A 57,671-nucleotide genomic window follows, 5' to 3' on the forward strand; every position below is an offset into this window, starting at 1 on the left:
TGTCTACTACGGCTTCAGGGGCTATAGAACCCGCCAGAGCCGCCGGCTGGTAGGGTAAGGCATTTCAGAATAAAGGTTGAAACAATTCTTTCAGATTGATTGTAGCGTTTAGTTCTGCGGCAAATACACCCAACCCACTCTGACTTCTTACGGAATTGTTTCTCTGCTCACCAAAATACTGACAAACGATGGCTCACCGAAAAGAGATGGTTTTGTTTACATACAGTGGTCTATAGAGATGCAAAAGAACTAACCGGAAGCTGGAGTGATATTAGAATTCTGGCCTCAGAAAAGGAATTTCCAGGATGGCACTTTCCTTATTTTCACTCCTTAGAGAGTAAGGGAGATAAGTGGTATTTCACCATATCATTATGAAATATTTATAATGGTATCTGAATGTAAACAGATATACACCAATAATGCATATTACTCTATCTGCTATTTACCATATGATTTATTGTGCATACAAGCCAGTTTTTAGCGCAAATAGAAAATGGAGCCTACTGTTTCTATTTTTTATTTGCGCTATGAGTTCACAGGCGCAGCACCTCGTAGATGTCTCCAGGTTGAACAACCGAAACGGGGTTAAGGTGCAGGTAGAAAACAAGCTGATAGATGTTAAATGGCCCGCAGGCAAGAATGAAAACGGAAGGTTAATACTCGATCTTGACAAGAGCATGCCCTTGTTTAAAAGCGTAGGCCTGGAAACAAAAGTCGAGTATAAGGAAATTGGAGCAGGGCTTGATCCTGCTTTTATTCTTACAATTGGCAAGAGAACCCTAGACCCAAAAAGTGGAGGATGGGACGTGTTTTTTGACCGAGTTCCAAACAAGCCTTACAAGTCTTATTTGGTGGGCTTTGACAAGCGTTCCGCAAGCATTAGTAGTTCTGGCGTACATACCATTATCCGTATCTCTGATATGCAGGCGGCCACATTCAAAGGGATGCTTGAAATAACGTTATACAATGGTAGCCCTCTCTTCAACGTAGCAGCAGTTCTGGCTACAGAAGCTGATTCTACAGCCATTCTCTATGACGCCGGTTTAGTGAGTAAAACACAGCTTTGGGAGAATATATCCTGGTCAGATGTTAAAAACGTGTTCCATACCACAAAGGTGATACATGGAACAGCCGCGAAAAACCAGGAAGTAAAGTACCGTACTATTATAGGGCAGAGCAAGGGGGGAAGCCTCGCGCTATTTCCCCCTCCGCACCAGTATTTTTATCCCTTAGACGAAGCCTTCAACCTGAAATTCACTTGGTGGGGAGAGAGTTACGGAAATCTGATGTCCGGCTACGGAATTGGTATTCGTCAGGACCCATTGGGAGACAGGCGTTTCGTTCCCTGGTTCAATGCACCTCCTGCAACCAAGCAGCGCCTTAACTTTTTCTGTTTGCTTGATACCGGTAGTCCGGCAGGAGCCTTGGAGGAAGTAAAGAAATTCACCCACAGCGATTCCTATGTTCCGCTTCCTGGATATAGAACCATGGCTAGCCACTTTCACAACGAATTCATCATGGATGTTGTCCTAAAAGGTTTGCCCGTGCCGGAAAGGCCCGAGTTTAAGGAAGTCTTCGAGAAGGCCGGAGTGAATATCGTCCATCTGGGAGAGTTTCATGGGCCGGGCCACCCCAAGGGGCCGGATGAGGAACGCTTAAGAGAGTTGCATGCGCTCCATGAACAGTGTGCCCGGCTTTCCGATAATGATTTCCTCTTGCTGCCAGGCGAAGAGCCTAACAACTTCTACGGTGGCCATTGGTTAAGTTTTTTTCCTAAACCGGTTAATTGGATTATGTCTAGAAAGCCTGATATGCCATTCGTTTCGGAACATCCAAGATATGGGAAGGTATACCGTATAGGTAATGAAGCAGAGATGCTGAAATTGCTTGAACTGGAGAATGGCCTAGCCTGGACCGCACACGCTCGGACAAAAGCCTCTACCGGATATCCTGATGCGTATAAAGAAAAACCCTTTTTCAAGTCTGACACTTATATGGGGGCAGCGTGGAAAGCTATTCCGGCCGACCTTTCTTTGCCAACCTTAAGCAAGCGCGTACTCAACCTGCTGGACGATATGTCAAATTGGGGGTTAAGAAAGCATGTGATAGCGGAGAGTGACATTTTCACTATCACGGAGCAAAACGAGATGTACGCCCATTTGAATGTTAACTACCTGAAGCTCGATAAGCTCCCTGACTTCAAGGATGGCTGGCAGCCGGTGCTAGATGCGATGCGACAGGGAAAGTTCTTTGTTTCAACTGGGGAAGTACTGATCCCAGTGTTTACCGTTAATGGCAAGGAATCTGGTCATACGGCTAAAATCCATTCCTCGGGCAAAGCAAAGGTGGCCTTCTCAGCTGATTGGACCTTTCCTTTGAATTTCGCGGAGATAGTGTCGGGCGACGGAAATGAAGTTTACCGGGAGCGAATAAACCTGAATAACACCTTAGCATTCGGGAAAAAGCAGTTTGAATTTACTGTTGATCTAAAGAACCGGAAATGGGCAAGGCTTGAGCTTTGGGATATTGCGGCGAATGGTGCCTTTACGCAACAGGTTTGGTTGGAATAAGTAGCAGTTTATCCAAACTATCTTCAGACGCAGGGTAACGTTTGTAGAGTACCTGCTAATGGTGTTTCCTATAACTATAAGCCAAGGTTCATTCACCCCAGATCTGACACCAAGGTCTATACCTGCTGCGACGCGTTGGGCATGCCCCGCAGGTTTTTTTCACCCTTGGCCACCACTCCGACCACCAGCAGGCAGAGGCGTTGTTGGCGCAGGACAGGTCCAGGGCAGCAGTGGCTGACAAGGGCTACCGATAGCGGTGTCTTCGCTAAGACTGTTGCCCAGCAGGGTGCTGAAGGTAGCTATCCATTTCCGGTCAAATGCCAAGCAGCCGCGCCACATCAATTAGGAACCTTCTACAAAGACAGTAAAAAAGCGCTTCTTCAACCGTGTAGAGCACTAGCCGCGTACTGCCGCTAGGTACGACAAGACCGAATCCAGTTTCATGCCATTCCTGCAGGTCGCCGAAACTATACGCTGCTACTCTAATTGTCAACTCAACCTAGTTTGGCTGGAATTATCAAAAAGTCTTTTTCAATGGTGCGGGATTATCTAATCTATCCGCCGTGCTCAAAAAGGAAATCTCTTTGATATATTATTGGTGATCAATCTATCATGTAAAAAACATGAATGGAGATTTAAGGAAACAGTTATCTATGACTGGTAATAAAAATTTTATAAAAAATGATAATTGTACATTATATGTAGAAACATTCATTTAAAATGAATAGGAGAGATTTTCTGAATATCCATTTTATAACTTATTGGTTTAGGCTATTCTGATAAGACTGGCAATCAGCTTATTGTATAATTTTGCTTTGAACTTCTGGTGTGTTATTCTGGTTTGCCCACTTAATAAAGGGAATAATCAAATAAATACTTATAAATTTACAATTAAGACAGAAGATGATGAAAGTGGGAGGTACGAAGAAGAGAAGCAGTTTCTTTGCCGTATGGATGTTAGTTTGGGCTTTTACCAATTTTAAAAATTGCCCTGCTTTTGCACAAAATACAACTACTTACAAAGTCGGGGATTACCGCACTGCCTCCGCTGGCACGCTCAGCCAGACAGGCGGGGCCAGCCTCCTAGAACAATTAACCACAGAAGGCACTTGGGTGATGGCTTCTTATCCATTGCCAATGACAGCAACTCTATTTGTAGAGCATTCTGCCCAACTTTCTGGGGTACTGCAACTGGCTCAATTACACGTAGCTTCGCAAAAGAGCCTAACGGTTCCTGCTAATACCAGCTTGATTACCACCGGTCAACTCACAGTAGCTACTTTGGCTCAGGTTATCCACCAAGGAGAAATTGAGAACCGAGGGTTGTTTCGGTTACAAGACAATTCTAAGCTGATTATCAAATCTCCTACTTACAAAGCTTCGTCTTTGGTTTGGGCGGGAACCGAGGAAATTGACGCTGCTTCAGAAGTAAGAATAGAGGCAGCTATGACCAATGAGTCCTTATTCAGCAGTAGTCAGTTGGGGGCCCAAGCTCACGGGTACTGGTTTGGTAAACTAACTTTTGCCCCAACTCTTACCAACAGTCAATGGCAACTGACAGATGCTTCGGCTCCGTTGGCTGCCCAAACCTTCAGCGCTACGCTTCCTGCTTCTTCTTCGCTTTTACTTCTGGCAGGTTCAGGACAATCAGTTCAGTTTGGGAAGGATGTAGTACTGAACGGTGGCGTTTATTTATTACAAAACCAGAACATAGGCTCTGGCACCGTATCTATTGCAGGTAATCTGGCCGTTCAGAATGCCACGCTTACGCTAAACCAAATGTCCAGTTCTGAGGCAGTTTCTAGTATTGATCTGAAAGGAAACTTGTCAACAGATGCTACCTCCGTTATCAATAACAGCAGTACAGTTGATACCAAAGCCAGCGGAATCAGGTTTGTGGGCAACACTTGGCAACTCCTTAACGCAGCCGGAGCCGTGAACCACGTTTCTTTGTTTGTGAAAGCTGGCGCCCTGGTGCGTTTAGGGCAGAACCTTCGGCTTAATCCTGCCAACTCTGTTTATGCGGGTGCTTTGGCGGTGGAGAACGGTGGCACTTTAGATTTCGGGGTAGATGCGAACAATGAAGGGTATCAGGTGCAGGGTCAAGGGTATTTCAGGTTGGAGCAGGGGGGCACCTTGTACATCACTAGTTCGCAGGGAATTAATATCACCGGGGCAGCGGGTAATGTGCAGGTTTCAGATAGCCGAAGGGCCTTCACCACGTTAGGTACTTTCGTGTACAATGGAAAAGTACCGCAGCAAACTGGTAACGCGTTTCCCACCACCGGCAGCGGTAAAGTGATCATCATTGATAATCCTACTTCGGTTACCTTGACCAATACCATAGGTCTGTCGGTCAATACGTCTGTTTCTCCGCAGGGAGGAAGACTGGAAATTAAACAGGGAACCTTTGTTTCTGGGGCTTCGGCTGAAGTGACGGGTGCCGGAAAACTGGTTATGAGCGGCGGCAAATACCAAATTCATGCCGTAGGCACGGTAGTGCCGCAACTAACCGGCGTCTATGAGTTAACGGGTGGCGCTATCGAACTGGCCGGTAACGGAAGCCAGACCTTGAGAGGAGGTACCAATTACACCTACTTCAATGTGATTGTTGCCGGGACCAATGATCTGGGTGCTTCTTATAAAACGGTCTCCACCACCACTACCGTTACGCAGAACCTTACTATTCTTCCCAACGCCATCTTAGACCTCACCAACAAAAGCTTAAAAGGCGATGGCGGCTTAACGATGACGGGTGGGTTGTTCCGGATAGGGAAGGCCAGTGGTACCTTACCGGAGTTAGCCGGGAAAAATACTCCCTACACCTTAACCGGCGGTACCGTTGAGTTTTATGGCACCACAAACGGGCAAAGCCAATCCATCAGAGGAGCGTACGGAAATTCCCAGAAGATAACCTACCATCACCTGCTTCTGAATGCCGCAGAAGCCAATACGATAGATGATACAGGAAACCAGCTGCTAAGTGCCAATTTAGACGTGGCTGGCTCACTGACGGTGAAAGCTCCAGCGGTTCTACAGGTAGCCTCCAACAGAGCTGTGGGCGGAACCGGTAATTTTACTGTGGAGCCGGGGGCTACGTTGTTGTATGGTTCTCCGCAGGGAATAAAACTGAGTGGAACCGGTACTTCAGACGGGAACGTGCGGGTGAGCGGTACCAGATCTTTCTCGCCGCAGGCTAGTTACGGCTTCATCGGGAATTCTGTGATGGTCACTGGTGACGGGTTGCCCGCTACGGTGGTTAATCTGCTAATGGCGAAAACCGGTGGAAGCGTGACATTGACAAAATCGTTGGCGGTTTCTGAGGTGTTTACGTTCAAAAGTGGCATTTTCAAAACCGATGAGTACGAGGTAGCCCTTGCCAGACCAGACGCGGCCGCGTTGCAGCTAGCAGATCCGGCGCTCTATATTCAGGGTAACCTGAGAAGAAAGGTAGGAAGCAGCGGTACTTATTCTTTCCCCGTGGGAAGCGCCACCGGAAAACGGCAACTAGACCTGCTCTCCATTGGGTTAAGCGGAAACGGCTTTGAGAGTGTAGTAGTGGGTTTCAAACCACTTGCCAACCACCAGGATGCCGACATGTTTTTAACCGAAGGTGAACTTACCTATACCAGTATAGAGAAAGAAGGTGTGTGGCATGTAGCACCAAATGCAACTCCGGCTACCGGTAATTTCACCGCCATGGCTTCCCTGCAAGGTTTCGCTAACCTTTCTGACAATAAATTTGCCTTACTGATCAGACCTCTCAACTCCACCAGCGGCAAAGAGTGGTCTACCGGCGGAGGAACTTTGGAAGCACCCGGCAAAGAGGGAAGAACCGTGGCCGGTGGGTATGCCAAACGTAACTTTATTACTCCCTTCGGACAGCTGGGCATTGCCAATATTGAGACCGTGTTGCCAGTATCCTGGCTGTATGTACAGGCCGAACGCAAAAACCAACAGGTAAACGTGCAATGGGCAACCGCAACCGAGGTTAACAATGATCGGTTTGAGGTGGAGTATTCATTAGACGGCAAGAACTTTACTCAGGTAGGCAAAGTAGCGGGCTCGGGTAACAGCAACATCAAGCGGGAATACAGCTTCCAACATACGTCATCCGTTAATGCCAATACCTATTACCGGGTGAAGCAGATTGATTTTGACGGTAAGTTTGAATACAGCAAAGTGGTAGTCGTGGAAACCAGCGGCGCTACTCTAGCCCAAATCACGTTGTATCCCAACCCCAGCCATGATTATCTGTACCTCTCCAACATCAGCCTTGAGCCGTCTGCTGCTGTTGAGATTCTGGATATGCAGGGCAGGAGTGTAGGGAAAGTAACACCGCAACAGAATGGAACCACTTCGATTATTTCTGTGCAGCAATTACCGGCCGGGAACTACATTGTCCGGGTGAAGAACGCGGACCAGTTTTTCCAGCAGCGGTTTGTAAAGCAGTAAGTTGTTTTAGCCTGGTTTTCTGAAAACAAGTGCAAAAGCGAAAGCCGGTTCAACTGAACCGGCTTTCGCTTTTATATAGGCTGATGGTAATCATCCCAAAGAGAAGAATGACGATCTATAATTTATTCGTCATCCAGATCTTGGTAACTCGCGGTAATAACGCTTGTTAAAAGCTTTTGTAGGTCGCCCACAAGATCCTTTCAGGATGACAAATGGGTGTATTGACAAAATGTATTGTTTAAACTGTCACTTTACTTAGCACATGAGCACATTAAAAAATCAGCACATTAATATGCGCGTCCTTCTTTGTTTTCCATGAAGTTCACGAAGGCGCGGTTCACTACTTTCATGCCGCCCGGGGTAGGGAAGTTGCCGGTGAAATACCAGTCGCCAATGTGATTAGGAATTGCCTGGTGAAGACCTTCCACGGTTTGGAAAATGACTTGCACTTCGGCCTTCACGTTAGACGCCTTTACAATTTGCGCTACTTTGCCGCTTATTTCATCTGGGGTGAACTGGTCATAAAGTTCCTGCACAAAGTTCTTGGTTCTGGCTTCACCGGTTTTCAGGCCCATTTGGCAATTCTGGTACACTTCGCGCGCCAGGTTCTCTTGCTGACGTTCTTTCAATAAACCCATCATGGCCCGGAACGCGACAAACTCCTTCATTTTAGACATGTCAATGCCGTAGCAGTCTGGGTAGCGGATTTGCGGGGCGCTGGACACAATGATAATCTTTTTAGGGCCCAGGCGGTCCAGCATTTTAATGATGCTCTGCTCCAGAGTGGTGCCGCGCACAATGGAGTCATCAATGACCACAATGGTGTCTACGCCTTTCTTCACTACCTCGTAGGTAGTATCATAGACGTGGGCTACCAAGTCGTCGCGGGAGTCATTGTCGGTGATGAAGGTGCGGAGTTTGGCGTCTTTGATGACTAATTTCTCTACTCGTGGCCGGAAAGAAAGAAGGTTTTCCATCTTGTCAACGTCCCCGTCTGCTTCGGCAATGGCCGTGCGACGGTAGGAGCGGAGGTGATCTTCTACGCCTTCCATCAAACCCAGAAAAGAAGACTCCGCAGTGTTGGGAATGTACGAGAAAACGGTGTTCTCCAGGTCATAGTCAATAGCCTGTAAGACCTGCGGGGTCAGCAATTTGCCCAGCATCTTGCGTTCCTGGTAAATCTCAGGGTCGTTGCCGCGCGAAAAGTAGATGCGCTCAAAGCTGCAGGACTTCTTTTCCAAAGCAGGCAGTACTTCCTTCTCGGAGGCTTCGCCGTTCTTCTCAATGATAAGCGCGTGCCCCGGCGAAATCTCCTTTATCTGGCTGTACTCAATCCCGAAGGCGGTTTTAATAGCCGGTTTCTCAGATGCGATAACCACCACTTCATCATCCATATAATAATACGCCGGACGAATACCGGAAGGATCACGCACCACAAAGGCGGCCCCGTACCCGGTTAATCCCGCCATGGCGTACCCGCCGTCAAAGTCTTTGCAGGCCCGGCGCAGCACGCGTTGCAGGTCCAGGTTTTCTTCAATAAGGGCCGTGATTTCCTCGTTGTTGTTGTCTGGCTTGAAGTAATCAAAAAGGCGCTGGTTTTCCTCGTCCAGGAAGTGACCGATCTTTTCCAATACGGTAACGGTATCAATCTTCTGGCGGGGGTGCTGGCCAAGTTCGGTGAGCACATCAAACAGCTCATCTACGTTGGTCATGTTGAAGTTACCGGCCACGGCCAGGCTTCGGTTGCGCCAGTTGTTTTCCCGCACCATGGGGTGGCAGTTGTCTACGCTGTTTAGGCCGTGGGTACCATAACGCAAATGGCCCAGATACACATCGCCTAAAAACGGCAGATTATCTCTGAGCCAGTCAATGTCTTTGGAAGCCTCTGGGTGTTTTCGCTTCAGTTTGCCGTATTTTTCGCTAATTCTGCCAAAAATCGCATCAATCGCTTTGGTCTTAACGGAGCGGTACCGGGCAATGTACTCGGTGCCAGGTTTGGCTTTGATTTTGATGCTGGCAAAACCGGCGCCGTCTTGCCCCCGATTGTGCTGTTTCTCCATGAGCAGGTACATCTTCTGGATGCCGTACATGGGCGTGCCGTATTTTTCGGTGTAGTATTCTAAGGGTTTGCGGAGGCGGACCAAGGCAATTCCGCACTCATGTTTTATCGCATCACTCATTGTAAAAGGCTTTTAGGCGAAAGCACGTGTCCAATGCTTCCGGTTGCCAGTCCTGCTTTGTTAAAAAGGGAAGCAGAAAAGACATGCAAAGGTAAGTGTAAAAATACGTAACGCGCTAACGGAAAAACCATTTTCCGTGGGCCATTCTTTTTTTGAGATAGGGTAAAAATATATAAAGCAGGGGCAGAGCGAAGCCAGCAGTAATTTAGACGGGGTTGCCTTATGGAACTACTAAATATCTTGTTTTGCAGTTCTTTACCAATATCATTTGTAACCCGATTTCCTGAAAGTAACTCTAAAACGAAGAACAGGTTGAGGTGAAGCAATGGGTTGTTGCCTACCTTTGCCTTCATGAACAGACAAGTACAGGTACACGGTGCTTTATTTCTGGTGGCCCTCATCTACGGCGCCAACTACAGCATTGCCAAAGAGATAATGCCAGGCTACATGTTGCCGTTCGGTCTCATTGTGTTGCGGGTGGTAAGTGCGGTGCTGGTGTTTGGGGCTATATCTTTGTTTGTGGTCAAAGAGAAGGTTCAAAGTAAAAGTGACTGGGTAAGAATCATGCTTAGTGGCTTGTTCGGGATTACGTTAAACCAGCTTTCCTTTTTCAGCGGACTGAATCTTACCTCGCCCATCAATGCCTCCCTAATTCAGACGGTTTCGCCTATTGTGGTGGTGCTGTTGTCGGCGTACCTGCTTAAAGAGCGGATTCAGGCTTTTAGAATGGTGGGCATTCTGCTGGCGGGGCTGGGAGCCATGATGCTGATTTCGGGTAAGGCCGGTAACGCGCAGGGGAATATTTTAGGCGATTTGCTGATGCTGGTCAATGCAGCGTGTTTCGGGGCTTTTCTGGTTTTGGTGAAACCATTAATGCAGCGCTATAACCCAATCACAGTGGTGAGCAGGGTATTTTTAGTAGGTTCAGTGGGTGTCATTCCCTTTGGGATAGGGCAGGTCATTCAGCCAAAATATGCTTCATTCCCGATGCATATCTGGGGAGCCATCGCATTTGTTATCATTGCGATGACTATTCTGGCCTATCTTCTGAACGTATGGGCCATAAAGTATGCCAGTCCGGCCCTTGTGGGTGTATATATTTACCTGCAACCGGTTTTCGCCATTTTAATAGCGGTAAGCTTAGGGAAAGACCTGTTTACCTGGCAGAAAGCCCTCTACGCGGCCATGATTTTTGGCGGCGTCTACCTGGTAAGTAAACCTAAAAAGGAAATTGTCTAAGTATTCTGCGGTAGAACCTCCGTATAAAGAACCTTTGAACGCTTTTGACGCAGAAGGAACAACAGATAAGATGACAGAACAAGCTCGATTCGAAGATAACGAACTTCATCATCTCTTCCTGATGGTTGAGGCCCAGGATGCGACCTGTATGCTTAACCTGGCGGGTCACCCGCTGCGCATACGTGAAGTTATTTTTCAGATGGTAGACAACGGTTGCCGGGTTAGCAAAGTAGGAGCAGACTTCTATAACATGTTCCTCTATGACAAAGAAGTGACCGAAATCTACGATTACCTCACCACCATCATCAAAGTGAAATTCATGCAAGCTAGGTAGCATTAAGCTGAAAGATGTTTTAGGCCTGATTTTACTAAAACGGCTGCTAATCCGTGAACAGAACGGCGGCTTTCTAGGCATTTCTGACAGGACTAAAACAAAGTGTCCTTAAATGAGGTAAGGTAACAAGTGATCTCCATCAACCATTACCAAAGCCAAGCTGCATGAACGCTACTACCAGAATTGAACATGATTTCCTAGGCGAAAAAGAGATTCCCAACACGGCCTATTACGGGGTGCAAACCCTCAGGGCATTAGAGAACTTCAACATCACGGGCATCACCAATTCCTCTGAGCCGCTTTTCATTGTCGCGTTTGCTTACGTGAAGAAGGCGGCGGCCATGGCCAACCGAGATTTGGGCGTGCTGGACAAGAAAATTGCCGAAGCCATTATTTTTGCCTGCGACGAGTTAATTGCAGGCAAATACCGCGATCAGTTTGTGACCGACCTGATCCAAGGCGGGGCCGGAACCTCTGTAAACATGAACACCAACGAAGTCATTGCCAACATTGGGTTGGAATACCTAGGCCACCAGAAAGGACAGTACGAGTTTCTGCACCCCAACAACCACGTCAACTGCTCCCAATCTACCAACGATACCTACCCAACGGCCATCATGATGGCCTTGCACCTGAAAGTAGATGTGTACCTGCAGGCCTTAGCTGATCTGCGGGAATCCTTCCTCCGGAAATCAAAAGAGTTTAAGAACGTGCTGAAGATGGGCCGTACCCAGTTGCAAGACGCCGTGCCTATGACATTAGGCCAGGAGTTTCATGCATTTGCCACTACCATTGGAGATGACATCAAGCACCTGCGCGAAGTGCAACGCAAGTTGTTGGAGTGCAACATGGGCGCCACCGCCATTGGCACCAGCATTAACGCTCCCCAAGGCTACCCCGAACTGTGCACCAAATATTTAGCCCAAATCACCAAATTGCGCATTACCCTCGCCCCAGACCTGATAGAAGCCACCTCAGACATGGGTTCCTACGTGTTGCTATCCGGTATGCTGAAACGCAGCGCCATCAAAATCTCCAAAATCTGTAATGATCTGCGCCTGCTGGCTTCCGGACCACGGGCGGGCCTGAACGAGATTCGGCTCCCACCCATGCAGCCGGGTTCGTCTATTATGCCGGGCAAAGTGAATCCGGTTATTCCGGAGGTAGTGAACCAAACCGCTTTCTATGTGATGGGCGCAGATGTGACCATTAGTATGGCAGCCGAAGCAGGTCAATTGCAGTTGAATGTGATGGAGCCTGTTATCGCGTTCAGCTTGTTCACCTCCATGAATTACATGATCAATGCCATTACTACCCTGCGCCTTAAGTGTATAGATGGCATTACGGCCAACGTGGAAGTATGCCGCGAAGAGGTCATGCGCAGCATTGGCATTGTCACCGCGCTCAACCCAATTCTGGGTTATGAAACCTCGGCCTCTATTGCCAAAGAAGCCTTAGCCACCGGAAAATCCATTCATCAGATTGTGATTCAGGAACGGCAATTAATTACCCAGGAGAAGTGGGATGAAATCTATTCCTTTGAGAACATGATCCATCCGGTGTTCATCAACGGATAACCCCAGGAACTTCTGCCTAAGTCCAAGAACCAGCCCCTTGTTTTAGCCTGTTTTCAGAAAATCAGCATTAAAACAAAAGGCTGGTTCTTTGTTTTGTTGAGTGGGGTTAATTGGAGTTCTGATTGTATAGGCAAATTACTTGAGATGTAGCGTCGTTACACCGTAACGACGTGATTCCGCAGCATGCAAGGGGCCGCCCTCCGCGGGAGTTTTATCTTCCCCAAACAGCATTTGGAAACTAGCGTGTTATACAGGAATGCTGCGTATCTTCGTTTTCCCTTTGCGGCCATTTGCCTTTGCCAGATGAAACTTTAACAGAATAGTATACCTTATGCAAAGGAACCGCAGTAGAACAATTTGAGATGTTAGAACATTCGCTTTTTCATAAACTTCCACCCTGGACCCAGGCCGAACTTCTGGAGCAGAAGGGGATAGCACTGTCGCAGCGTAGCTTCAATGGATGGGCCATTACCTTGTTCTCGTTTGAGAACCATTTTCTGGAAGTATGGGCCAAAATGGGCGTGGAGGTAGTAGGCTCTTTTCAGGCCACCGCCACGTACATGGACATCATAGAACCGTACATGAGTGATCTCTCAGTACCCGAAGGTGTGTGACGCTTCCTGAATAATAGTGTAAATAACGCAGCCGCTGCATGTCAAGCATTTTATGCCCTATAAATAGAAAGGCCCTTGTTTCTAAAAACAAGGGCCTTTCTATATTTTATAAGAAACGTACGTAGTGGTTTTAGGACATATTTCTGGAAAACAGCCTTTAAACCAGTGTCTTTTCTATTCTGGCTTTCACTTTTCTGAAGGTGCAGTTTGCTTGTATGGAGCATAGCCACTGCAAGCGCAATGCCTCATTCAGAAATAGGGGAACCCCTTATTCTATCACCTTTACGTTAATGGCATTCAGGCCTTTTAAGCCTTTTTCTACCTCAAACGTAACTTTGGTGTTTTCCTGCACCGTGCCTTCCAGCGCGTTCTGGTGCACAAAGATGCTTTCCTGAGACACATGGTCTTTGATGAAACCGTATCCTTTGGAAGAGTTGAAGAAGGTGATGGTGCCTTTTCTGATCAGATCGGCAGGATCAAGGGCTTCTTGTCTGGACACGCCAATCTGGATATCTTCCTGATTGATGACTTTCTTTTTCTTGGTAGGATCTGGCGGCGTAGAAGAGATGTTACCATTTTCATCTACGTAGGCAAGCATGTCATCCATGTCTTTGCCTTTGTTGGAAGTGGCGCTACGCTCTTCCTTTTTCTGCTCTTTGTCCTGGCGCTTCTTGAGTTTCTTTTTTTCTTTTTCTTTTTTACTGAAGGTTTCTTGTGATCTACCCATTATGTGTGCTTGGTTGTTAAATACTGTAATCTATGCTAATGATCAATGCCTGTTCTGGCAGAAAAGTGCCCTACCGGAACATAAAGTTGGTGCCGTTGCGAATCCAGGTCTCAAAGAAGGAGTTATCATTGAACTCACCCGTCAATAAACCTTCTTCTTCTTTGCTGGCCCGGCTATTCATGAAACTTGGAAGCGAAGATTGGTTATTGGGTACCCAGTCCTGGCCTTTTTTCAAAGCAATACACAAGTACTCACGGGTGTTTTTATCTACTAGATATTTTCTGTTCATAAAAGGGATGTTACTCCGGAGTTGATAAACCGGCACAGAATGGTGAAAAAAATGTAAAACCTTGCTACTGATAAGCAAGGGTAAAAGCCTTACCGCAAGCAAAAAAGCGTGACGTAAGCAGCAGTAAAACGAAATTCTTTACAGAGCGCGGACGTTTAAGGCCGGGAATTGTTTTTAGGTGACCTCCTGTGTTCCAGCGTCTTTGTGCTATTTAAGATTACCGGAAACTACCAGACCAAGAAACTTTCGTTTGGCCTCCTATAAAAAGTTATACTTTGCCCTGCTTTGCGTAGTATTGCTTGTTATACCTATATGACATAACATAGAGCAGATACGTTCGTTATTTTGTACAATATACGCTAAATTATTTACAATCTCTATTTTTTCGGCTTCGGTAGCGGCAAACAGAGGTGGTGAGCTTTCAGAAAACGGCTTGATTACCCAAATTCTAAAATCTGTTGATATTAAAAGTAGCTGATTTACAATAAGTTTGTAGAATGTTTGCTTTAAAGTAGGTATGGACTGCCTTTTTTAAACTAATTAGAACGTTTTATACGTTTAAAGAGTACGTATTTGTACCGAGCTTTTATAAAGCACCTTTTTCCTGGTCCGCCTTACCCGTGTTACGGCGGGTTGTGCTTCTTTAAGGAGTGCAAATTTAGGCAGCTTTTTTATTCCTGAATTCCTGGTATAACGCCGGGTAAACTCCCCCAAGAAATCCCTCCTGTTTTAGTTGGTTCTTTCTTTAAAACAAAAAATCTTTTCGGCTGTTTTGATGGCATGCTGAGAGATTATTCCCTTTTCTGATTCGTGTTATTGCAGTGATTGAGGCCTGGAATTTCAAAATCATTAAATACTTCCAGTTATCACCCGTTCCTCAATCAGTAACAATCACATGTCACAAAAAGTAAAGTTCATCAACAAAACACAGTCTGCCTTTTTCGCCACGGCGCGCCAACGGGTAGAAACCTCCTTCAAAGAGAAAGGCATCTCTAAGAATGCCAACAGCGCCATGTGGCTCAAAACCATCTTCTTCGTTACCGTCTTTTGCTCCCTCTATCTGCTCATTCTTACCGGTTGGTTTCCTACCTGGGGCGTGTTGGGTTTGACGGTAATTTTAGGGGCGTTTGCGGCTTTCATTGGTTTCAACGTTTGCCATGATGCCATTCATGGTTCTTTTTCCAGCAATTCTAAGGTCAACAAAGGCTTAAGCTTCCTGTTTCATTTGATTGGGGCCAATCCTTACCTCTGGAATATTACGCACAACGTGGTGCACCACACCTACACCAACATTCCCGGCCATGACGAAGATATTGAAGTGGCCCCGGGCCTGATCAGGTTGGATGAAAGCGAAAAGGTGAACGGCTTGCAGCGCTACCAACACCTGTACGCGTTCTGGTTGTATGGCCTGGCGTCGCTTTCCTGGGTTCTCCGGAAAGACTACATCAAGTTCTTCCAAAAGCAAATAGGGCAGCAAGTCTCCAAACATCCTAAGATAGAGTACTTCAATCTGTTTTTCTACAAGCTGCTGCATTACACCATTTTCATTGTGGTTCCTATGTTCGTGTTAGACTTAACCTGGTGGCAGGCGGGCCTCGGTTTTCTGGTGCTGCACATGGCCGAAGGTATGGTGATGGGCCTGGTTTTCCAGTTAGCCCACGTAGTGGAAGGCACCAGTTTTCCGGTACCCAATGAACAGGGTAATATGGAAGAGGCTTGGGCGGCGCACCAGATGCGAACCACCGCTAATTTCGCTCCCACCAATGCCTTGGCCAGTTTCTTTTTAGGCGGACTGAACCGCCAGATAGAGCACCATCTTTTCCCCAAGGTCTGTCACATCCACTATCCGGCCATTGCCGTGATTGTCCGCCAGACGGCTCAGGAATTCAACCTGCCTTACCTGGAAAGCCCTACGTTCGTCTCGGCCATACAATCGCATTACCGCATGCTGAAAAAGCTGGGCAAAGAGGCCTATCAGGAACAAGCGAAAGTTCAGTTGCAGGCAGCTTAAGCTGAAGAGTTAAGGCTGGTATTGAGTAATCGTTTTCTCAAGTGCCTTTGTTTTGCTTCTGCTTTTGAAAATACCCTAGAAATGATAAAGGCTAGAAAGCCGAACCATTTAACCAAAAAGAGCTCTCCGATTCAATCGGAGAGCTCTTTTTGGTTTTAGAGTGTATTAGGGAAGTCATTTAAGGGCTGTTTTTTGAAAACGAGCTTTCAAATAGGAGTGTTTTACACTGGTGGTTTCCGGCGAGTCTGGAGACTCGCATCATCCCAAGTCACGAGACTGGAGTCTCGCGCCTGTACCTTTACAGCACTTTCGTTTAAAGGCCCATTTCCTAAAACAAGGCCGAAATCAAAACTCGTAGCGTCGTTACGCTGTAACGACGTGTCTCTATGAAACAGGAACCTGTGATTCACGTTAGACCTTTCCCAACATGGCTGAGAAAAGTTCTTATTAGGTTGAGAGGTTGCTGCTGCGTAGAACCACGTCGTTACAGCGTAACGACGCTACATTCTGTTTACAGCCCTAATTCTACCAAACAGCATTGAAACGCAGCAGAAGAACTCTCTGTGAACCAGCATGTAGTTCAATCTAAAAAGCAGGAGGGGCGCTGACTGGGCAGCCTGCATTCTGGAGGTTGGTTAGGTACTGCTTTATGTCTAGATCCAAGGCACTGCCTGCGGGCTTTTGGCAGAAGGGACAGGCATGTATCTGCCCATTGGTATCAACATACACGTGTCTGTCGGCGGAGGCGGCGCAACTGGCGCGGCGGCGTTGGAGATCATAGTACACCACCATGGGCAGGTGCCGATAAGCCGAGTTGTAGTTCAGGTTGGTGTAGAAATCTTCCAGTATTTTCTGCTGCGCTACGGTTAAGCTAACCTGTTGCCCTGCATAATGCCCTACCGCTTTGGGCTCCAGCACCTGGATAAAAGTGGCTCCTAACCTGGTGGCGAGGTGGGCATACTGCATCAGGTTTTCTTCCGTTACAAACGTCTTGGTGGCGCACAAAGACAACGCCACCACCAATCCTGCCTGGCTGGCATTGGCTGCCGCCTTTTCTACCCAGTCATAAGATTGCGCAAATCCCCTAAACTGGTTGTGGAGCATGGGATTGAAATGATCCAGGCTGATAGTGATACCGGTTAAGCCCGCATTTTTCAAGGCCAACGCGTTCTCCGGTGTCAACAGATGTCCCGAGGTGATAACCCAGAAATCGGTGTTGGGTTGAGCCGTGCGCAGGAGTGTCAGCAAGGCCGGCATTCTGAGCAGAGGTTCTCCGCCGGAAAATTGCAGTTGTCCTACGCCCTGTTCCTGAAATTTGCCAACAATGACTTGCAAGTCAGGAACGGTGAGCTTTTCTTTTCCGTTGAGGGCATCCCATTCAAAGCAGTGCTCACAGCGCAGGGCGCATTTCTTTGTAATGGCCACTATCACGTTCTTGAAGGCGAAAGGCTTGTGCCGGAAGGGAGCAATGCGGTTTATTTCGGTTAAATGGTATTCGTCATATGCCTGGGAAGGCCAACCGGGTGTATTGTATTCATAGTAATAGCGGCCCTGTACCTTGGCTACTTTGGTCAAGGCAGCATCTCCTAAGTACCGGCGCCGGGTCTTGATCAATTTCACCATCACCTGTACTGCCTTAACCGGGTTCTTTACCTGGCCAAGCACAAGCGTAAACAAATGCCACCTGATGCGCAGAATAGCCCAGAGACTCTGCCACTGGTTTAAGATAACCGTTTTGGAACTATTTTTTGTAAAAATGCCAGATTCTACGGCCGTAGTGTTTGGGTGGGATTCCAGAATCGGGGCATTCAGGGCGAAGTGATCAGCGAGAGGCAGCATGGGCGGTTATCAGAGAGGAGAAGTTATTGTCTTTGGCTAGCTGCGTGTATCGGTCGCGCGAAAACTGCATGAAGTGGCCAGGTTTTTCAAAGGCCCTCAGGCTAATCAGGTTCGGGATTCCTTCATAGTCTCTGATGTGCTCGTAATAGCCCCGCGTGTGTAGAAACAGGGTTTGCTCCATTTCTTGCCCTTTTTTGGGCAAAGCATACGTGAGCAAGACCGCATCGCCCACCGAGAATTGCCGGAGGTAGTCTTGATCAGCAGCAGCCAGCAGGTGGGCCACATTTTGCCCCGATTTCTCCAGAGCAGTGCCCGCTTTCACTTTCGCCACGGTAACGGGCAAGTCTGGGGTGAAATCCATGCCTACCTGGTCAATCTCCCAGAACATAAAACCGCAGGATAACCGTACCTGGACCGTTTCGCCGGGCACTTGGGAGAGGTTAAGCGGCACCACCAGTTTTCGGCTGGCTAATGGGCCTACCGGCGGAATTCGTTCTACCACCTGCCAACCTTCAGCCGTTTTTACTTCCACCAACAGCGGAATTCCCTGGTCTTGCTGCCATTGGAGCAATTCTGTAGCGGGTACGTCTTTCTGCTTTTCGGCCCAGTGGTTGTAAATGCCTTTGAATTGCTTGGTGAATTCGCCGTACAGATAATCCAGCCAAAGCGAGTTTTGGGCCTGTAGCACCAGTTTGCCCGTATGGCTGCCCGCCGGTTTCCTGAACTGGAGATTTACGGAATTGTTATTCGTTTTGGGGGAATTGAAAGACCAAACGGCACTGTCCTGTTTGGCAAGAACGTTTGCGTAATTGATTCCATCTGAGGCTATGGCCGTTTGCGGGGCAAGGGGTTTCGTAAACGTATGCGGCAGGCCTTTCTGGTCAAGCAGCACCTGCACTCCGCGCGGGTGTTGCACCACCTGCAATTCAGCTACATTGGTGTATTGCCGCTCTTTTAATTCGTTCGCGATTTTGATTTTCAGCTCTCCGTTGGTCGCCTCCCAGCCCGTTAAAGGCATGTAGTCATCCCGTTCCAACGGAGTAAAGATAGCTCCGCCGTAGGCTTCCCCTACAAAGTGGCTCCCCTTTGTATTATACGTATACACATACGGGCAGGAGCTTTTAAAAAGCAGCACAATCACCGCCAGAAGGGTGTACGCCGCCGCTAAACTACCAATACCAACCAGCACATAGGAGGCCACGGTAGCCCCCGTGTCTTTATCCGTGATCTCCACTCTATTTAGCGCCGTCAAAGGAATCACTACCTGGTTTGCCTCATTTTTGGAGAATTCATAGACATACAGGTGCACAATGTTCAGAGCAATGGCGCCGCTTTCCTTCTGGTACCGTATGGAGGAGCCTTTCTTGTCATTGACGTAGGGCATCAATTCCTGAGGAAGCGGCTGTAATTTGCCCGACATGGCATTCTCCTGCACGGCTACTTCTTTCAGTTCCCACAGGTTTTCGCCTTGGTGCAGGATAAAGCGTTTGTAATTGGGCAAGCTGGCGACCTTCTCAGGAGTTAAGGATTTATCTTCTTTGAGCCGATAGTAATTACAACTAGCCGCCAACGGCAGAAAGGAAACCAAGAGAACCCAGGACAGCAGCTGTTGCACAGTCTGGTTCTGGAAGAATGCCGTTCCTACTAAATGGCGAGGTGTTTTCCTTTTCATGTTGGGAGGTAGTTAAAAGCGAAATCCAAGGTGGATGTTACCGGGCAAGTAGAAGCGGTTTCTTGTCTCGTAGAAGGTATAGGGAGAAACCGTAGGAGTATGGAAGATGCGGTATCCCAGACCTAAGTCCGTGGAAAGGGAAAACTGTTTAGAAAACTGGTACAGAAAACCTACTTTGAAAGCCAGGGAATATAATTGAGCATTCACCCGCTTGTCTGTTGGGGTAGGGCTGTTGTAATCATAATAGTACGTCCTAAAAGATCTCACCAGAAAGGAGGGGCCCAGATAATACCTGAACTTTCCCTGCCCAGACGGATATAACTTTATTTCTAAGCCTGTTTCAAAGCGGTTATTCCTCCTGAAATCATCATAGTAAATAGCGGAGGTGCTAGACAGGTTAATGGTAAGCGGAACTTTGATGCCTATTTTCCCGGTGGCCGAGATGCGTTCATACGCGAGGGTGGCATTGGTGAAAAGAAGGTCAAACGGTGCAATCCAGAGAATATTTCGGAGGGAGTTTTGCTCGTAATTGAAAGTAACGCCCGGCTCCTCTTTTGTTAAGGCTTGGGAAGTCTTGGTCTTTTCAGTTGAAATAGAAGGTGCGAAATTCCTGATGGTACCATCCTGCATCTGAACGGAAAGAACGTCTTTGGTACTGATCTGGTAAACCAAGGTATCTGGTTGCTGGTATAGTTTGAAGCTGATGATGGTAGGCGTAATTTCCAGAATAGACGCTTTTATGACCACGCCATCAGTTCGCGTAATCAGATCCTGTGCCAAGGCAGACAGGCTGGCGAAAAGAAAGCAACATACAAGCAGGATTCCTTTTGCCATCTTCTTCACCAGTAAAGTATTTTATATTCTAATATAAAGATATTCAGGAATATAAAAAATGGTGCACCCACATTTTTGTCACCTTCAGGTTAAATTAGTGTAGATGAGTAGGTGACTTTGTAGTCAACTCAGAGTGCTTGTTAGTTGACATACACGTTGGCTCTACTTACATGAAACAATTCAAGTGCTTGGGTTGTCCGAAAGGCTAAGGAATGAGGAAAAAACGAAGCCCTGTATAAGTGAACTTTTAGCCTATGTACTACTGTAACTTCATGGAACTATAACAGAATATAGGAGCATTTGAAATTTTATAAATCAATAGTTAGCCATATTTTCGCAAAGGGAAATGTTGCTGGATCTGGAATGTGATTAATCATTGTCCTATCTAGAATACAGTCTTCAATTATGGTCTGTCTTATATAACTGTGTGAATAGGATTGAAGTGAATTTATGCTTCTATTTTAACTATTGAGTCAATCAGATATTAACAAAATTCTATTAAAGTCAAGGCGTAAATTTTTAAGGGCGTATGAATGAGCATGACCGGCTCCAGGAGTTGAATGAGTATAAGATTTTAGATACGTTACCAGAGAGGGAATTGGACGAACTAGCCGAGATTGCATCTGCTATTTTTGATACACCAGTCTCCTTGATTTCACTTGTAGATGAGAAGCGACAGTGGTTTAAAGCAGTCAAAGGGCTTGACATACGGGAGACACCCAGAACAGATGCTTTCTGCCAATACGCCCTACAAAACCCGAAGGAAGTTTTAGTAGTTGACAATCCCCTGAGCGACGATAGGTTCAAAGACAATCCACTGGTTCTAGGGAATCCTCATATCCGTTTTTATGCCGGTGCGCCTTTAGAAACTCCCCAGGGAAATGTATTGGGTACCTTATGCATCATAGACAATAAACCCCGTACAATTACAGAGGCCCAGAAAAGCGCTTTGAAGTTGCTGGCAAAAAAGGCAATGGATTATCTGGAAACCAGGAAGCGTCTGTTAGAGCAGAGTGATAAAGTTGAGCTAAGCGCAGCAAGGCTCAAACAGCTTACAGATTTGGCCCCCGGTGCCATTTTTCAGTTGGAAAAGAAGTTGGACGGCAAACTGTCTTTCTCATTCATAAGCCAGGGAATGACGGTTATACATCCAAGTCTCCAAACCGCTGATCTGCATGAAAATGCAGAGATTGCCTTCTCCGTTGTTCACCCAGATGATTTGTTAGTGGTACAGGAAAGCCTGCAGACTTCTTACCTGAATCTAACCGACTGGAGCGTGGAATACAGGGTTGTCTCAGAAGATAACAGCGTCTCCTGGCACTGGGCTAACGCAAGAATTGAGAAGAAAGAAGATGGAACTGTGGTATGGTATGGCAGCTTTCAGGATATTACCGAAAGGAAAGAATACATAAAGACCCTGGAGCAAATCTTATTTGATATTTCACACGTCATGCGCCGACCAGTGGCAAATATGCTGGGTCTGGCAGCGGCCATTGATCGGGAGAAAATAGATGAGGAAACCCTCAAAGTGTTTGCAGGACACATGAAAAGAGTTTCTGAGGAGATGGATGAATATATTAAGAAATTGAACACAGATTATAGCGAGACCAGATCAAAGGTCATGGGGCAAAGCATAACAAAAACATCATAGTTTTGTTTATTCCGCAGCCTCAACCTGAGAGTGCTCCTTTAGCCGTGTTTCTGTAAAAATACCTGAGAAACGGAAGTCACCGCTACTAATTTAAAATTTTCTCATGAGCTAGTGCAAGCTATGCCAAAAAAATCCCTTCTCTTTTCACGGAAGGGATTTTTTGTACAACGTAGGAATGGATTCACGAACCTTTCCAACTTGTTCTATCCGACTTGAATGCTTATTGGCAATAAGAGAGAGGAGTCCTACAGGCGGCTTTAGGGGGTTAGCAGAGATATGTAATTGTTAGTTAAGTGGTCCGCTCTCAGACCGACTTTCTTATATGCCTGATCCCACATTTCGGGGATTCCCCTGCGTAATAAAAGGATACGCCAAACTGGTTCACTATTCGTATATTTAACTCTGTATATACAATACCGTCACCATGGGACAACCGTCCGGCAATAAAGAGATGCAAAAAAAGCTCATCGAGTTGAACGATGAGCTGGAGAACTACTTCAACAACACCATCATTCCGCAGCTCTTCGTGGACGCCAATATGAGGCTGCGCAAATTCACCCCACCAGCAATGGTGCACTTCAGACTTTCGACCGATGACATTGGCCGGCACATTGATGCAATTTCCAACAACATCCGCTTCCCCACCATCATTGAGAATATAGAGGAGGTGATCGGGACCAGGGAGGCTCTGGAGAAGGACATCCAGACAACCGATAAAAGGTGGTACCAGATGAACATTCTGCCTTACATTATTAAAAAAGAAAACAAAACCAATGGTGTCATTATCACCTTCGTTGACATTAACGAGCGCATCGCAGTTCTTGATGGGTATGAGAAGTTGAACAAGCGGTACGAGAGCACCATTTACACCATCTCGCATGATGTGATGGGTCCGCTTTCCGTCATGGGTAGCCTGGTTAACCTATTGAAGGAAGAGCTCGGAAATAAGGAAGATACGCAGCAGGTATTGGACATGCTGGGGCGCGCTGTTGGAACCCTGCGCAGCACCGTGGCAGAGCTTACGGCCATAAAGGAGAGCGACACCGACTTTGCCAGAGAGGCGGAGAGGATCAACTTCGAAAACGTGATAGAGGATGCCCTGCTTGCCCTCAAAGACAGGATACACGAAACCGGTGCGAAGATCAGGACCGAAATAAATGAATCTGAGGTGAAGCTGCCCAGAAAGAACGTGAGAAGCGTCCTCTACAACTTGTTGAGCAACGCCATCAAGTACAGGGCCACGGGCAGAGCCCCAGAGATAGCCATCAAGGCGGTGAAGTCCGGTGAATACACGCTGCTCTCCGTCAGTGACAACGGGCGGGGCATAGAGGAGGGCCAGGAGGAGGCTATTTTTGAGCGAAACACCAGGTTGAGCAAGGAGGGGGAGGGCAGAGGACTGGGGCTCTTCATTGTGAAAAGGATGGTGGAAGATGCCGGTGGCAAGATTGAAGTAGAAAGCAAATTAGGAGAAGGCACCACCTTCAAAGTCTTTTTCAAAAGCCTGCAGTAATTTCCACTTCTAACAGAGTACCAAACCGGCCACCCTCCAGCAAGATTTTCCAATCACTCCTTTTATGTACTGCAGGGTTGTTTAGGGGCAGAGTTAGGTACAAAGACCTTTCTGAATTGTTTAACACAGTGCCGAGTAGGGGGTGAAAAATAGGAGAAAATAAGTAGAACGTAGGAGTGAATTCATCAATCAAGCCTATAAAGGTTTAGCTACCCTGAGTGACCATTTGCCCCAAAGTGAGAGCCTAATCCCAACTCGCATAAACAAGCTTCCCTGCAGTAAGTAACATAAATTCCGCCTACTTGTCCTATCGGGGGACAGACTAGGCAGAGAGGTTTTAAACCTTATTTCAAGTGGTTTATGCGATGTAAGTATGCCTCAGGCCTTGCCCACTTATAACAGTCAGCAAAGCTATACAAATTGAACCCGCCTGCTTGTACAAGGTATATGCCGGTCAGTAGGAGAAACCCCGGACGTCCTGTGAAATTACGTGCATCCAAGCGGAGTGGCCCGCCGTTAGACTGTTTGGGAATAGGAGGAGATTTCCGGTGGCAAGGTCGGGGATAATCCAACGTGCCAGTATTCACTTTATTAAAATGTATTCTCATGAAATGGCAGGGCAGAAGAAAAAGCAGCAATATAGAAGACCTTAGAGGACAAGGCGGCAGGGGTTTTGGAGGTGGCGGCATTAACCCCATGTTGCTCATTCCCTTGTTCCGGCTCCTTTTCTCCAAAGCAGGGCTGGTGATTGTGGCAGGGCTGGCATTGGTGTTCTTCCTGACAGGAACCAATCCCATCGCGCTTCTGCAGCAGTTTGTGGGGGGCGAACCGCAGTATGCGCAAACCAGCGGCAACCAGCGGAACCCAGAGGAGCAACAACTAGCGGAGCAGACAGCCACTGTGCTGGCAGATACTGAAGATGTGTGGAACAAGTTGCTGCAAGGGTATAGAGAACCTACGCTGGTGCTGTTTTCAAACCAGGTGAACTCAGCCTGCGGGCTTGCCTCTTCCGCCTCAGGCCCGTTCTACTGTCCCGGCGATGAAAAACTGTACATAGATCTTAGCTTTTTCGGCGAAATGGAAAACAAGTTGGGAGCCGAGGGGGACTTCGCGCAAGCGTATGTGGTGGGCCATGAGGTAGGGCACCATGTGCAGAAACTGACGGGTACCATGGAGCAGGTAAACGCCCTGCGGAGCCAACTATCTGAAGTAGAATACAACAAACTCATGGTGAAAGTAGAGCTTCAGGCCTATTTCTACGCCGGTGTGTGGGCGCACCATACGCAACAAGCCACAGGGTTCCTGGAGCCCGGCGACCTGGAAGAAGCCTTGAACGCAGCAAGTGCCATTGGTGATGACCGTCTGCAGAAACAGTCCACCGGGAGAGTGGTGCCAGACTCCTTCACCCACGGCACCTCGGCCCAAAGAGTTAGGTGGTTTAAGAAAGGCTTCGAGACCGGCGATGTGTCACAGGGAGATACCTTCAACGCGGCCGTGTTATAGGGTAATAGCAGTAACGGGAATGAAGGGATTTGTTCTGTAGGAGAAGATAAAGGACTGATTTATAGGCGTTTTGTAGAGAAGGCCAGTACGTTCGATGAATAGAATATAAGATATAGAACCAAAAAGCCGCTCCATGTAATTGTAGCGGCTTTTTTCAGTAGTAGACCGTAGGAATGAATTATCGAACCTTATCCACAATGATTTGATAGCCTTGGATGACTACCTAGAGTAGGAGAGGTTTAAAATTCTAAAGCAGGCTTGCTGAACATAAGAAGGGTTATCGGCTGAGTGTCTCTTATCCAGCTTTACATGAGACTCGTTATGAGTAAGCTATTTAGGATCTTAAAGCTTACCAACTAAACAGGTAATATCGGTTAATCAGGACTGCTAAGAACTGTCAATTCAAATGCCTATACTCATTAGGGGTAAGCCCCGTTTTCTGCTTGAACAGCCTGGTGAAATGCTGTTGGTACTTAAAGCCAAGTTCATTGGCTACCTCGTTGATCGTTTTGGTGCGGTCAAAAACCCTAGATTTGGCCTCATCGATCACTTTGGACTGGATATACTCCAGCGCCGTTGACCCCGTCTCCTTTTTGATGAGGTCCCCGAAGTAGTTAGGGGATAGATGCAGTTGGTCCGCGCAATAGGCTACGCTGGGCAGGCCTAGCGCCTGGGCCATGTCGGATTTGAAGTAATCCTCCAACAGGTTCTCAAACCGCACCAATATATCCTTGTTGACATTGGTCCTGGTGATGAACTGCCGGTCATAGAACCGTATGCAGTAGTTAAGGAGCAGTTCGATGTTGGAGACGATCAGCGTCTTGCTGTGCTTGTCTATGTTCTGCTCTATTTCCTCGGTGACCTTCTCCAGACTGTCCACGATTTTCCTTCTCTCCTTTTTTGAGAGGTGAAGCGCCTCGTTCACTTCGTAGGAAAAGAAGCTGTAGTCTTTGATAGCCTTGCCCAATGACGTTCCCTTGATCAGGTCCGGGTGAAAGACCAGGGCGTAGCCACTTGGAATGATCGGCACACCCCCGCTGTCCGAGCCATACACCTGGCCGGGGGAGACGAAAACCAGCGTCCCATCCTCATAGTCGTACGGCTGGCAGCCGTAGGTTAGGTCTCCGCACTTTATGTCCTTGAGAAAAACGGCATACACACCGAAATACGCCTTCATGTTGACTACCATGGGCGCCTCGTTGAACTTGACGACGCTTACCAGGGGATTCAGCGTCTCCGCGCCGACTGAGTCGTTGAACTGCCTGACAGTATCAAATCTTTCCAATTGGTCCATAACCTATAATAGTATATCCCAGATGATTCTTCCACAAATCTAGTGAACACCATGGTGAGTCTTCAGCGGTGAGAGCGGAATCAGTAAAACTGGTAAATAAATCCGTGTCCTGTATAAACCCAGTGCACATGGTCCTTCCGAAATTTGCATCATTGAAAAATGGTTAAGAGCCGTGCCCGGTACTGCTGAGGTGTTTTGAACTGGTTTAACCTCTAATGACCACTGATAGACAAGGGTTGAGAAAAGGCGCCAATTGTGACCTGCCGGGCGGGGTCTACACTCTTTTAAAATCAACACATAAAATTCATTACAATGGAAGTAACAAACATCAAAGCATTTGGCGCTGAGGCGGCGGATGCACCATTAAACCAATTGACCATTGACCGGAGAAAACCGACGTCCCATGATGTAGAGATAGAGATACTTTACTGCGGGGTCTGCCATTCAGACCTTATTATTGCGCGGAGTGAGTGGGGTCCATCCATGTACCCTTGCGTGCCGGGCCATGAAATAGTAGGTAAAGTGAAGAGCGTGGGAGGCCACGTAGGCAAGTTCAAGGTCGGTGACCTGGTGGGCGTGGGGTGTATGGTGGACTCTTGCCGGGAGTGCGAATATTGCCATGAAGGCCTGGAACAATATTGCGTGCCGGGTGCGACTTTTACCTATAATTCAGAGGATAAATATTTGCCTGGCAACCAAACGTTCGGTGGTTATGCTGAGAGTATCGTAGTCGACGAGAAATATGTTCTGCGCATACCGGAAAATATGGACCTTGCCGCCACCGCACCTCTTCTTTGCGCGGGTATTTCCACCTACTCTCCGCTCCGTCATTGGAACGTGGGTCCTGGCAAGAAAGTGGGCATCGTGGGTATTGGCGGCCTTGGGCACATGGGTATTAAGATTGCCAAAGCTATGGGAGCACAGGTAGTCGCGTTCACTACATCCGAAAGCAAATTCGCCGAAGCAAAGCATTTAGGCGCAGACGAGGTAGTGTTGTCTAAAGATCCTGAACAGATGGCTGCCTACCGGGGCAAACTGCATTTCATCCTCGATGCAGTCTCCGCTGAGCATGATATAAACGCGTACCTATCCTTACTTCGGGTAGATGGCTCACTGGCATTGGTCGGGGCACCGGCGCAGCCGCTGGCCATCTCGGCATTCAGCGTCATTGCGGGCCGAAAAAGCTTTGCGGGTTCCTCCATCGGTGGTATCGCCGAAACCCAGGAAATGCTCGACTTCTGCGGAGAGCATAACATCACCGCGGATATTGAAATGATTGACGTTCAAAACATCAACGAAGCCTATGAACGCATGCTGAAAGGGGAGGTGAAATACCGCTTCGTCATTGACATGGCGTCTTTGAAGGATAGCACCAATTAGTACTCCTTTGGCTTGCTGAAGCATCATGTAGTACAAGTGCTTCAGTGGGGTTAGGGTATCTAAGGGATTGGGCGTGGCCAGGAAGGTCACGCCCAATTTTATTTAGAAATGTAATTTTCTCCTCTTTTTATCTTCCTTCATTTAACTCTGCCATAATCTCTGCAAACAGCCTTGCGGATTTTATGCGGGATTCATGGCTGTACATGGTAGATACGGCTATAAGCTCGTTTACCTGGGTTTGGCCGAGAAACGCTTCCACCTGTTTTTTCACGGTCTCCTTGCTGCCGACAAAAGAATACTTCAGCATCTGGTGCAGGGAAGGATGCTGGAACATCTCCTTCAGGTCCTCGGTATATTCTGTAGGCGGATGCAGCGGGTCCTTGGCTCCGGTGAATACGCCCACAAACATTCTAATCAGACTGGTGAATAGCCTTTCCGCTTCCTCGTCGGTGTCTGCGATATAGACATTTACCCCCGCCATGGTATAGGGCCGTTCCAAAAATTCAGAGGGCTGGAACTCCCGGCGGTAGATCTCCAATGCCGGTATCAAGTGCGTGGAAGCGAAGTGGCTGGCGAAAGCATAGGGCAATCCTTTCTTTGCCGCCAGGTGGGCGCTGTCCGTGCTGGAACCCAGTATGTAGAGCGGCACGCCCGTGCCTTCCGCCACACTGGCCCTGACGGTTGCCTTTTTGTTCTCCGGGGAGAAGTACTGCTGGATTCTGGCCACCTCCTGGGGAAACCGTTGCGCTAGCTGCATAAAATCCGACCGTATGGCCTGCGCTGTCGCCTGGTCCGTGCCGGGTGCCCTGCCAAGGCCCAGGTCAATTCGGTTGGGGTACAGGTGGGCAAGGGTACCGAACTGCTCTGCCACGATTAGAGGAGAGTGGTTGGGCAGCATGATACCCCCTGAGCCGACCCTGATGGAAGTGGTGTTCTCGGCCACGTACCCGATGAGCAGGGAAGTGGCGCTGCTGGCGATACTGTCTGAGTTGTGGTGCTCGGCAAACCAGATGCGCTTATAGTTATTTGCCTCCGCCTCTTTCGCCAGTGCTAATGAATCGTTCAGGGTCTGCTTGATGGTGTTCCCTTGGGAGACGATGGCTAGCTCTAAAATGGAGTAGGCTGTTTTATTATTTTCCATGTTATTTTATTAACTCTTAAGCGGTTGTCACCTGGCTCTTTATTTAAATGCCGCAAAAACAATCGCGCGCGGACCTTTGGAGCTGGCAATCAATAGTAAAAACCCTTTTCGCTTTATATTGGTCCTATCCGATTCAGGTGAGGCTTTTAGTTTTTAATAATACGGGGGTCAATGCCATACTGATCCGGCACCCCCAGGTTCTCTCGCAAGGTTTTCCCTTCATACTCCCGGTGGAACAAACCACGCTCTTGTAGAATCGGGACCACTTCATTCACAAAGGCGTCAATTCCATCATCGTAGACATCGGGCAGAATCCAGAACCCATCCGCAGCTCCTGCCTCAAACCAAGCCTGCATGTGATCGGCTGCCTCCACGCCCGGACCAACGATGGACGGATGGTAATCAATAACACCGTGCGCAATGATGTCCCGCAGGCTCCAGCCTTCTTTTGCGATTTTAAGTGCATTGGCCGACCGGGGATCGTAAGGGGATTGGCGGGCAGCACTAAGCTGGTCTTTGGTGAGCGGTTTGTCTAGTTGATTGATGTCTAGTCGTATACCCAGCATGCTTTGCAGGTACACAACCCTTTGCGGAAACTCTCTCTCCTTCATCTGGATTATACGGTCCAGGGCGGTACGTCTGTCTTTGGCAATCGTGGTCATGACACCCGCAAAGAATTTGATCTCGTCAGGGTCACGCCCGTGCCGTTTTGCCGCCGCCCTGAATGCATTGCGCTGGGCGATGGCATCCTCGATGGTAAATACCGCCCCAATGACCACATTGGCAAAACGCCCGGCCAATTCGTGGGCATTGGGACTTCCCCCGGCGTGAACGATGATCGGCTGGCCCTGCTCCGATGGCGGGGTGTACAGTGGTCCGCGGGAGCCGACATACTTGCCTTGCAGGTTAATGGGAAGAACCTGGCCCTTTTTCGTGAACTCACCGGTTTCTTGGTTGTGCACCCAAGCGTCTCTTCCCCAGCTGCCCCAAAGTGCCTGAACCAATTGGACCGCCTCGTGGGCACGGCCATAGCGTTCCTCGCTTGATGGTATTGTCACCCCATAATTTGCGGCTGCATCATTCGTGCTCGATGTAACGGCGTTCCAACCCGCCCGGCCGTGGCTCATCACATCTAGGGCCTTGAATTGCCTTGCCAGGTTGTAGGGCTCGTTAAAAGTGGTAGAACCCGTGGCGAGTAAGCCTATATGTTTTGTCTCCCGGGCGATAGCCCCGAGGGTAAGCATTACGTCAAGGGTCAGTACAGGTGGCACGTTCTCAATATCTTCTAATCTGCCGAACCCGTCAGGCAAAAAGATAAAGTGTAATTTGCCGCGTTCAGCAGCCTGCGCGTGTTTTACCATCACGTCAAAATCCGTATAACTTTTGGGGTCTACTCCCGGCATACGCCAGGCTGCCTGCTGTGACCCGTAGCCACCTCCATAGGAAAGACCGATAAGCATTTTTTTATCCATATATAAAACGGTTTGTCTGTTAGGTAAGGGAAGCGATAGACTTCCTATACCATACCGAAGTTGAATTTTTTGTCTTTCAGGTGGTTTCAGTCGAGCTGGTAGCGATGCGGGGGTCGAGCCCGTACTGCGGGGGCACCCCCAGGTGTTCGCGCAGGGTCTTTCCCTCGTAGCCGTCGTGGAAGAGGCCGCGTTCACGCAGAATCGGGACGACGCGATCAACGAAATCTGCAATCTCGGTATGGAAGTCGTCAAAGTTCATCACGAATCCGTCAGCTGCCCCGGCTTCAAACCATTCCTGGAGGTAGTCGGCGGCCTGCTCGGGAGTGAAGCCGGTGAAGGGGGCAAATACGACGTACTTGATTTCCTCGGGGTCCCGGCCGGCCTGTGCTGCTGCCTCCCGCACGGTGTGGCGTATGGCTCGGTTTTGTTCTATGTAGGATGGCATTCCGATGACGAGGTTGGCGTACATGCCGGCCGCTTGCAGGCCGTAGCCACTGCTGGCGGGCATCATGATGACCGGCTGACCCTGCTCGGACGGTGGGACGGGCAGCGGGCCGCGTGCTCCGACGTGCTTTCCTTGTAGGTTGACCGGTCGTATATGGGCCGGGTTGGCGAACATCGCGGCTTGGTCGGGCTGGCCAGCCTCGTACCCCCAGCTTCCCCAAAGCGCCTGCACGATCTGCACCACTTCATGGAGACGCTCGTACTTTTTCTCCCGGGGCGGCAGGGTCTTGCCGAAGTTCGCGAAGGCCTCGGGTTCGTAGCTCGGCACGGCGTTCCATCCGGCCCGGCCCCTGCTGATGACATCCAGTGCCTTGAGCTGACGGGCCAGCAGGTAGGGCTCGGTGAAGGAGGTGGACGCCGTGCCGATCAGTCCGATCCGTACGGTCGCCTGGGCCACCGCCGAAAGGGTGATGATTGGGTCCATGTTGAACACGGGCGCTGACGTGGCCAGGTTTCCGTGCATGTAGAGACGGTCGGGCAGGAAGACGAACTGCATCCCGCCTCGTTCCGCTGTCCGTACCTGCTCCACCGTGGCATCGATGTTCGTGAAGGATCCGGGGTCCACGTGCGGCATCCGCCATGTGGCGGGGTTATTGCCAAAGTTGTTCCCCAAGACCACGCCCAAGATCATGTGCTTGTTCTCCTTCTTTATATTATTCATTCGATAATCCTTCTTTTTAAATCTTGCAGCCTGCTGAGTAAATTTCTCTGAAACCTGGCTTGGGCAACTCCAGATTTCCACGTAATGTATCAGCTTCATACTCCGTCCGGAATACGCCGCGTTCCTGCAGAATAGGCACCACCAGCTCAATAAAGTCCTTCAGGCCATGGGGATGATCCTGGCGGAGTATCAGCATATCCATGGCTCCCTGTGCATGCCACTGCTGCACCAGATCCGCGATTTTCTCGGCGGAGCCCATAAATTGGGGCCGGGGAAGACTGTTTTGGGGAGTGAACCGCAACAATTCAAGGTATTTTTCAATTGCTCCCTGTTCCGTTCTGCCCACGATTGGATTTTGTGAGACGGCCACGATGAAATCCTCCGGCTTTCTGTCCTTTTCGACTAACCTGCGCCTTACATCGTCCGCTATCCCTACCATCTCCTGCAGCGTATTGCCATGGGTGAATACCCCATCTGTATAGCTGGTGGCATGGTCAAATAAGGTAGCTGACATGCCTGCCGTGTACAGCACCGGGCGGCCCTGCACTGAACGGCTGATATTCAAGGGCCCATCCACCGAGAAATATTTCCCCCTGTAATCAATGGTATGCATTTTACGGTGATTCAGGTAGACGCCACTCTTCTTATCTCTAATGAAGGCGTCGTCCTCATAGGTATCCCACAGTCCCAGCAATATTTCCAGGAACTCTTTCTGCATGGGGTATTGGTCCTTCTTGCCTAAGTGACCACGGCTGAAATTGACCATCCCGCCTGGGTTGGAGGTAATGGCATTCAAAGACGCACGGCCTTTGCTTATTTTATCTAGTGATAGGATTTGCCGGGCAACACTGTAAGGGTCAGCGTAGGAAGTGGAGACAGTGGCCGAAAGCCCAATCTTCTTCGTGTGCATGCTCAGGGCCGACATAACAGAAACCCCCTCAAACATACTCATGTAGTGCGGAATATTGCCCGGGCCCACATGGCTCACGTCGATCAAAAATAGTGTATCAAACTTTGCCGCCTCAGCCAGTTTTGCCTGCTGGATGTAGAAATCGATGTTCTCACTGGAGTCGGCTGGTATGTCTGGATGCTGCCAGCCTACAAAGTTCCATCCCGGGCCCTCAATGATGGCGGCCAGCTTTAATTTTTTCTTATTTTCCATTTAGGTAATTGTCAATTGCTATTTCCACCCATGCAGGGACTTGTCCAAGGATAGGCAGGACTGTCAGATCTTTTCTGACTTTCCAGGTTTGGCCTCTTTTGAAGAGTTGGGCATCAGCTTGATAACCTGTTGCAAAATTACCGAAGTTTACTTTCCTTTGTATAGTACTTTCCTAAAGGAAAGCGGAATACTTTGCAAACAGACAAATGGCAGTAAAGAAAGCATGCAGTGATTGCCTCAGTACGGTAATGCCAGTGCGGGATGCGCTGGACGTGATCAACGGCAAATGGAAGCTCTCCATCATCATCTCTTTAGGGGCTGGCAACGAGCGGTTCACAGATATCCAGGAGAGTATCCCTGGTATCACTCCCAAGGTCCTGGCCAAGGAGCTGAAAGAGCTTGAGCAGCACCAACTGATCAAGAGAGTTATCATAGAAGATTACCCGATAAAGATCACCTACAAGCTGGAGGAATACGCGGACACATTAAGCCCTATCATCTATGCCTTAAAGGACTGGGGGCTCAACCACCGCAAGAGAATTTTCAGCAAGGGGTAAGCTTACAGCTTAGATAGCCATCTCTCAAATTGTATCTATAGGATGTTTATGTAAAGGTATTCGTCAGATACTTTATATTGGTTGATTGCCCGGGATGTGAGCACTACTTAGGTAATTGACAAAGTATCTTACTTCGGGATAATCCTTGTTTCAAATACTCTATCCTCTGCTTGCCTGCGCAGTTTACCACGCCTATATTCACTTCAGTTCTAGCAAATGATGATTCAAACTTATTTATCATCTTGCTTTTAGCATAAAATCTAATTAAAGGCTAGATGGAGTTTCCTCAGCTTTACATAGAAGTGGTTATTGGCCGATAGGGAAGGATGCCTAAAGCATCAACGATTTGTTGTTCTTCTGTCACTGTTTATGAGCTTCATTCCTTTTGCACCTTCGGGTACAGCAGCCTGAACGCATTGGAAACAGCTTGGAGCATGATGGTGGCATGGTCTTCCTAGGGCAGGTAGTCAAAGTGTACGCTTAAATTCCCTCTATTTGCCTTCATGATTTTCTCTGCCAGTAGGTTCGCATCCACCTACATTACCCGGGGAGTCGCAGTCGGGGTAAGCCCCTCCTTGCCTACACCGATGTAGATATCGGCCCGTTGGCTGAAGCCGCCCTCAAGAACCTTGGGCTCCTGGCTAAGCAAAGAGCCATTGTCCCACCACAGGCTGGGGCTGACGATGACGTACCGGTTGAACAGGGCGGGCTCCTTGAACGGATCTCTGTGGCCAGGAGCCCGCCCAGCGATTGCCCAATGATCGTTCTGGAGCCGTCCGCCTTGTACTTCCTCTCTATGTAGGGCTGCAGTTCCGTCCCTAGGAACGCAATGAACCTATCGGAGTGGCCGGAGGTCGGGTACCTCCTTTTGTCTTCCCCTATGGTGGTCAGGAAGGTAAAGTCCCTTCTCCTGTCAACGGTGGCGATGCCCACGACGATCGACTTGGGGATCTGGTTCACCCACTCAAAGCTGTTGAACTGCACCAGGCCCACCACATGGATGAAATCCTCGTCCGCCGAGCCGTCGAGCAGGTAGATAACAGGGTACCTTGCCGTGTCGTCCTTGCTGTACCCTTCGGGGAGGTAGATGTTTAGGGCTCTTCTTTCGCCCAGCTCCTTTGATTGGATCCCGTCCACTAGGCCAAGCACGAAGGGCTTGGTATCTTCTCTCTGTTTATGCCTGCTCGCCTGGCCTAAGGCGTATGCTGCCGAAAAGGCCAGAGCCAGAAGTAAAAGTGCTCTGCTCATCTGCTAAATATTTTGCGTATCGTTCTTGAAAACTAGTCTCTTAAGTCAATGCTTGCTTAGGCAGGTTATGCATCCTGCTTGAGCTTTGAATCTGGCCCATGAAATAAACCATGAATTTCTATTCTCTTCAATACGTTATTAGAGAATTAACATAACAAGCTTTATAGTATAGGCAAGCTGAGTCTTCCTCATTTACACAACCTTATTAGCGGCTAAGAAGCTAGGTTATGCTGAATAAGGGTCGCTTTCTGGGTTCTTTTATATTTGGGATAGATACACAGCAAAGAAGACTTGGCAGTGCCAAGTCTTCTTGATCTTTTTATTCTGTCATTTCAGGAGACGATATATATCACCGATTCTCTTAGCCCCATTTCAATGGTTTCAAAAAAATCAGTGATAAGGGGGAACTTCTCTTCCACATCATACATCCAAAGCAAATAGTTTAAAGAGCTATTCTTCTACATAAGCCCTTCCTCGTAGGCAAGGGATGAGGAAAGATCACGGTAGGCATTGATCTGCTGCTGTAGCTCACTTATCTTTCTTTCCGCGTCACTGATTGCGTCTGTCCCGGCCAGCCATCTTTTGGGAGGCTCGTTTTGACTGGCAATCTTGATTAGTGCGTCCGCCAATTTTGCCGGATCACCGGGCTGTTTTCCGTTAACGCCCTCAAATGCAGACCGATATGAAGCGCTACGCTCTGCATAATCTTCTACTGAATTTTCTGCCCATGTTGTGGAGGAGGGCTCCAATAATTCCGTCCTGAAATAACCCGGTTCTACGATGGTTGTTCTGATGCCAAATGGGGCAACCTCCAGCTGCAGACTCTCCATCCACCCCTCCAAGGCAAACTTAGAGGCATTATAGGCTGAGGTGTACTCAGTGCCCACCAAACCTGCGATGGATGAAAGGGAGATGATGTGGCCCGAACGGTTCTTTCGCATGACAGGGAGAACAGCCCGGGTCACATTCATTGGTCCATATAAATTAGTTGCTATTTGCTGTTCAATCTGGCGGGGGCTCAGCTCCTCAAAAAAGCCTGCGTAGAAATTGGCGGCATTGTTTACCAGCACGTCAACAGTGCCAAACTTATCAACGGCAGCCTTGACTGCCGCCTCCGCGTCTGCCGGGCTGGTGACGTCCAGCTTCACTACGAAAAGGTTCTCGCTCCCGCCAATGGCTTTCGTTACCCTATTGGTATCGCGACCAGTAGCCACCACTTTATAACCGGCTGCCAATGCCGCCTTTGCGATGTCTACACCCATGCCACGACCGGCACCGGTAATCAACCAAACTTTATCTTGATTTTCCATCTGTATTATTAATTTTCTGGTAATCAGGTATATATTTGGGGTTAAGATTTATATACCTATTGAACTCTGCAGTAGGCACCAACCTTTACATGCTGGCGCTTACTAAGTGTTAATTACTATGATGCAAAGTTCAGGATAGCCTGAACGGATAAATAATGAAAAACAAACGAAGAAGTATAAAAATCAAAGATGAGTTGCCCTGACAGATTTCGGGATGTCTCCGGTCTTCTTCTTGAAGAAGTTATTGAAGTAGGTGGGGTACTCGAAACCAAGGGCGTAGGCGATCTGGGCAATGCTCCAGTCCGTGTGCAATAGAAGCGCCTTGGCTTCGCTGATGATCCTGTCAGCTATATGGGCTGTAGTAGGTTTGCCGGTGACCTTCTTCACGGCACTGTTCAGATAGTTGACGTGGACGCTCAACCCATTGGCATAATCCTGTGCCGTCTTCAGCTCAAGAGGGCGATCGGTGTTCTCAATCGGGAACTGCCTCTCCAACAGCTCAAGGAAGACAGACGTAATGCGCTCCGCCGCGCTTTTCTGGGTGGAGTAGTTCTCGGAGGGCTGCATCTTCACCGCCTCATGGATAATGAGGTGTATGTGGTTGCGTATCAACTCATCTTTGAAGGCGTAATCGGTGCCCTGCTCCGTAAACATTCTTTTGAATATACCCGTGATAAACTCCTGCTGTTCTTTATCCAACCTCAGAACGGGGGTGCCGCCTATCTTGAACAGGGGGGACTGTTGGAAACTCTCGGAACGGTCTCCCAGGCTCAGAAACTCCTCCGTGAAGAGGCAGGTGTAGCCGCTGAAGTGAGGGGAGACAGCCTCACAGGAGTAGGGGATATGGGGATTGGCGCAGAGCAGGAACGTCTCATCGGTTTCCACGCTCTTATCGGCATAGTGGAAGATGAACTTCCCGGTGGTCAGGTTGATCTTGTAGAAGTCCTTGCGGCTGTAGGTGTGGCCAGTATTGGTCTCGCTGTCTATCTCATACACCATAAAGCCTTTCAGCTTCAACTCTGCATTGAAATTCGGAGTTTGGGATTCTGAAGTCTTATCCATGTCTCAAAGTTAAGGAATTCAAATTTTATTCCCTTGAGCCTCTTTGAAATTGACCAGGCCAAGCACTTAAACAATAGTCTTGCCGCTAAGTCAGCAATCTCTTCAAGTAATCGGTCTTTCCTCTCTCTGCTACCCGGGTCTGGTTTCCTGCGATTGCGGTTATGCTCAGCAGGGCCGCTGTCCTCCAGCCTTCAGCAAGCCAATTGACTGTTGCGGAGCATGGTTCCCTGCCCGGAACGCTACCGTGATAGTCAGTGACCCAGCGATCTTCCTATGTGCCTGGAATCGGAGTTACGATGTCCCGGGAAACGGCCGTTTTTAATGTCAGTTTATATATCCAAAGTCTAAGGCTTGCTTATCCCCATATTCTCATACTTATATGATTCCGGGTTTTCAATAACCTTGGCAATAAACGCAGCGATACTTTTTCTGGAGATGGCGGATCCGGTTTCTGGTTCCCCTTTCCGGGTGAGGGCGTAATCCACCTCATCGGCATTAGTAAACCAATCGGGGCGCAGGATGGTGTAGTCCAACCCCGATGTCTCTATAATGTCAGCCAGTTGACGGTAAGGCACCAAGGCGCTCCGCAATGGCGTTTCATAGATGCCGATGGAGCTGATAGCGACAATGCGCCTGACGCCGGCTTCCCGCATGGCTTTCACAGTGTTATTTACCATGGTTTGCAGGTCCCCGGCAAGGTTTACATACACGATGTCCTGCCCTTCAACGGCGTCTTTCAAACCTTCGTAATCCGACACCGCATCTACTTCCACCACTCTGCAACCTTTGGAAATCTGTTGCGGCAAGCGGCTTTTCTTTCTGACGAGCAACGTCAGCGCCACGTCAGCCATTGGTTTCAAGGCCTCAATCACATGTTGGGCAAGACTCCCCGAAGCCCCGATTATCAATACATTCTTCATGTGCATCTGATTTTTAGGTTTCTGCTACATCCCTATTTTCCGTAGCCATTCCTTCACTTTCGTTTCGGCTTCCATGGCTTTCTCGCCTTCCATCACAAAAAGGAGCCCGTCCTTCTCTTTGCCTCCCTTCATGGAAAGTCCCTCCAAAACCGTGCTGTTCAGGCAAAGTCGCTCCACGGTCCTGAAACCGCTCCCGACGCCGAAACCCGCATTGGTATTGAAGGGGACCACGGTTTTTCCGCTTAGGTCATATTCATGCAGAAAGCTTTTCATGGGCGGCGGCAGCTGCATCCCCCAGGTCGGGAATCCCATGAACACCACCTGGTACCGTGTCATGCCGTCGATCTTGGTTTTTAGCGGAGGCAGGAAACCTGCTTCGTTCTCTTCGGCAACCTGCCCCACGGTGCTTGGGTAGTGTTCGGGATAGGGATTCTCCAACTCAAGCGCCACCAAATCACCGCCCACGTACCCATGGATGGTTTCGGCGATGAACTTGGTGTTCTTGGTGCGCGAAAGGTACACAATCAGCACCTTGCTACCGGTTGCTGGGGGTTCATTGACCGAGACTTCCTGCGCCTTCGTGCAACCGGATAGGAGGCAAACCAGAATCGCCAGTAGTAAAGATGCCGTGCGTTTCACTCTCCCTGTGTTTTATTCCTTCTTATCTATTTACCCTCGCTTGGTTGGCCGCCGAGTATCTCTCCCCGTGGACGGAGATCTTGGAAGCGGCTTGATCTATTTTCTGTAAATCTTCCCCGGTGAGATCAATAGAGATTGCCCCGGTATTTTCCTGCATGCGGTGCAGTTTGGTGGTTCCCGGGATGGGTACCATCCAGGGCTTTTGCGCCAGTATCCAGGCTAAGGCGATTTGTGCCGGCGTGGCGTTTTTCTCAGCGGCAATGGCTTTCACCAACTCCACTAACCCCTGATTGGCTTTCCGGTTTTCATCTGAGAAACGGGGAACCGTGTTTCTGAAGTCGGTGCTGTCGAATTGGGTGTTCTCGTCTATGGCTCCGGTCAAGAATCCTTTTCCCAGCGGACTGAAAGGCACGAATCCGATTTCTAGTTCTTCCAGGGTCGGGATGATGGCCTCCTCGGGCTCGCGCCACCACAGCGAATACTCGCTTTGCAGAGCGGCAACCGGCTGCACGGCATGTGCCCTGCGGATGGTATCAACCCCTGCCTCCGACAAGCCCCAATGTTTGATTTTCCCCTCTTTCATCAATTGCTGAATCGCTCCTGCCACTTCTTCAATCGGGACGTTGGGGTCCACGCGGTGCTGGTAGTACAAGTCGATGCAATCGGTGCGCAGACGCTCTAGGGAACCTTCCACGGCCACCTTGATACGCTCCGGCCTGCTGTCCATCCCGAGTTCAAGTTTCCCTTCCCTGAAGCCGAACTTGGTAGCCACCACCACTTGGTCCCGAAACGGTTCCACGGCTTCGCCCAGCAACCCTTCGTTGGTATATGGGCCGTAGACTTCGGCCGTATCGAAGAAAGTAACGCCTGCGTCATATGCGGCGCGGATCAGGTCAATGGCTTGTTTTCTATCGGTGGCGGGGCCGTAAGCATAGCTCAACCCCATGCACCCCAAACCAAGTTCGGACACTTCCAATCCGTTGTTTCCTAATATCCTCTTTCTCATGGCTTGTTTTTTATTGTTCATCGGAAATATCCAGTAATTCTTTGTTCAGGCGCTCGCCTTGGATTTGGATGTTGGCTAACCCGTCTTCGATCTCCTGCAGATCCTGCGGGGTGAGCCGCACATCCACCGATTGGGTATTGTCGTCCACGTACTCAATCCTGTCCATGCCAGGGATGGGGACGATGAAAGGCTTCTGCGCCAAAAGCCAGGCCAGCGCAACCCGTACCGTGGAAACACCTTTCTTCCTGGCCACGCCATTCAGCATTTCCACCAAGGGCATATTCGCTTTCATCGCTTCGGGGGTGAAGCGCGGGAAAACGGCGCGAAGGTCGGTTTCGCTGTCGAACCTGGTGTCCGGCGTGATGGTGCCTGTCAGAAAACCCGTACCGAGGGGACCCCAGGGCACAAAGCCGATGCCCAGCTCCTGGCAAAGCGGAATCACCGCTTTTTCAGGCTCGCGCGTCCAGATGGAGTACTGGTTCTGCACGGCTGCGACCGGCTGTACCGCGTGCGCCTTCCTGATGGTTTCCGCACCCGCTTCCGAAAGCCCGAAGTACTTCACTTTCCCTTCCCTGATTAAATCCTGCACTGTGCCCGCCACTTCCTCAATCGGCACGTTGGGGTCCACGCGGTGCTGGTAGAGCAAATCAATGTAGTCGGTGCCCAATCTTTTCAGGGAGGCCTCCGTCACTTTCCTGATGTGCTCCGGGCGGCTGTTAATTCCCTGGTCGGAAATCATGCCGAATTTGGTGGCAAGGATAACCTTATCCCGCATAGGGCGCAAAGCCTCGCCTACCAGTTCTTCGTTCGTGTAGGGGCCATAAGCCTCGGCTGTGTCGAAGAACGTGATGCCTTTCCCGAAAGCGTGATGGATGGTCTTGATACCATCTGTTTTGCTTACGCCTCTGCCAGTACCGAAACTCAGGTTCATACAACCCATGCCGAGTGCCGATACCTCCAATCCGCTGTTTCCTAATTTCCTTTTCTCCATTTCCTTGATGCTTTAAGAATTCTTACCCAACTCACCCAGCCACTTCACGATCGCAGGGTCCCGGTGGTCGAAGAAGGCGCTTTTCCCCTCGTCCAGGGACTTGATGGCAGCCATGTCTTCCTTACCCAACTCAAAATCGAAAACGTTGAAGTTTTCCTCGATCCGCTCTCTGTTAACCGATTTGGGAATGACAACCACCCCTCTTTGGATCATCCAGCGCAGGGTTACCTGCGCCACGGACTTCCCGTATTTCTTACCTATCCCAGCCAGCAGTCCGTTGGTGAACAGGTTGTTTTTACCCTCGGCAAAAGGGCCCCAAGACTGGATCTGGACTTTGTTTTCCGCCAGGAATTCCTGTGTTTCGGTTTGCTGCTGGAAAGGATGCGTCTCGATCTGGTTCACCGCCGGAATAACCTCATTGTGCACCATCAAATCCATGATGCGGTCCGGGTGGAAGTTGCTCACGCCGATTGCGCGGATTCTCCCTTCCTTGTACAGCTCCTCCATGGCACGCCACGAGCCGTATACATCACCGTAAGGCTGGTGGATGAGGTACAGATCGAGGTAGTCGAGTTGCAGTTTCTCCAGGGACGTCTGGAAGGCTTTTTTCGCTTTCCCGTATCCCTGGTCGGCAATCCAAAGCTTGGTGGTGATGAAGAGCTCCTCCCTCGGTACCCCGCTTTTTCGGATGGCATTTTCCACCGCCTCTTCGTTGCCGTAAGCCGCCGCCGTGTCTATCAGTCGGTAACCGGCTTCGATGGCAGTCAGTACACTGCTCTCGCATTCTTCCTGGTCGGGTATCTGATACACCCCAAAGCCCAGAATGGGCATCTCTACCCCGTTGTTCAAGGTTACTTTTTCCATGGTTTTCCCGTTAAGTCAAGTGAATTGCTTATGACGGTACAAAATTCGGGATCACTAGGGAGCCTTTTTGTATATGGATTACTGATTTACCTACCACTTTTACTGATTGCCGACCCTAGGCTCAAGCCGGCTTCCGGGAATGTGTAAATTTGTATTGTACAAAGTGTTAGCTATGGAGCGAGTAATAGATTTTAAGTCCGTAAGGGATTACAATACTTTCAACAATCATGAGACCCTGCACCCGCTGGTGAGCGTTCTTGACCTTTCCAAGGCACCTGTGCGGCAGTTTTACAGGATGAGCATGGGTATTTACTGCATTATCCTGAAGGATGTGAAATGCGGCGATTTGCGTTACGGGAACAACTATTACGATTACCAAGAAGGCACTTTGGTGTTTTTCGCGCCGGGGCAGGTGATTGAGGTGGAGCCTACCGAGGAGTTCTACCAGCCCCAGGGTCACGCACTGGTTTTCCACCCTGACCTGGTTCACGGCACCTCCTTGGGGAAAACTATGCACGAATACGGCTTCTTCTCCTACAATACCAACGAGGCGCTGCACCTTTCGGAACGGGAGCGGAAAATAGTGTTGGATTGCTTTGAGAAAATCCAGTACGAATTGGGGCACGCCATAGACAAGCACAGCAAGAGGCTGATCGCGTCCAACATAGAACTGTTCCTGAATTACTGCACCCGCTTCTATGACCGACAGTTCATCACCCGTGACAACGCCCACAAAGGCATTTTGGAAAAATTCGAGGAACTGTTGAATAGCTATTTCTTGTCAGACAAACCACAGACCATCGGGCTGCCCTCGGTAGCATATTGCGCGGAGGAACTGCATCTGTCAGCCAACTACTTTGGGGATTTGATCAAAAAGGAGACCGGGAAATCTGCCCTGGAGTATATCCAGAACAGGGTTATTGACCACGCCAAGGAACGCCTTTTCGACATCGGCAAATCCGTCAGCGAAATCTCCTTTGAGCTTGGCTTCAAGTATCCGCAGCACTTCACAAGGCTGTTTAAGAAGAAAATGGGCGTTTCCCCGGGGGAATTCAGAAACTTCAATTAAAGTATTCGGCCAGAGCCTATAACTGATTTCTTGATATACAAAGATGCTTCAAGTTGAGTCTCGTTGAAGTGATTTCCCCTCAATACTCGTGATTTCTTTGCTAATTTCATTTAAACAATAGAATAAATACACTGCTGTCCTTTAGCAAGAAACTAATCAGTTATAGCTTTTTTGTGGTTCAGTTAACTATTTCACTTTATCAAAGCTCATTTTACAGGAATAGGGTGAGTTGAATGAAAAGCAGCCGTCCCGTTAAACGGCGGTATCCCGATCCAGCAAAAATAGCCGTTGCTCCTCGTTGCAGGCCGTTGCTCTGCGTTACCCGCAAGCCAGTACTAGCCCTTTTTCGGTGTTTTCCGCCATGGGACACGGCAGCAACGAGGAGCAACGGCCAGCAACCTGGGTGTCCCGGAAAACGTGCGTTTCATCATCTTCGAAACTTTGATATCTAATTCGGCAATTATGCGTCCCAATTAGCCGTCCCATAATTCATAATCAGTTGTTGTTTAATGGTACGGGTATGTGAGACTACAACGGAAAGACTCTTTATCATAATAGGGAAGTTTGCAGTACAAATCATCCAAGATGTTGGATACCTGCCCATGATTAGGAATGAGACTGGGAATTCCAAACCAGATCACCTTTGGTGTAGAATCGGGTAGCATGGATTTGCCTGTCAAGGTCTAGCCTGGGCTCAGGCATTTGGCACTTCATATTCTTCTAGGCCAATGGCAGGCAATTGAACCAAGCTCCCATGCTGTACACCGGTAATGGGCACCCTTAACCTATCCTAAAAGGGGAGGCGAGAACATAGTCATCAGTGAATTGCGGACACCTGTAAATGGGGGAGGTGCATCCTTTCCTTCCTGACCAGAATGCTTAGCGGAGCAAGAAATACGCTGGCCTAGTTTAGACTTCTATATTATTGGTGTCCGAATAGTGTCCGAAGGGTAAGAAAAAAGCCCCTCAGAATGAACTGAGAGGCTTTCGTGTAGACCGTAGGAGTGAATTATCGTACCTGATCCACATTGATTTGGCTGACCTGAGTGGGTTCCTTGGAATAAATCACTGATGAATCTGGTACTTGAGCTTTTTGCGGTAAAGCACTTTTATGCCCTAGTCCCGCTTTGATGGCAGGAACCACTGGAAGCCGGGGCATGGGGTGCTAGTGCCATACCTAGGAAAGAAGCCACGCGGTGGCCGCGGCCTTGGTTGGGAAACCCCGGTGCTGGACACCCAGCCCGACATCGGCGATTACCCCCTCCACGGCCTTCCTTGTCTCCTCTTCCCTGGCACTGTCTGCGTGCAGGACCCTTGCCACCTTTTCAAGGCTGGTGCCCTGGAGCGTTTCGGCGAACCCGGCCAGCAAGGCGGCGTAGGCCCCCAAGTCCAGCTTTGGGTTCACGGTGGCATTGGTGCTGTCTATGAGCAGCCTGCTGATTTGGTATTCCTCTATGTACCCTAACAGGGCATCAAGGGACCGCTTCAGCTTAGGCAGATCATGTCCGGCGAGTGTGGGCCAGTCCACAGACAGGATGTCCGAGGCGGGCTCGTAATTCATCAGTATCAGGCGGTTTTTGTACAGGATCATGTCTTCCCCTCTTTCAGATACAAAGCTAAAAGGGCAGATTTCCTGCTCCTATACGGAAAATACCCCTTTTTCTGGGGGTAAACCACGTAAAGCCCAACTAGGCTGCAGTTCCTGGCTAACTAGCCATCGAAGAAGGCCAGAGGGGGAAATGAGGCGGCAATGAACGGGTGGGTATAAGATAGGCTAAGGGGATTCTATCATAAAGCTGGGATTTAGGCGGAGCGGGGAGTAAGCCCCGCCTAGGCGCTTGCCCAAGAAACAGATCAACAATGGCGAATCCGCCGCTGCGTGACTGACCTTCGGTGGCGTTTGTACACTAGGTGGACGGAGCCCTACGGGCCCACTTTCATTACCAGGAACTCCTCTTTCCCGAACTTGGCCAATCCGGCCTGGCAGGCATCGTAGAAGCTCTGGAAGCTCCCCTTCGGTAAGCCATCCTTCATGAGTTTGTAGCTGCCCAAGGTTATCCTGGTAGTATCCTCTTTTTCCTTCTTGGATTTGTACTTCATACTGAAGCTGTAGGCACGGTCCATATTTGATGTTGGTTAATTGAAGTAAATTCAAATCAACCAACCCCCGTTACGGGCCGCAAAGTTCTACCCATTCATAAGATACCGTACAAGTCCAGGCGTTCACCGTATAAAAGCGGGGAATGCCACAGCTTTCCAGACCTAGCCGGGGACGGGTTCCCGGGAGCCTGGGGCGCATGTAAGCAGCCATTGCTCTACCAGCTTTCTTTCTGCACCAGAAAGTCCTCGTTGCCAAATAAGTTCAGGGCGTACATGTAGGCCTCAAAGAAGCTGTTGAACAGCCTCTCCAACCTTATGCCGTGCCTGGTTATGAAATACTCCCCCAAAAAACCTCCAAAGTTTAAACCATATCCCCTTACCTGCCCTTAACGGGCTGAGGGGAAGGGTGACGCACAAGCCTAACAAATTCCCTGCCGAAATGTTTGCGGAGCAAAGGGGAAACCCATGGTTAGTTTGAATCCCCAAGAAACGCCAGGCATCTTATATCAGCGAGGGTCGTGTACAAAGGCCGCAAAGCCACGCCCCAGGAAGGAAGCTCTCCCTGGGGCGTGGCTTCCGTTTATACCAGGCCGTCAGAGGGTTTTGTTATATTTAAGGAAGCCGCTCCATTCCTGGGTTATTGGATTCAGATACGGTTACCGGCTTCCAATTTCTGCCATATTCAGGGAAGTTGATAATCGCCTGTAATGCCTTGCATTTGGTAAGGTGCTATGCAAAACTGGGCTGTCTTCTAAGCGTGCAGCCAGTAATTTCAGATAGCCCGCCCTATGGCTTCCCCCATTTTATAGTGTACCCCCTCCTCGGCGGTGAGTTCAACCCTGTTCGGTTCGAAAAGCATTATCATGTCCGAACCCCCGAAACTGAAATATCCGAACTCTTCGCCTTTCACCAGGCGGGTACCTTCCTCCACGGTGATATTCACGGAGGAAACGTGCCCCATACCCACCGCCAGTACCGCTACGTATCCCACGGCAGATTCAATTATAATCATTCCGCGGGTTTGGGTAAGCTGAAAACCAACCCCGTCCTCAGCCCCGAAAGTACCGTCCTCGCTTTTCACGACATCCAGCATCAGCTGGCCCGGGATATTCCGCACTTCCTTTATCACCCCCGCCACAGGGGTATGGAAGCGATGATAGTCATTGATGTTCAAGTAGCTGTGGGTGAAAATGCCGTCCTTGAACTTGTCGGCGTATTTACTTCCGCTGAGTAGTTCGGAGATCGGGTAAGTGGTTCCCTTGGCCGTGATTGTAGAGTTCTCGTCAATCGGCCAATAGCCCTGGTAGACGCTGTCGGTGGTGGAGACGATTACCTTGCCGTTGCAGGGCTCGGCAACCGGCCGCTTGCCGGGTTTCAGTTTACGGGCGAAGAACTGATTGAAGGTAAGCCATCCGCTGGGTCCTTTGTCGTAGTCGCCGATATTGTACTTCGGATCGGTGATAAAAGTATCGAGGCTCTGGGCAGATTCGGTGGTGTCCAGGAAATTGCCCCATTCGTTCGTATAATCATTGACCCATCTGTTGAAGGCCGGGTCCTCCCTTAAAAAGTTATCCGGTGAACGGTTCAGCAAAAGGAAGAACTCTTCGGTAGCCTGGCTCGTCTCCCGCTGAGTGGGAACTTGCCTTAGCAGGTTTGATGCGAACTCGTAAAACTGCTCCAGCGTTTTAACGTCCTTTACCTCCGCTTTTTGGATAGATTCTTCTAAGGCTTTTTTTACTTCTTCATTAGCTCCTACCAGTGATTCCAACTGCTGAACTACGAATGGCATAGTCTCCATAATACTCCTGTTCGATTTATGTGATAATGTTTATTTCCCAGTCATATTACTTTTTACTATGCGTTTATGTTGATGAATTTATACCAAAAATGCCGGGCAAAAACACCAATAATCCAGCCAAGTCGGATCCCGTTGTTTTTACTTCCTTTCTTACCGGACCAGACCTAAACAGACAATCCATTTTTTGGGGTTGGATGGATATAGGCGTGTGGCACTCTATGGATCAGCCTATCCCGGTCTTTCCAGGGCAAGCACTTGGTAACCACTTTAAACCTTTGTAGCCTGGAGAAATTAAAAGCCCTGTGCCGTGCACCGTAATCGGGTTACTTGGACAGACCCGGTGGGGCATAGAGGGGGTAAGGACCCCGGTAATTGCACTTGGTCCATCCTTCCTTTTCCTAGCCAGATTGCCTAGTGGTGCAGGAAATCTGGTGTCCTTGTGCGGTCCCTTGCGCTATTAGTGTCCGAATAGTGTCCGAAGGTTAATAAAAAAAGCCCCTCAGAATGAACTGAGAGGCTTTCGAGTAGTCCGTAGGGGAATCGAACCCCTGTTACCAGAATGAAAATCTGGTGTCCTAACCCCTAGACGAACGGACCATCTTTCGGTTTTGATGATGCAAATATAGAGGGCCTTTTTTTATTCTGCAAAGCACCCTTGTCAAATAAATTACGTTAAACCGCTAAATAGCTCTAAATGAGCCCGAAATTTTTTTAGTTTGTTTTGCCTGTGGGAACATGTAACTTGCCGCAGCTTAATAAGAACAAAACCTTACTTAAAATGTCTAAGAAAATAAGAGTAGCCATTAATGGCTTTGGCCGCATCGGCCGTCTTACCTTTAAGACCCTGGTAGAACGTGGAAACGTGGAAGTGGTAGCTATCAACGACCTTACAGATAATGCAACCCTTGCCCATCTTTTAAAATATGATTCAGTACACGGCCGTTTCAACGGAACGGTAGCTGCTGATGAAAACAGCATCACGGTAAACGGACAACGCATTGAGGTATACGCCGAGCGTGAGCCTAAGAACTTGCCTTGGGGTAAACTGGACGTAGACGTAGTATTGGAGTCTACGGGTCGTTTCGTAGATGAGAAAGGTGCTGGCGGACACTTAGAGGCTGGTGCCAAAAAAGTGGTGATTTCTGCGCCTGCCAAAGGCAACATCCCAACCGTAGTATTAGGGGTGAACGAAGAAATCTTAACCGGCGAAGAAACCATCGTTTCCAATGCTTCCTGTACCACCAACTGCCTGGCGCCAATGGCGAAGGTGTTGGACGAGGCTTTCGGGATTGACAAAGGCTATATCACTACCATTCACGCGTACACCGCTGACCAAAACCTGCAAGATGCGCCGCACGCAGATTTGCGTAGAGCCCGTGCCGCGGCGGTTTCTATCATCCCAACCTCAACTGGTGCCGCTAAAGCGGTTGGTTTAGTGTTACCGCACCTGAACGGAAAACTTGACGGAGTGGCCATGCGCGTGCCAATTCCAGATGGTTCTTTGACTGACCTAACCGTTATCCTGAAGAGAGAAGTAACGAAGCAGGAAATCAACGAGGCCATGAAAAAAGCTGCCGAAAACGAAATGAAAGGTATTCTGGAGTACACAGAAGACCCTATCGTTTCTATTGACATTGTAGGCAACCCGCACTCTTGTATTTTCGATGCCAAAATGACTTCTGCCAACGGTACGTTGGTGAAAGTAGTAGGCTGGTATGACAATGAGTTTGGTTACTCAAACCGTGCCGCTGACTTAATCGAGCGCCTTGGTGCCTAACTAAGAAGTGACGTATAATAAGGAGTGGTGCTGCTTTCGGGCGGCACCACTTTTTTTGTGTATTTTTACCAAAACAGCCTTAAAACAACTTAGAACGGAGGGCTGTCGAAAATCTCTTTTCGGTCTGCTTTAAGGAAAATAGGCCGAAAGCCCGACCTGAGTTTAAAGAAATCTTGCAGCAGATGGAACAGACCACCACCCCGGAGAAAGCTTGTTTTATTCTCAACCCGAAGTCCGGGGTGCGGAGCAATGTATCGGTGCCAGATTTGATAGCAGCGCACTTGGATACTTCCCGCTGGATTCCTGAAATCATGTACACCGAACGGCCGGGTCATGCCACAGAACTGGCGCAACAAGCGGCGGCCAACGGAGCGCGTCTGGTGGTGGCCGTTGGTGGAGACGGAACTGTGAACGAAGTAGCCCGGGGGCTGAAAGGTACTTCCTCGGCGTTGGGTATTTTGCCAAAAGGGTCCGGAAACGGCTTGGCCCGTCATTTAAGAATTCCGCTGGCCTTGCCCCAGGCGCTGGCTCTCCTGAATCAGCCTGTTTTCCATCATATTGATTCCTGCGCCATCAACGGGCACCCGTTTTTCTGCACGGCCGGTATCGGGTTTGACGGACTGGTGAGTTCGGTTTTCGCCCAAAGCACCAAACGCGGACTGAGCAGTTATGTGCAATTGGTGGTTCGGGAATTCAGAACGTTTACCTCTGAGGTAGCAACCGTGCGCATCAATGGCCGGGAACTAACGTCAGACTTTTTTGTGGTGGCTTTCGCGAATGCCTCGCAATACGGCAACAACGCGTACATCGCGCCCATGGCAGATATTCAGGATGGTTTGATGGATATTTGCCTTATCCGGCACGTGGGCATTGCCGAGGCCATTCAACTAGGGTATGGTTTACTCACCAAACAACTGGCGCATTCCAGTCTGGCTGAATTTCATACTTGTGCTACCGTTCACGTACAAAGTGAAGCCCCGCAGTATTTCCACGCCGACGGTGAGTTTATAGGCCAAGCCACCGAATTTGAAGTGCAACTGTTTCCGAAGTCGTTAGAAGTAGTCGCTTCTCTGTAAGCAAAAGCATAGAATCATGAGCAAAAACAAGAACAACCGCCAAGGAATCGTCTTCTCCACCAACCCTGATTTTGAGTACGAATACCAGCAGGAAGGAGAAACCCAAACGCTTCCGCCGCAACAACAGAACCTGCGGGTGCAACTGGACAAAAAGAGCCGTGGCGGCAAGCAAGTGACCTTGATCACCGGCTTCATCGGCCAGGACAGCGATTTGCAGACATTAGGCAAAACCCTAAAGACTAAATGCGGCGTAGGCGGCAGCGCCAAAGACGGCGAAATCACCATCCAAGGCGATTTCAGAGACAAAGTACTGCAACTTCTCCTAGACCTCGGTTACAAAGCCAAGAAGTCTGGTGGTTGATGTTCATAGGGTGAATGGGAGAGAGCTGAGCTTCTGAAAGGTTCGCCTTATAATTCAGTAGCATATTTTGTAGTAGACATATCAGGTATGTTTCAAGGGTTGAGTTTTTTGAAGAAAGCAGTAGTTGCTTTGATTCAAGTTTATAGTTCAAGTTTTCAACTTGGACTTGTTATGATGGAAGTCTGTGACTTGCGTGAGTAGTTTACAACTTCATTTGAAGAACGTTATGGAAGTAACCCCGCGTGATTAGAGATCAGCAAACGTTTATGAGGCTTTCGCCTCACTGCAGTTGCAAACTGCAGACCATGCTAGGTCCAAGTCACAGACTTGAACCATATTTTTTGGGAATAACCTCTGAAGAAAGAAATGCGTGTGATCTACTTGTGTAAGCATTCCCCCTTCGCCCCCTTCAAAGGGTAGGGCCGTTAAGTTCTACATTGGAGGCTTAAACTGCGGTAAAGTCCATTGCCTTTCTTGCAGAGTTTGAGGCTAACGCCTCACTGATTTGCAAACTTCAGCTCATTTTAGGTCCAAGTTGAAAACTTGAACCATATCAATTTTTAGAACTTAACGGCCCTACCTTCAAAGGGGGAGTCTACTTTCCCCTTTTCCAGCCTTTCGCTTGAGCGCCTAGAGTTCGACGACCTGTGAGCGAGAGCGAAGCAGGTGAGGAGAAATCACAGCGCGAGGGCGGAAGGCGGGGCCTCGCGGCCGTGAGCGCTTACCGCCAACGATGAAACAATACAGACCCTGCACCCACGCAAAAGACAGAAAAGCTAAGGGAACAGCATAAGGCATGCACCTACTTCTACCCACGCTGAAAGCAGCCAAGCCAAGGCATCAGCCTCCACCTTTAACCCCTTGTAGAAGCTTGCAAATACTGCAATGCCTTCTCTACATCTTCTGGCGTATCAATGCCAATGGTTTCCAACTCTGTAACGGCAGTCATAATCTTGAAACCATGCTCCAGCCAGCGTAACTGCTCCAAAGATTCGGCTTTTTCAAGGCTGGAAGGTTGTAGCTGAGTAAGCTGAGCCAGCACCTGGCTGCGGTAGCCGTAAATACCAATGTGTTTGTAGTAGGGGTGTTGGGTAAGCCAGTCATTTTGCTCGGTTCCGCGGAGATAGGGAATGGGATGACGGCTGAAATAAAGGGCTTGGTGCTGTGCGCCAATTACTACTTTGGGGCTGTTCGGGTTGAAAAGCTCCTCTGTAGAAGAAACTGGTTTGATGAGGGTCGCAATCTGGGCATCTGGCTGCGCGAAGCAACCCAACACCTTGTTGATCTGCTCCGGCTGGATAAAAGGCTCATCGCCCTGAATGTTGATGACCACGTCATAGGTTTCTTCAAGCTGGGTGTAGGCCTCGTAGCAGCGGTCGGTGCCGCTTTGGTGATGGGGGGCCGTCAGGAGCACTTTCCCCCCGAAATCCAGGACATGTTGCCTGATGCGGTCATCGTCCGTAGCCACTACCACTTCCTGTAACGCTGCTTTCTGGGCTTGCTCATACACCCGCTGAATCATGGATTTCCCTTCCAGCATGACCAAAGGTTTACCGGGGTAACGGGTAGAGGCGAATCGGGCGGGAATGATTCCAACAGCTTTCATAGGCACAGGTTTCACATTGAGGAATAGCAGTAGCAGCGGCAAAATTGCCGGCGTTCCAAAGGTATCAATTATTCAGATGTGGGCAGACGCAAAACGATGCCTTCGCGACTATTCCTCCGGTTCACCTACCCAAATGGTTTTCTGGTTCACAAATTCCCGAATACCCAAATACGATAGTTCTCGTCCGTACCCCGATTTCTTTACGCCGCCAAACGGCAAGGCCGGGTCAGAGGCTACAATGGAATTGACAAACACGGCTCCGGCTTCTACTTGTTTGGCCAGTTCTTGCCCGCGTTTAATATCATTCGTCCAGATGGAGCCGCCCAAGCCGAAAGGCGAATCATTGGCAATTCTGATGGCGTCTTCGGCGTCTTCGGCAATGAAAACCAAGGCCACTGGGCCGAAGAATTCTTCCTCATACGCCGGGTTGCCGCGCTCAATGTCAGTTAAAATGGCTGGGTGAAAGAGGGCTTTGTCTGGGTCTGGTTGGCCGCCTTTAAGGTAGAGTTTGGCACCGGCGGCAACGGATCGTTCTACTTGATCGGTGAGTTCCTGGGCCAGGTCTACGCGGGCCAGTGGGCCGTAGTCAATGTCTTCGTCCTCCAGCGGATTACCCGTGCGCTTTCTCTGCATGTTTTTGGAAAACTCAACTAAAAACGCTTCGGCTATAGGTTTTTCCAAGATAAAACGTTTAGCGGCAATGCAGCTTTGGCCGGTATTGATCAGGCGGGCACTTGCAGCTTTCTTGGCCACGGCTTCCACATCGGCGTCAGCCAAGACCACAAAGGCATCGGAGCCCCCCAGTTCCAGCACAGTCTTTTTAATCTCGTTTCCGGCAACTGAGGCAACTTTGGCTCCGGCTCCTTCGCTGCCAGTTAAGGTCACTGCTTTCACGCGCTCGTCTTTGATCAACTGCTCCACTTCCTTAGAACCAATGAGCAATGACTGGAAACAGCCTTTGGGGAAACCCACTTTGTCAAACACTTCCTGAATGGCCAGGGCGCACTGCGGTACGTTGGAGGCGTGTTTGAGTAAGCCCACGTTGCCCGCCATCAAGGCTGGGGCCGCAAACCGGAACACTTGCCAGAATGGGAAATTCCAAGGCATAACGGCCAGCACCGTGCCCAGCGGTTCATACGAGATAAAACTGCGGACGGCGCTGGTTCTGATGTCTTCTTCCTGCAAGAATTCCTCGGCGTGTTGGGCGTAGTAGTGGCAGACCATGGCGCATTTATTTACTTCGCCGCGTGCCTGCGCCAGGGGTTTGCCCATTTCCAGGGAGATGATGCGAGCGTAATAATCGGTGTTGCCGGCCAGTTCATCGCCGGCGCGTTGCATCAACGTAGACCGCTGTAAAAATGAAGTGGTGCGCCAAGTCTGGAAAGCCGCATCTGCGCGTTGCAGCGTTTCTTCTATCTCCTGCGGCGTGGCGGGTTCAAAGGTTTTCTCTACGGTATTGGTGTATGGATTTAGGGATTGGATAGGCATAAACGTGAGTATTTTTTGGTAAGTACTTTTTAGAAGCCTTTGGCGAATAACTTACAGGCATGTTGTCCGTAAAAACACGAGCTTGGCTTTCGCCGTTGCTGCATCTCTTCAAAACATATTCTACCTAACCGTGTTAAAAGAGTTACGTAATGGAGAGAACTTTCGCCTCCCCAGCTTCAGTCATCACTGCCTTTTGGCCTAAAGATTTTATTTTTTGGACTCCACATTGAATATTACTTCTGAAGAGGAGCTGGTTGCGCAATTACGGGCGCAGGACCAACGGGCTATCACTCTTCTATACCGAAACTACTCGGCGGCGCTGTACGGAGTAATCCTGCGTATTGTGAAGCAGGAAGAAGTGGCCGAGGACGTGCTGCAGGAAAGCTTTGTGAAGATCTGGTCTGCATTTTCTACCTATGACGAGCAGAAAGGGCGGCTCTTTACCTGGATGCTGAACATTTCCCGAAATCTAGCCATTGATAAAATCCGCTCCAAGCAATATCGCGTAGGTTCAAAAACGCAACCCATGGAAAACACCGTCACGACTCATATGGTGAGTGCAGACGGCATCAAGCCAGACCACATTGGATTACAGGAAATGACAACGCATTTGAATCCAGATCAAAAAGTTATCATAGATTTGATGTACTTTAACGGATTCACCCAAAGTGAGGTGGCCGAAGAGTTGAATATTCCGCTGGGAACCGTGAAAACCCGGGCCCGCATGGCCATTAAGTTCTTGAGTAAATTAATCAAATAGCGTTGAATACACAGGAGTACATAGATTCAGGCGTACTGGAGCTGTACGCAGCCGGTGGCCTCACGCCCGCAGAAAGCGAGGAAGTGGAGCGCATGGCCGCGCAACACCCCGCTGTGCACACTGCTCTGGAAGAGTGTCTTCAAACCATGGAAGCCTACGCGCTCACCCACGCCAAGGCACCGCGCCCTGAATTAGAAGATCAAATATTGCGTCATATTCAATCCATTTCTGGAACCGCAGAAAACAGCCCTTCCTCTGCCGCAAGCGTTTTGCCCTTTGATTCTGCTGCTGCTGTTCACAGTTTTAATAATGAGACCAGCCGTTGGTGGCAGATGGCGGCCGTCATTCTGTTGCTGATCAGTGCCGCGGCCAATGTCTATTTATACAGCCGCCTGCGTGATACCCGTGATGAACTGCTCACCGCCCAACAGACTACCCGGCAGTATGCCTTGCAGGTGCACCAGCTGGAGAACCGAAGTCTGCAATCTGAGAACCTCTTGGGTGTGCTGCGCAACCCGCAAACGCTGGCGGTGCAACTGAAAGGAGTACCCCAACACCCCGAGGCGCAAGCCACCGTCTTCTGGAACCAGGAAACCAAAGAAGTGTACTTTGACCCCGGCCACTTACCGGCAGCCCCATCTGGGAAACAATACCAACTCTGGGCATTGGCGCAAGGCAAACCCATTGATGCCGGCGTGGTGAAATCCTCAGACACTACCCTGCACCGAATGAAGTCTATTGAAGAAGCCCAAGCCTTTGCCGTCACCCTGGAGCCTGCTGGAGGAAGTGTGAACCCTACTCTAGAGGAGATGTACGTCATGGGAGAAAGCAGCAAGTAGAAGGTTTTAAGAAAACAGGTAGAAAACGGAAAACCTCACAGGTCTAAAAACTGGCGCGAGTCTCCAGACTCGTGCCTCAGGATGAAGCGAGTCTCCAGACTCGCCGAAAACCAGAACCTTTGAGCATCTCCCAATAGCTAATCCCCATTTCCTCTAGGTCCATTTACATATTGGTTTCAATAAAACGGCTTGTAAACAAGAACAAGCTCTGCTAGCATTAGCCATGGCAGAGAAGGCCGCGAAGAACTTACTTTGCAGCGCACTTGTTCTCCACTCATGGCAATTTGCCCATCTCACGAGACCTCATGAAAAAATACTTAGATCCGTCTACCCTAGAGTTTATCCGGGACTTGCGCGTGAACAACCAGCGCGATTGGTTTGAGCAGAACCGCAGCCGCTATGAAGCCGCCCGTCTGGATTTCATCTCTTTTCTTAAAACCTTGCTACAAGGAGCCTCCGCGTTTGAGCCAGCATTGGAAGGGCAGGAGCCCAAAGACCTCCTATACCGCATTTACCGCGATGTGCGTTTCTCCAACGACAAACGTCCCTACAAAGACCACATCTGCGCCTACATGGCTGAAGGGGGCCGAAAAACAATCTATCCCGGATTTTACCTGCACATCAGTCCGAACGATGGTTCCTTTCTGGCGGCCGGTGTCTGGATGCCACCCGCGCCGGAATTGAAGGCCATTCGGCAGGAGATTGATTACAATTATGAGGAGCTGAAAGGCATTCTCAATGATTCTTCGTTCAAAAAGTACTACGCTGGCATTGGCGGCGAAAAACTGAAAACCACGCCCAAAGGCTACGACAGCGAAAACCCCGCCATTGACCTGCTTCGGCACAAAAGCTGGAACACCACCTACATGCTCCCTGATGAAGTAGTCACCAGCGAACGTCTTTACGACGAATGCCTGGCGGCCATGAAAGCGGTAAAACCCCTCAATGATTTCTTCCTCAGACCCATGAAGGAATTAAAAGAATTGAAAGCCGAGGAAGTATAATCCTTTTCTGGCTTTTTTCTGAAAACCAATCTATAAACAAAAAGCGCCTCCAATTATGGAAGGCGCTTTTTGTTTATACCAACCTAAAATGCTAGAATGCCTTGCTTTCAGGTGTTTCTTGCTTTTAGCGAAGAAAGCCTGAGCAACCTGCGGGAGAATATCAGATGCATATGGCTGTTTAAAGTGTGATTATTTTAATTAATATGTTAAGTAATAGAATTAGTTTCTTCGGAATGAGTCTTCTGCCTAAATGGGTCTTTTGTACTTGGCTGGTGGGCATGTGGGGGATGAGCGTGGCCGCGCAGGGAATTCCGGATACGGAGATATTTTTGGTCACACTGAAGCAGCAGCAGGAAGAAGTACGGGTTGGGGTGCCCATCAATATCACCCAACGGCCCGGCTATGACAATCAGCCTAGTTTTACCCCAGACGGAAAGTCGATTCTGTTCACCTCCCAGCGCGACGGGCAGCAAACGGATATCTTCCAGTATGTTCTGGCAGGGAAGAAAACCCAACAACTCACCAGTACGCCAGAAGCAGAATATTCGCCTTTGGTGACTCCAGATGGAAAGAGTTTTTCAGTGGTGCGGGGCAAGGAGCAACATCTCTGGCAATTCCCGTTGAAGTCCGGAACCAATCCGCCCGCTTTGCTGCTGGAAATGCCCCAACTGATAGGGTACCATGTGTGGTATAACCGAGATACCTTGTTAGTGGCCGCTTTTCCCGAGCAACCACCTATGAGCTTGCATCTGGCGGTTCCTGGTACTAAGAAAACGGTAAAGTTGGAGGAGTCCATCGGGCGAAGTTTACAAAAAGTACCTCATAAACCTGCCATTTCTTACCTAGTACCTATCTCCGATTCCCTGGCGGAGATCAGGCAGATAAACCTGCAAACCGGAGAACGCCAGGTACTCATACAGGCTTTGCCGGGTAGTCAGGATTTTGCCTGGTTGCCAGACGGACGGTTACTCATGGCGCAAGGAGCCAAACTCTACGTCTACCGACCGGGCGCAGATCGCCGCTGGAAAGAGATTGCTGATTTCAGCCAGCAAAGTATCAAGAACATCACCAGATTAGCGGTAAGCCCTAAAGGAACCCATCTTAGTTTTGTCGCGAATCAGTAGGAACGAAGTTCTGTAAACGATTCGTCCGCTTCGGGCCTGATTTCTGAAAAGCAGGCCCGAAGCGGACGAATCGTTTGTGGCAAGGACAGGAATGCTACGGCTGCCGGTAGATCTGGCCACCTTTCATGACCAACTGCACCTTACGCACGGCTGAAATGTCTTTGGTAGGATCTCCCATCACAGAGATAACATCGGCTAGCAGACCTGCTTTAAGGGTGCCCACGCGATTGTCTACATGGAAGCGCTTGGCGTTGCCGGAGGTGGTAGCACGAAGCACATCCAAGGCAGGCATGCCGTATTCTACCAGCAGTTCCATCTCGCGGGCATTTTCCCCGTGCGGAAAAACGCCTACGTCGCCGCCCACCACCAAAGGCACTTTGGCAGCGAGGGCGGCTTTGAAGTTGGCCCGTTTCTGGGCGATTCTGGCGGGCTCAGGGTCCTGGCCTTTGCGCCAGCCGTTGTATTGCAGAATGGCATCACCGGCGGCCAGGGTAGGGCAGAGGGCAATGTCTTTGCGGGCCATTAGCTTAAAAACCTCGGCGGTAGCACCGTCTCCGTGTTCAATGGTTTCTACGCCAGCCTCCGCCGCACGGCGCATGCCTTCAGGCGTGCTGGCATGGGCCACCACAGGACGGCCGCTGCTGGCGGCTATCTCTACAATCAGTTTCAGTTCGGCTAGGGTGAAGGTGGGCATGGCTTCGCCGTTGGGTCCCCACCGGTAATCTGCGTAGACTTTTACCACATCGGCTCCTTTGCCAATCTGGTCCCGCACCACCCGCGCAATGTTGTCCACGCCATCGGCAGCCTCAGCGCCCTGCGGAACCTCAAACGCCGGATCAAAGCCTTTGGGACCATAGCTCCCGGTAGCAATCATCGCTTTTCCGGCCACCAGCATGCGCGGACCGGGGATGATGCCTTGGTCAATGGCTTGTTTCAGCCCTACATCTGCGTACTCTGCGCCTTCAGAACCCAAATCCCGCACCGTGGTGAACCCTGCCAGCAAGGTGTTGCGGGCGTGAACGGTAGCGCGGGCTACCCGCAGGGCATCGGCCTCTTTCAAAACCTGATCGTTCCAAGAGGTCTCGTTGTACGGGTGCAGCAGCAAGTGGGAGTGACCCTCAATCAGGCCAGGCAACAGGGTTTGTCCCGGCAACTCAAGGTGGCGGGCGTACGGCGGTAAAGAAACGGATGCGGTGGGCCCGGCGGCCAGAATGCGTTCGCCCTGCACCACCACTACCCAGTCTTTGTGCAGGTCGCGCCCGTCAAATACCTGGCTAGGTTTTAAGACGAACACCGAATCTGTTTTAGGCCTGGTTTGGGCAAAACACACCTGAAAGGAGGGGAGTAAAAGCAGGAAGGCTAGAAGTTGCGTAAATCTTTTCAAGGTGAAGTCTAGATTAAGAAGGGACATACCATTCTCCTTTTGCGATGAGTTGCACCTGGCCACCAACAT

At 49.4% G+C, this 57,671-nt stretch carries 46 protein-coding genes, 1 tRNA gene and 1 pseudogene (1 of these 48 running past the window's edge); 21 read left to right on the plus strand and 27 right to left on the minus strand.

What is annotated here, in order from left to right; all coding sequences use genetic code 11:
- Positions 1-419 precede the first annotated feature (419 nt).
- Both ACY0JR_RS16175 and ACY0JR_RS16180 read left to right on the plus strand, forming a co-directional pair.
- The gene (locus ACY0JR_RS16175) at positions 420-2,570 is read left to right on the plus strand and encodes a CehA/McbA family metallohydrolase domain-containing protein (RefSeq protein WP_462635170.1); all 2,151 of its coding nucleotides are present in this window, start codon (positions 420-422) and stop codon (positions 2,568-2,570) included.
- A gap of 1,137 nt (positions 2,571-3,707) precedes the next feature.
- A complete protein-coding gene (locus ACY0JR_RS16180) occupies positions 3,708-7,025 on the plus strand; it encodes a T9SS type A sorting domain-containing protein (protein WP_462635171.1) in 3,318 nt (1,105 codons plus the stop codon).
- Between the two features lie 287 nt (positions 7,026-7,312).
- Here the strand turns inward: ACY0JR_RS16180 and ACY0JR_RS16185 are convergent, their stop codons facing one another.
- The gene (locus ACY0JR_RS16185; RefSeq protein WP_462635172.1) at positions 7,313-9,205 is read right to left on the minus strand and encodes an amidophosphoribosyltransferase; all 1,893 of its coding nucleotides are present in this window, start codon (positions 9,203-9,205) and stop codon (positions 7,313-7,315) included.
- 351 nt (positions 9,206-9,556) lie between these two features.
- Between ACY0JR_RS16185 and ACY0JR_RS16190 the strand changes: the two genes are divergently transcribed.
- The 4 genes from ACY0JR_RS16190 (at position 9,557) to ACY0JR_RS16205 (ending at position 12,969) form a co-directional block, all read left to right on the plus strand.
- Positions 9,557-10,444 (plus strand): DMT family transporter, encoded by an 888-nt coding sequence (locus ACY0JR_RS16190; RefSeq protein ID WP_462635173.1) that lies wholly within the window; start codon positions 9,557-9,559, stop codon positions 10,442-10,444.
- A 70-nt stretch (positions 10,445-10,514) separates the two neighbouring features.
- Positions 10,515-10,778 (plus strand): hypothetical protein, encoded by a 264-nt coding sequence (locus tag ACY0JR_RS16195; RefSeq protein WP_462635174.1) that lies wholly within the window; start codon positions 10,515-10,517, stop codon positions 10,776-10,778.
- A gap of 164 nt (positions 10,779-10,942) precedes the next feature.
- Complete coding sequence (gene aspA, locus ACY0JR_RS16200; protein ID WP_462635176.1) at positions 10,943-12,355, plus strand: aspartate ammonia-lyase; 1,413 nt, start codon at positions 10,943-10,945, stop codon at positions 12,353-12,355.
- Between the two features lie 362 nt (positions 12,356-12,717).
- Positions 12,718-12,969 (plus strand): hypothetical protein, encoded by a 252-nt coding sequence (locus ACY0JR_RS16205; RefSeq protein ID WP_462635177.1) that lies wholly within the window; start codon positions 12,718-12,720, stop codon positions 12,967-12,969.
- A 268-nt stretch (positions 12,970-13,237) separates the two neighbouring features.
- Here ACY0JR_RS16205 and ACY0JR_RS16210 read toward each other — a convergent pair whose 3' ends face one another.
- Together ACY0JR_RS16210 and ACY0JR_RS16215 are read right to left on the minus strand one after the other, a co-directional pair.
- Positions 13,238-13,696 carry a cold-shock protein gene (locus ACY0JR_RS16210; protein ID WP_462635178.1) on the minus strand — a complete coding sequence of 153 codons (459 nt, stop codon included), beginning with the start codon at positions 13,694-13,696 and terminating at the stop codon, positions 13,238-13,240.
- Between the two features lie 70 nt (positions 13,697-13,766).
- Positions 13,767-13,985 carry a hypothetical protein gene (locus ACY0JR_RS16215; RefSeq protein WP_462635179.1) on the minus strand — a complete coding sequence of 73 codons (219 nt, stop codon included), beginning with the start codon at positions 13,983-13,985 and terminating at the stop codon, positions 13,767-13,769.
- Positions 13,986-14,880: 895 nt separating this feature from the next.
- On the opposite strand from ACY0JR_RS16215, the gene ACY0JR_RS16220 reads away from it, so the two are divergent.
- The gene (locus ACY0JR_RS16220; RefSeq protein ID WP_462635180.1) at positions 14,881-15,996 is read left to right on the plus strand and encodes a fatty acid desaturase family protein; all 1,116 of its coding nucleotides are present in this window, start codon (positions 14,881-14,883) and stop codon (positions 15,994-15,996) included.
- Positions 15,997-16,581: 585 nt separating this feature from the next.
- Here ACY0JR_RS16220 and ACY0JR_RS16225 read toward each other — a convergent pair.
- Genes ACY0JR_RS16225 through ACY0JR_RS16235 form a run of 3 tightly spaced genes read right to left on the minus strand, consistent with a single transcriptional unit; the run spans position 16,582 to position 20,341 of the window.
- A complete protein-coding gene (locus ACY0JR_RS16225; RefSeq protein ID WP_462635181.1) occupies positions 16,582-17,835 on the minus strand; it encodes a radical SAM protein in 1,254 nt (417 codons plus the stop codon).
- Complete coding sequence (locus ACY0JR_RS16230) at positions 17,819-19,507, minus strand: hypothetical protein (RefSeq protein WP_462635182.1); 1,689 nt, start codon at positions 19,505-19,507, stop codon at positions 17,819-17,821. The genes ACY0JR_RS16225 and ACY0JR_RS16230 overlap by 17 nt, the downstream gene beginning before the upstream one ends.
- A gap of 12 nt (positions 19,508-19,519) precedes the next feature.
- Entirely contained in the window at positions 19,520-20,341 is an 822-nt protein-coding gene (locus tag ACY0JR_RS16235) for a hypothetical protein (protein ID WP_462635184.1), read from the minus strand.
- 529 nt (positions 20,342-20,870) lie between these two features.
- On the opposite strand from ACY0JR_RS16235, the gene ACY0JR_RS16240 reads away from it, so the two are divergent.
- The 3 genes from ACY0JR_RS16240 (at position 20,871) to ypfJ (ending at position 25,005) form a co-directional block, all read left to right on the plus strand.
- Positions 20,871-21,992 (plus strand): GAF domain-containing protein, encoded by a 1,122-nt coding sequence (locus ACY0JR_RS16240; protein WP_462635186.1) that lies wholly within the window; start codon positions 20,871-20,873, stop codon positions 21,990-21,992.
- Positions 21,993-22,416: 424 nt separating this feature from the next.
- Entirely contained in the window at positions 22,417-23,502 is a 1,086-nt protein-coding gene (locus tag ACY0JR_RS16245; protein WP_462635187.1) for an ATP-binding protein, read from the plus strand.
- A 606-nt stretch (positions 23,503-24,108) separates the two neighbouring features.
- On the plus strand, positions 24,109-25,005 hold the full coding sequence (ypfJ, locus tag ACY0JR_RS16250) for a KPN_02809 family neutral zinc metallopeptidase (protein ID WP_462635188.1): 897 nt from the start codon (positions 24,109-24,111) through the stop codon (positions 25,003-25,005).
- 397 nt (positions 25,006-25,402) lie between these two features.
- On the opposite strand, the gene ACY0JR_RS16255 is transcribed toward ypfJ, so the two are convergent.
- Complete coding sequence (locus ACY0JR_RS16255) at positions 25,403-26,299, minus strand: helix-turn-helix domain-containing protein (RefSeq protein WP_462635189.1); 897 nt, start codon at positions 26,297-26,299, stop codon at positions 25,403-25,405.
- Between the two features lie 312 nt (positions 26,300-26,611).
- On the opposite strand from ACY0JR_RS16255, the pseudogene ACY0JR_RS16260 reads away from it, so the two are divergent.
- Positions 26,612-27,049 (plus strand): annotated as a pseudogene (locus ACY0JR_RS16260) (alcohol dehydrogenase catalytic domain-containing protein); the annotation flags it as partial.
- Between the two features lie 15 nt (positions 27,050-27,064).
- A complete protein-coding gene (locus ACY0JR_RS16265) occupies positions 27,065-27,679 on the plus strand; it encodes a zinc-binding dehydrogenase (RefSeq protein ID WP_462635261.1) in 615 nt (204 codons plus the stop codon).
- A 127-nt stretch (positions 27,680-27,806) separates the two neighbouring features.
- On the opposite strand, the gene ACY0JR_RS16270 is transcribed toward ACY0JR_RS16265, so the two are convergent.
- The 4 genes from ACY0JR_RS16270 to ACY0JR_RS16285 form a co-directional block, all read right to left on the minus strand.
- On the minus strand, positions 27,807-28,820 hold the full coding sequence (locus tag ACY0JR_RS16270; RefSeq protein WP_462635190.1) for an LLM class flavin-dependent oxidoreductase: 1,014 nt from the start codon (positions 28,818-28,820) through the stop codon (positions 27,807-27,809).
- Positions 28,821-28,966: 146 nt separating this feature from the next.
- Positions 28,967-30,292 carry an NtaA/DmoA family FMN-dependent monooxygenase gene (locus tag ACY0JR_RS16275; protein ID WP_462635191.1) on the minus strand — a complete coding sequence of 442 codons (1,326 nt, stop codon included), beginning with the start codon at positions 30,290-30,292 and terminating at the stop codon, positions 28,967-28,969.
- 76 nt (positions 30,293-30,368) lie between these two features.
- Complete coding sequence (locus ACY0JR_RS16280; RefSeq protein WP_462635192.1) at positions 30,369-31,556, minus strand: LLM class flavin-dependent oxidoreductase; 1,188 nt, start codon at positions 31,554-31,556, stop codon at positions 30,369-30,371.
- Positions 31,474-32,619 (minus strand): LLM class flavin-dependent oxidoreductase, encoded by a 1,146-nt coding sequence (locus ACY0JR_RS16285; RefSeq protein WP_462635193.1) that lies wholly within the window; start codon positions 32,617-32,619, stop codon positions 31,474-31,476. The genes ACY0JR_RS16280 and ACY0JR_RS16285 overlap by 83 nt, the downstream gene beginning before the upstream one ends.
- Positions 32,620-32,825: 206 nt before the next feature.
- On the opposite strand from ACY0JR_RS16285, the gene ACY0JR_RS16290 reads away from it, so the two are divergent.
- Positions 32,826-33,176 (plus strand): winged helix-turn-helix transcriptional regulator, encoded by a 351-nt coding sequence (locus ACY0JR_RS16290; RefSeq protein WP_462635194.1) that lies wholly within the window; start codon positions 32,826-32,828, stop codon positions 33,174-33,176.
- 579 nt (positions 33,177-33,755) lie between these two features.
- On the opposite strand, the gene ACY0JR_RS16295 is transcribed toward ACY0JR_RS16290, so the two are convergent.
- The 8 genes from ACY0JR_RS16295 to ACY0JR_RS16330 all read right to left on the minus strand — a co-directional run bounded on the left by ACY0JR_RS16295 (position 33,756) and on the right by ACY0JR_RS16330 (position 41,216).
- Positions 33,756-34,424, minus strand: coding sequence for an alpha/beta hydrolase (locus ACY0JR_RS16295; protein ID WP_462635195.1), 669 nt, complete (start codon positions 34,422-34,424; stop codon positions 33,756-33,758).
- 458 nt (positions 34,425-34,882) lie between these two features.
- The gene (locus ACY0JR_RS16300; protein WP_462635196.1) at positions 34,883-35,734 is read right to left on the minus strand and encodes an SDR family NAD(P)-dependent oxidoreductase; all 852 of its coding nucleotides are present in this window, start codon (positions 35,732-35,734) and stop codon (positions 34,883-34,885) included.
- Between the two features lie 183 nt (positions 35,735-35,917).
- Positions 35,918-36,796, minus strand: a complete 879-nt coding sequence (locus tag ACY0JR_RS16305; RefSeq protein WP_462635197.1) for a helix-turn-helix domain-containing protein — start codon at positions 36,794-36,796, stop codon at positions 35,918-35,920.
- A gap of 344 nt (positions 36,797-37,140) precedes the next feature.
- Positions 37,141-37,722 carry an NAD(P)H-binding protein gene (locus ACY0JR_RS16310; protein WP_462635198.1) on the minus strand — a complete coding sequence of 194 codons (582 nt, stop codon included), beginning with the start codon at positions 37,720-37,722 and terminating at the stop codon, positions 37,141-37,143.
- An 18-nt stretch (positions 37,723-37,740) separates the two neighbouring features.
- Positions 37,741-38,355 carry a flavodoxin family protein gene (locus ACY0JR_RS16315; protein ID WP_462635199.1) on the minus strand — a complete coding sequence of 205 codons (615 nt, stop codon included), beginning with the start codon at positions 38,353-38,355 and terminating at the stop codon, positions 37,741-37,743.
- A 22-nt stretch (positions 38,356-38,377) separates the two neighbouring features.
- On the minus strand, positions 38,378-39,361 hold the full coding sequence (locus ACY0JR_RS16320) for an aldo/keto reductase (protein WP_462635200.1): 984 nt from the start codon (positions 39,359-39,361) through the stop codon (positions 38,378-38,380).
- A gap of 10 nt (positions 39,362-39,371) precedes the next feature.
- The gene (locus ACY0JR_RS16325) at positions 39,372-40,352 is read right to left on the minus strand and encodes an aldo/keto reductase (protein WP_462635201.1); all 981 of its coding nucleotides are present in this window, start codon (positions 40,350-40,352) and stop codon (positions 39,372-39,374) included.
- A 12-nt stretch (positions 40,353-40,364) separates the two neighbouring features.
- Positions 40,365-41,216, minus strand: coding sequence for an aldo/keto reductase (locus tag ACY0JR_RS16330; protein ID WP_462635202.1), 852 nt, complete (start codon positions 41,214-41,216; stop codon positions 40,365-40,367).
- A 172-nt stretch (positions 41,217-41,388) separates the two neighbouring features.
- Here ACY0JR_RS16330 and ACY0JR_RS16335 point away from each other — a divergent pair, with 172 nt between their 5' ends.
- Positions 41,389-42,285 (plus strand): helix-turn-helix domain-containing protein, encoded by an 897-nt coding sequence (locus ACY0JR_RS16335; protein WP_462635203.1) that lies wholly within the window; start codon positions 41,389-41,391, stop codon positions 42,283-42,285.
- 1,177 nt (positions 42,286-43,462) lie between these two features.
- Here the strand turns inward: ACY0JR_RS16335 and ACY0JR_RS16340 are convergent.
- The 4 genes from ACY0JR_RS16340 to ACY0JR_RS16355 all read right to left on the minus strand — a co-directional run bounded on the left by ACY0JR_RS16340 (position 43,463) and on the right by ACY0JR_RS16355 (position 46,780).
- Positions 43,463-43,876, minus strand: coding sequence for a hypothetical protein (locus ACY0JR_RS16340; protein WP_462635205.1), 414 nt, complete (start codon positions 43,874-43,876; stop codon positions 43,463-43,465).
- Positions 43,877-44,208: 332 nt separating this feature from the next.
- Positions 44,209-44,385 (minus strand): hypothetical protein, encoded by a 177-nt coding sequence (locus ACY0JR_RS16345; RefSeq protein WP_462635206.1) that lies wholly within the window; start codon positions 44,383-44,385, stop codon positions 44,209-44,211.
- Between the two features lie 772 nt (positions 44,386-45,157).
- On the minus strand, positions 45,158-46,174 hold the full coding sequence (locus tag ACY0JR_RS16350) for a phosphatidylserine decarboxylase (RefSeq protein ID WP_462635207.1): 1,017 nt from the start codon (positions 46,172-46,174) through the stop codon (positions 45,158-45,160).
- 534 nt (positions 46,175-46,708) lie between these two features.
- Positions 46,709-46,780: transfer RNA gene (locus tag ACY0JR_RS16355), tRNA-Glu, on the minus strand.
- A gap of 181 nt (positions 46,781-46,961) precedes the next feature.
- Here ACY0JR_RS16355 and gap point away from each other — a divergent pair.
- The 3 genes from gap to ACY0JR_RS16370 all read left to right on the plus strand — a co-directional run bounded on the left by gap (position 46,962) and on the right by ACY0JR_RS16370 (position 49,397).
- Positions 46,962-47,960, plus strand: a complete 999-nt coding sequence (gene gap, locus ACY0JR_RS16360; RefSeq protein ID WP_462635208.1) for a type I glyceraldehyde-3-phosphate dehydrogenase — start codon at positions 46,962-46,964, stop codon at positions 47,958-47,960.
- A gap of 182 nt (positions 47,961-48,142) precedes the next feature.
- Complete coding sequence (locus tag ACY0JR_RS16365) at positions 48,143-49,036, plus strand: diacylglycerol/lipid kinase family protein (RefSeq protein ID WP_462635209.1); 894 nt, start codon at positions 48,143-48,145, stop codon at positions 49,034-49,036.
- 16 nt (positions 49,037-49,052) lie between these two features.
- Positions 49,053-49,397: a translation initiation factor gene (locus ACY0JR_RS16370; protein ID WP_462635210.1), complete on the plus strand. Its 345-nt coding sequence runs from the start codon at positions 49,053-49,055 to the stop codon at positions 49,395-49,397.
- A gap of 853 nt (positions 49,398-50,250) precedes the next feature.
- On the opposite strand, the gene kdsB is transcribed toward ACY0JR_RS16370, so the two are convergent.
- Complete coding sequence (gene kdsB, locus ACY0JR_RS16375; RefSeq protein ID WP_462635211.1) at positions 50,251-51,003, minus strand: 3-deoxy-manno-octulosonate cytidylyltransferase; 753 nt, start codon at positions 51,001-51,003, stop codon at positions 50,251-50,253.
- Between the two features lie 108 nt (positions 51,004-51,111).
- Positions 51,112-52,491, minus strand: coding sequence for an NAD-dependent succinate-semialdehyde dehydrogenase (locus tag ACY0JR_RS16380; RefSeq protein ID WP_462635212.1), 1,380 nt, complete (start codon positions 52,489-52,491; stop codon positions 51,112-51,114).
- A gap of 214 nt (positions 52,492-52,705) precedes the next feature.
- Here ACY0JR_RS16380 and ACY0JR_RS16385 point away from each other — a divergent pair, with 214 nt between their 5' ends.
- From ACY0JR_RS16385 to ACY0JR_RS16400, 4 genes are all read left to right on the plus strand, one after another.
- Positions 52,706-53,251: an RNA polymerase sigma factor gene (locus tag ACY0JR_RS16385; protein ID WP_462635213.1), complete on the plus strand. Its 546-nt coding sequence runs from the start codon at positions 52,706-52,708 to the stop codon at positions 53,249-53,251.
- Between the two features lie 2 nt (positions 53,252-53,253).
- Entirely contained in the window at positions 53,254-54,090 is an 837-nt protein-coding gene (locus ACY0JR_RS16390) for an anti-sigma factor (RefSeq protein ID WP_462635214.1), read from the plus strand.
- Positions 54,091-54,395: 305 nt separating this feature from the next.
- Positions 54,396-55,094, plus strand: coding sequence for a DUF2461 domain-containing protein (locus tag ACY0JR_RS16395; RefSeq protein ID WP_462635215.1), 699 nt, complete (start codon positions 54,396-54,398; stop codon positions 55,092-55,094).
- A gap of 233 nt (positions 55,095-55,327) precedes the next feature.
- Positions 55,328-56,218 carry a TolB family protein gene (locus ACY0JR_RS16400; RefSeq protein WP_462635216.1) on the plus strand — a complete coding sequence of 297 codons (891 nt, stop codon included), beginning with the start codon at positions 55,328-55,330 and terminating at the stop codon, positions 56,216-56,218.
- A 94-nt stretch (positions 56,219-56,312) separates the two neighbouring features.
- Here the strand turns inward: ACY0JR_RS16400 and ACY0JR_RS16405 are convergent, their stop codons facing one another.
- A complete protein-coding gene (locus tag ACY0JR_RS16405; protein WP_462635217.1) occupies positions 56,313-57,629 on the minus strand; it encodes a metal-dependent hydrolase family protein in 1,317 nt (438 codons plus the stop codon).
- Positions 57,616-57,671 carry the 3' end of a PhzF family phenazine biosynthesis protein gene (locus ACY0JR_RS16410; protein WP_462635218.1) on the minus strand. It continues 877 nt past the right edge of the window, so 56 of the gene's 933 nt are visible here — the last part of the coding sequence; its start codon lies off the right edge, out of view; the stop codon is at positions 57,616-57,618. The genes ACY0JR_RS16405 and ACY0JR_RS16410 overlap by 14 nt, the downstream gene beginning before the upstream one ends.

The sequence above is a fragment of the Rufibacter sp. JT3400010 genome (genome assembly GCF_054956755.1).

What these genes read in the sequence shown, in the direction of transcription:
- ACY0JR_RS16175 (WP_462635170.1), top strand. Translation starts at nt 420, where the DNA reads ATGCATATTACTCTATCTGCTATTTACCATATGATTTATTGTGCATAC.
- ACY0JR_RS16180 (WP_462635171.1), top strand. Translation starts at nt 3,708, where the DNA reads ATGACAGCAACTCTATTTGTAGAGCATTCTGCCCAACTTTCTGGGGTA.
- ACY0JR_RS16185 (WP_462635172.1), bottom strand. Translation starts at nt 9,205, where the DNA reads ATGAGTGATGCGATAAAACATGAGTGCGGAATTGCCTTGGTCCGCCTC.
- ACY0JR_RS16190 (WP_462635173.1), top strand. Translation starts at nt 9,557, where the DNA reads ATGAACAGACAAGTACAGGTACACGGTGCTTTATTTCTGGTGGCCCTC.
- ACY0JR_RS16195 (WP_462635174.1), top strand. Translation starts at nt 10,515, where the DNA reads ATGACAGAACAAGCTCGATTCGAAGATAACGAACTTCATCATCTCTTC.
- aspA (WP_462635176.1), top strand. Translation starts at nt 10,943, where the DNA reads ATGAACGCTACTACCAGAATTGAACATGATTTCCTAGGCGAAAAAGAG.
- ACY0JR_RS16205 (WP_462635177.1), top strand. Translation starts at nt 12,718, where the DNA reads ATGTTAGAACATTCGCTTTTTCATAAACTTCCACCCTGGACCCAGGCC.
- ACY0JR_RS16210 (WP_462635178.1), bottom strand. Translation starts at nt 13,696, where the DNA reads ATGGGTAGATCACAAGAAACCTTCAGTAAAAAAGAAAAAGAAAAAAAG.
- ACY0JR_RS16215 (WP_462635179.1), bottom strand. Translation starts at nt 13,985, where the DNA reads ATGAACAGAAAATATCTAGTAGATAAAAACACCCGTGAGTACTTGTGT.
- ACY0JR_RS16220 (WP_462635180.1), top strand. Translation starts at nt 14,881, where the DNA reads ATGTCACAAAAAGTAAAGTTCATCAACAAAACACAGTCTGCCTTTTTC.
- ACY0JR_RS16225 (WP_462635181.1), bottom strand. Translation starts at nt 17,835, where the DNA reads ATGCTGCCTCTCGCTGATCACTTCGCCCTGAATGCCCCGATTCTGGAA.
- ACY0JR_RS16230 (WP_462635182.1), bottom strand. Translation starts at nt 19,507, where the DNA reads ATGAAAAGGAAAACACCTCGCCATTTAGTAGGAACGGCATTCTTCCAG.
- ACY0JR_RS16235 (WP_462635184.1), bottom strand. Translation starts at nt 20,341, where the DNA reads ATGGCAAAAGGAATCCTGCTTGTATGTTGCTTTCTTTTCGCCAGCCTG.
- ACY0JR_RS16240 (WP_462635186.1), top strand. Translation starts at nt 20,871, where the DNA reads ATGAATGAGCATGACCGGCTCCAGGAGTTGAATGAGTATAAGATTTTA.
- ACY0JR_RS16245 (WP_462635187.1), top strand. Translation starts at nt 22,417, where the DNA reads ATGGGACAACCGTCCGGCAATAAAGAGATGCAAAAAAAGCTCATCGAG.
- ypfJ (WP_462635188.1), top strand. Translation starts at nt 24,109, where the DNA reads ATGAAATGGCAGGGCAGAAGAAAAAGCAGCAATATAGAAGACCTTAGA.
- ACY0JR_RS16255 (WP_462635189.1), bottom strand. Translation starts at nt 26,299, where the DNA reads ATGGACCAATTGGAAAGATTTGATACTGTCAGGCAGTTCAACGACTCA.
- ACY0JR_RS16265 (WP_462635261.1), top strand. Translation starts at nt 27,065, where the DNA reads ATGGACCTTGCCGCCACCGCACCTCTTCTTTGCGCGGGTATTTCCACC.
- ACY0JR_RS16270 (WP_462635190.1), bottom strand. Translation starts at nt 28,820, where the DNA reads ATGGAAAATAATAAAACAGCCTACTCCATTTTAGAGCTAGCCATCGTC.
- ACY0JR_RS16275 (WP_462635191.1), bottom strand. Translation starts at nt 30,292, where the DNA reads ATGGATAAAAAAATGCTTATCGGTCTTTCCTATGGAGGTGGCTACGGG.
- ACY0JR_RS16280 (WP_462635192.1), bottom strand. Translation starts at nt 31,556, where the DNA reads ATGAAGCTGATACATTACGTGGAAATCTGGAGTTGCCCAAGCCAGGTT.
- ACY0JR_RS16285 (WP_462635193.1), bottom strand. Translation starts at nt 32,619, where the DNA reads ATGGAAAATAAGAAAAAATTAAAGCTGGCCGCCATCATTGAGGGCCCG.
- ACY0JR_RS16290 (WP_462635194.1), top strand. Translation starts at nt 32,826, where the DNA reads ATGGCAGTAAAGAAAGCATGCAGTGATTGCCTCAGTACGGTAATGCCA.
- ACY0JR_RS16295 (WP_462635195.1), bottom strand. Translation starts at nt 34,424, where the DNA reads ATGAGCAGAGCACTTTTACTTCTGGCTCTGGCCTTTTCGGCAGCATAC.
- ACY0JR_RS16300 (WP_462635196.1), bottom strand. Translation starts at nt 35,734, where the DNA reads ATGGAAAATCAAGATAAAGTTTGGTTGATTACCGGTGCCGGTCGTGGC.
- ACY0JR_RS16305 (WP_462635197.1), bottom strand. Translation starts at nt 36,796, where the DNA reads ATGGATAAGACTTCAGAATCCCAAACTCCGAATTTCAATGCAGAGTTG.
- ACY0JR_RS16310 (WP_462635198.1), bottom strand. Translation starts at nt 37,722, where the DNA reads ATGCACATGAAGAATGTATTGATAATCGGGGCTTCGGGGAGTCTTGCC.
- ACY0JR_RS16320 (WP_462635200.1), bottom strand. Translation starts at nt 39,361, where the DNA reads ATGAGAAAGAGGATATTAGGAAACAACGGATTGGAAGTGTCCGAACTT.
- ACY0JR_RS16325 (WP_462635201.1), bottom strand. Translation starts at nt 40,352, where the DNA reads ATGGAGAAAAGGAAATTAGGAAACAGCGGATTGGAGGTATCGGCACTC.
- ACY0JR_RS16330 (WP_462635202.1), bottom strand. Translation starts at nt 41,216, where the DNA reads ATGGAAAAAGTAACCTTGAACAACGGGGTAGAGATGCCCATTCTGGGC.
- ACY0JR_RS16335 (WP_462635203.1), top strand. Translation starts at nt 41,389, where the DNA reads ATGGAGCGAGTAATAGATTTTAAGTCCGTAAGGGATTACAATACTTTC.
- ACY0JR_RS16340 (WP_462635205.1), bottom strand. Translation starts at nt 43,876, where the DNA reads ATGATCCTGTACAAAAACCGCCTGATACTGATGAATTACGAGCCCGCC.
- ACY0JR_RS16345 (WP_462635206.1), bottom strand. Translation starts at nt 44,385, where the DNA reads ATGAAGTACAAATCCAAGAAGGAAAAAGAGGATACTACCAGGATAACC.
- ACY0JR_RS16350 (WP_462635207.1), bottom strand. Translation starts at nt 46,174, where the DNA reads ATGCCATTCGTAGTTCAGCAGTTGGAATCACTGGTAGGAGCTAATGAA.
- gap (WP_462635208.1), top strand. Translation starts at nt 46,962, where the DNA reads ATGTCTAAGAAAATAAGAGTAGCCATTAATGGCTTTGGCCGCATCGGC.
- ACY0JR_RS16365 (WP_462635209.1), top strand. Translation starts at nt 48,143, where the DNA reads ATGGAACAGACCACCACCCCGGAGAAAGCTTGTTTTATTCTCAACCCG.
- ACY0JR_RS16370 (WP_462635210.1), top strand. Translation starts at nt 49,053, where the DNA reads ATGAGCAAAAACAAGAACAACCGCCAAGGAATCGTCTTCTCCACCAAC.
- kdsB (WP_462635211.1), bottom strand. Translation starts at nt 51,003, where the DNA reads ATGAAAGCTGTTGGAATCATTCCCGCCCGATTCGCCTCTACCCGTTAC.
- ACY0JR_RS16380 (WP_462635212.1), bottom strand. Translation starts at nt 52,491, where the DNA reads ATGCCTATCCAATCCCTAAATCCATACACCAATACCGTAGAGAAAACC.
- ACY0JR_RS16395 (WP_462635215.1), top strand. Translation starts at nt 54,396, where the DNA reads ATGAAAAAATACTTAGATCCGTCTACCCTAGAGTTTATCCGGGACTTG.
- ACY0JR_RS16400 (WP_462635216.1), top strand. Translation starts at nt 55,328, where the DNA reads ATGAGTCTTCTGCCTAAATGGGTCTTTTGTACTTGGCTGGTGGGCATG.
- ACY0JR_RS16405 (WP_462635217.1), bottom strand. Translation starts at nt 57,629, where the DNA reads ATGTCCCTTCTTAATCTAGACTTCACCTTGAAAAGATTTACGCAACTT.